At 70.7% G+C, this 55,107-nt stretch carries 52 protein-coding genes and 7 pseudogenes (1 of these 59 cut by a window edge); 25 read left to right on the top strand and 34 right to left on the bottom strand.

Features of this window, described 5'->3' with window-relative positions; all coding sequences use genetic code 11:
- A protein-coding gene (locus tag ACFY9E_RS17645) for a helix-turn-helix domain-containing protein (RefSeq protein ID WP_390984547.1) crosses the window boundary here: on the bottom strand, positions 1-232 show its 5' portion. It extends 809 nt beyond the left edge of the window; the window shows 232 of its 1,041 coding nt (coding positions 1-232); the start codon lies at positions 230-232; its stop codon lies off the left edge, out of view.
- Between the two features lie 107 nt (positions 233-339).
- Between ACFY9E_RS17645 and ACFY9E_RS17640 the strand changes: the two genes are divergently transcribed.
- Complete coding sequence (locus ACFY9E_RS17640; RefSeq protein ID WP_390984544.1) at positions 340-1,236, top strand: alpha/beta hydrolase fold domain-containing protein; 897 nt, start codon at positions 340-342, stop codon at positions 1,234-1,236.
- 104 nt (positions 1,237-1,340) lie between these two features.
- Positions 1,341-1,730 carry a cupin domain-containing protein gene (locus ACFY9E_RS17635; RefSeq protein WP_390984541.1) on the top strand — a complete coding sequence of 130 codons (390 nt, stop codon included), beginning with the start codon at positions 1,341-1,343 and terminating at the stop codon, positions 1,728-1,730.
- Positions 1,731-2,016: 286 nt separating this feature from the next.
- Here ACFY9E_RS17635 and ACFY9E_RS17630 read toward each other — a convergent pair whose 3' ends face one another.
- The 7 genes and pseudogenes from ACFY9E_RS17630 to ACFY9E_RS17600 form a co-directional block, all read right to left on the bottom strand.
- Positions 2,017-2,907 carry an NlpC/P60 family protein gene (locus ACFY9E_RS17630; RefSeq protein ID WP_390984538.1) on the bottom strand — a complete coding sequence of 297 codons (891 nt, stop codon included), beginning with the start codon at positions 2,905-2,907 and terminating at the stop codon, positions 2,017-2,019.
- A gap of 151 nt (positions 2,908-3,058) precedes the next feature.
- Positions 3,059-6,976 carry a helix-turn-helix domain-containing protein gene (locus ACFY9E_RS17625; RefSeq protein WP_390984536.1) on the bottom strand — a complete coding sequence of 1,306 codons (3,918 nt, stop codon included), beginning with the start codon at positions 6,974-6,976 and terminating at the stop codon, positions 3,059-3,061.
- A 173-nt stretch (positions 6,977-7,149) separates the two neighbouring features.
- Positions 7,150-7,593, bottom strand: a complete 444-nt coding sequence (locus tag ACFY9E_RS17620) for a peptidase inhibitor family I36 protein (RefSeq protein WP_390984534.1) — start codon at positions 7,591-7,593, stop codon at positions 7,150-7,152.
- 89 nt (positions 7,594-7,682) lie between these two features.
- Positions 7,683-8,132, bottom strand: coding sequence for a peptidase inhibitor family I36 protein (locus ACFY9E_RS17615; RefSeq protein ID WP_390984532.1), 450 nt, complete (start codon positions 8,130-8,132; stop codon positions 7,683-7,685).
- 134 nt (positions 8,133-8,266) lie between these two features.
- Entirely contained in the window at positions 8,267-9,190 is a 924-nt protein-coding gene (locus ACFY9E_RS17610; RefSeq protein ID WP_390984530.1) for a hypothetical protein, read from the bottom strand.
- Positions 9,191-9,397: 207 nt separating this feature from the next.
- Positions 9,398-9,632 (bottom strand): annotated as a pseudogene (locus tag ACFY9E_RS17605) (e9imm peptide).
- Between the two features lie 150 nt (positions 9,633-9,782).
- Complete coding sequence (locus ACFY9E_RS17600) at positions 9,783-11,270, bottom strand: hypothetical protein (protein WP_390984528.1); 1,488 nt, start codon at positions 11,268-11,270, stop codon at positions 9,783-9,785.
- A gap of 292 nt (positions 11,271-11,562) precedes the next feature.
- Here ACFY9E_RS17600 and ACFY9E_RS17595 point away from each other — a divergent pair, with 292 nt between their 5' ends.
- Entirely contained in the window at positions 11,563-12,090 is a 528-nt protein-coding gene (locus tag ACFY9E_RS17595; RefSeq protein ID WP_390984526.1) for a hypothetical protein, read from the top strand.
- A 121-nt stretch (positions 12,091-12,211) separates the two neighbouring features.
- The gene (locus ACFY9E_RS17590) at positions 12,212-13,381 is read left to right on the top strand and encodes a LuxR C-terminal-related transcriptional regulator (protein ID WP_390984524.1); all 1,170 of its coding nucleotides are present in this window, start codon (positions 12,212-12,214) and stop codon (positions 13,379-13,381) included.
- A gap of 449 nt (positions 13,382-13,830) precedes the next feature.
- On the opposite strand, the gene ACFY9E_RS17585 is transcribed toward ACFY9E_RS17590, so the two are convergent.
- Positions 13,831-14,142: a hypothetical protein gene (locus ACFY9E_RS17585; RefSeq protein WP_390985149.1), complete on the bottom strand. Its 312-nt coding sequence runs from the start codon at positions 14,140-14,142 to the stop codon at positions 13,831-13,833.
- Positions 14,039-14,306: pseudogene (locus ACFY9E_RS17580) on the bottom strand (leucine zipper domain-containing protein); the annotation flags it as partial. The pseudogene ACFY9E_RS17580 and the gene ACFY9E_RS17585, both read right to left, overlap by 104 nt.
- A 92-nt stretch (positions 14,307-14,398) precedes the next feature.
- Between ACFY9E_RS17580 and ACFY9E_RS17575 the strand changes: the two are divergent.
- Positions 14,399-15,004, top strand: coding sequence for a hypothetical protein (locus ACFY9E_RS17575; protein ID WP_390984521.1), 606 nt, complete (start codon positions 14,399-14,401; stop codon positions 15,002-15,004).
- A gap of 144 nt (positions 15,005-15,148) precedes the next feature.
- On the opposite strand, the gene ACFY9E_RS17570 is transcribed toward ACFY9E_RS17575, so the two are convergent.
- Positions 15,149-15,966 (bottom strand): IS5 family transposase gene (locus ACFY9E_RS17570; RefSeq protein WP_390984519.1). Its coding sequence is split into 2 segments (ribosomal slippage): positions 15,149-15,628 and positions 15,631-15,966, totalling 816 coding nucleotides; the frame shifts between segments, so codons are not numbered across the junction.
- Positions 15,967-16,144: 178 nt separating this feature from the next.
- On the opposite strand from ACFY9E_RS17570, the gene ACFY9E_RS17565 reads away from it, so the two are divergent.
- The 3 genes and pseudogenes from ACFY9E_RS17565 to ACFY9E_RS17555 all read left to right on the top strand — a co-directional run.
- Entirely contained in the window at positions 16,145-16,576 is a 432-nt protein-coding gene (locus ACFY9E_RS17565) for a hypothetical protein (RefSeq protein WP_390984516.1), read from the top strand.
- Between the two features lie 40 nt (positions 16,577-16,616).
- Positions 16,617-16,757, top strand: a pseudogene (locus tag ACFY9E_RS17560) (IS5/IS1182 family transposase); the annotation flags it as partial.
- Positions 16,758-17,292: 535 nt separating this feature from the next.
- A pseudogene (locus ACFY9E_RS17555) lies at positions 17,293-17,349 on the top strand (hypothetical protein); the annotation flags it as partial.
- A gap of 164 nt (positions 17,350-17,513) precedes the next feature.
- Here ACFY9E_RS17555 and ACFY9E_RS17550 read toward each other — a convergent pair.
- A pseudogene (locus ACFY9E_RS17550) lies at positions 17,514-17,710 on the bottom strand (HNH endonuclease); the annotation flags it as partial.
- Positions 17,711-18,206: 496 nt separating this feature from the next.
- On the opposite strand from ACFY9E_RS17550, the gene ACFY9E_RS17545 reads away from it, so the two are divergent.
- A complete protein-coding gene (locus ACFY9E_RS17545) occupies positions 18,207-18,812 on the top strand; it encodes a hypothetical protein (protein ID WP_390984514.1) in 606 nt (201 codons plus the stop codon).
- Between the two features lie 853 nt (positions 18,813-19,665).
- Here ACFY9E_RS17545 and ACFY9E_RS17540 read toward each other — a convergent pair.
- From ACFY9E_RS17540 to ACFY9E_RS17530, 3 genes are all read right to left on the bottom strand, one after another.
- Positions 19,666-20,148 (bottom strand): DUF3618 domain-containing protein, encoded by a 483-nt coding sequence (locus ACFY9E_RS17540; RefSeq protein ID WP_390984511.1) that lies wholly within the window; start codon positions 20,146-20,148, stop codon positions 19,666-19,668.
- Positions 20,145-20,573: a phage holin family protein gene (locus ACFY9E_RS17535; RefSeq protein WP_390985105.1), complete on the bottom strand. Its 429-nt coding sequence runs from the start codon at positions 20,571-20,573 to the stop codon at positions 20,145-20,147. Before ACFY9E_RS17535 ends, ACFY9E_RS17540 begins: the two co-directional genes overlap by 4 nt.
- A gap of 526 nt (positions 20,574-21,099) precedes the next feature.
- Positions 21,100-21,630 carry a hypothetical protein gene (locus tag ACFY9E_RS17530; RefSeq protein ID WP_390984509.1) on the bottom strand — a complete coding sequence of 177 codons (531 nt, stop codon included), beginning with the start codon at positions 21,628-21,630 and terminating at the stop codon, positions 21,100-21,102.
- A gap of 447 nt (positions 21,631-22,077) precedes the next feature.
- Between ACFY9E_RS17530 and ACFY9E_RS17525 the strand changes: the two genes are divergently transcribed.
- Both ACFY9E_RS17525 and ACFY9E_RS17520 read left to right on the top strand, forming a co-directional pair.
- Positions 22,078-22,479, top strand: a complete 402-nt coding sequence (locus ACFY9E_RS17525) for a gas vesicle protein GvpJ (RefSeq protein WP_390984506.1) — start codon at positions 22,078-22,080, stop codon at positions 22,477-22,479.
- A gap of 216 nt (positions 22,480-22,695) precedes the next feature.
- Complete coding sequence (locus ACFY9E_RS17520; RefSeq protein ID WP_390984504.1) at positions 22,696-22,851, top strand: DUF6131 family protein; 156 nt, start codon at positions 22,696-22,698, stop codon at positions 22,849-22,851.
- Positions 22,852-22,955: 104 nt separating this feature from the next.
- On the opposite strand, the pseudogene ACFY9E_RS17515 reads toward ACFY9E_RS17520, so the two are convergent.
- Both ACFY9E_RS17515 and ACFY9E_RS17510 read right to left on the bottom strand, forming a co-directional pair.
- Positions 22,956-23,066 (bottom strand): annotated as a pseudogene (locus ACFY9E_RS17515) (IS5/IS1182 family transposase); the annotation flags it as partial.
- Between the two features lie 698 nt (positions 23,067-23,764).
- On the bottom strand, positions 23,765-24,514 hold the full coding sequence (locus ACFY9E_RS17510; RefSeq protein WP_390984501.1) for an SDR family oxidoreductase: 750 nt from the start codon (positions 24,512-24,514) through the stop codon (positions 23,765-23,767).
- Between the two features lie 123 nt (positions 24,515-24,637).
- On the opposite strand from ACFY9E_RS17510, the gene ACFY9E_RS17505 reads away from it, so the two are divergent.
- The 3 genes and pseudogenes from ACFY9E_RS17505 to ACFY9E_RS17495 all read left to right on the top strand — a co-directional run bounded on the left by ACFY9E_RS17505 (position 24,638) and on the right by ACFY9E_RS17495 (position 27,333).
- A complete protein-coding gene (locus ACFY9E_RS17505; protein WP_390984499.1) occupies positions 24,638-25,072 on the top strand; it encodes an Rrf2 family transcriptional regulator in 435 nt (144 codons plus the stop codon).
- A gap of 185 nt (positions 25,073-25,257) precedes the next feature.
- Positions 25,258-26,067, top strand: a pseudogene (locus tag ACFY9E_RS17500) (IS5 family transposase).
- A 351-nt stretch (positions 26,068-26,418) separates the two neighbouring features.
- Entirely contained in the window at positions 26,419-27,333 is a 915-nt protein-coding gene (locus ACFY9E_RS17495; RefSeq protein WP_390984496.1) for a LysR substrate-binding domain-containing protein, read from the top strand.
- A gap of 45 nt (positions 27,334-27,378) precedes the next feature.
- On the opposite strand, the gene ACFY9E_RS17490 is transcribed toward ACFY9E_RS17495, so the two are convergent.
- Genes ACFY9E_RS17490 through ACFY9E_RS17440 form a run of 11 tightly spaced genes read right to left on the bottom strand, consistent with a single transcriptional unit; the run spans position 27,379 to position 36,851 of the window.
- The gene (locus ACFY9E_RS17490; protein ID WP_390984494.1) at positions 27,379-28,959 is read right to left on the bottom strand and encodes an AMP-binding protein; all 1,581 of its coding nucleotides are present in this window, start codon (positions 28,957-28,959) and stop codon (positions 27,379-27,381) included.
- 12 nt (positions 28,960-28,971) lie between these two features.
- Positions 28,972-29,529, bottom strand: coding sequence for a flavin reductase (locus tag ACFY9E_RS17485; RefSeq protein ID WP_390984492.1), 558 nt, complete (start codon positions 29,527-29,529; stop codon positions 28,972-28,974).
- The gene (locus tag ACFY9E_RS17480) at positions 29,516-30,394 is read right to left on the bottom strand and encodes a hypothetical protein (protein WP_390984491.1); all 879 of its coding nucleotides are present in this window, start codon (positions 30,392-30,394) and stop codon (positions 29,516-29,518) included. The genes ACFY9E_RS17485 and ACFY9E_RS17480 overlap by 14 nt, the downstream gene beginning before the upstream one ends.
- On the bottom strand, positions 30,391-30,993 hold the full coding sequence (locus ACFY9E_RS17475; RefSeq protein ID WP_390984488.1) for a 4'-phosphopantetheinyl transferase superfamily protein: 603 nt from the start codon (positions 30,991-30,993) through the stop codon (positions 30,391-30,393). The genes ACFY9E_RS17480 and ACFY9E_RS17475 overlap by 4 nt, the downstream gene beginning before the upstream one ends.
- Positions 30,990-32,102 (bottom strand): acyl-CoA dehydrogenase family protein, encoded by a 1,113-nt coding sequence (locus ACFY9E_RS17470; protein WP_390984486.1) that lies wholly within the window; start codon positions 32,100-32,102, stop codon positions 30,990-30,992. The genes ACFY9E_RS17475 and ACFY9E_RS17470 overlap by 4 nt, the downstream gene beginning before the upstream one ends.
- Complete coding sequence (locus ACFY9E_RS17465; RefSeq protein ID WP_390984484.1) at positions 32,099-32,362, bottom strand: phosphopantetheine-binding protein; 264 nt, start codon at positions 32,360-32,362, stop codon at positions 32,099-32,101. The genes ACFY9E_RS17470 and ACFY9E_RS17465 overlap by 4 nt, the downstream gene beginning before the upstream one ends.
- A 40-nt stretch (positions 32,363-32,402) precedes the next feature.
- Positions 32,403-33,254: a hypothetical protein gene (locus tag ACFY9E_RS17460; RefSeq protein ID WP_390984482.1), complete on the bottom strand. Its 852-nt coding sequence runs from the start codon at positions 33,252-33,254 to the stop codon at positions 32,403-32,405.
- Positions 33,251-34,576, bottom strand: coding sequence for a TrpB-like pyridoxal phosphate-dependent enzyme (locus tag ACFY9E_RS17455; protein WP_390984479.1), 1,326 nt, complete (start codon positions 34,574-34,576; stop codon positions 33,251-33,253). The genes ACFY9E_RS17460 and ACFY9E_RS17455 overlap by 4 nt, the downstream gene beginning before the upstream one ends.
- A complete protein-coding gene (locus tag ACFY9E_RS17450; RefSeq protein ID WP_390984476.1) occupies positions 34,573-34,854 on the bottom strand; it encodes a phosphopantetheine-binding protein in 282 nt (93 codons plus the stop codon). The genes ACFY9E_RS17455 and ACFY9E_RS17450 overlap by 4 nt, the downstream gene beginning before the upstream one ends.
- 34 nt (positions 34,855-34,888) lie before the next feature.
- Positions 34,889-36,139, bottom strand: coding sequence for a glutamate-5-semialdehyde dehydrogenase (locus ACFY9E_RS17445; protein WP_390984473.1), 1,251 nt, complete (start codon positions 36,137-36,139; stop codon positions 34,889-34,891).
- Entirely contained in the window at positions 36,132-36,851 is a 720-nt protein-coding gene (locus ACFY9E_RS17440; protein ID WP_390984471.1) for a thioesterase domain-containing protein, read from the bottom strand. The genes ACFY9E_RS17445 and ACFY9E_RS17440 overlap by 8 nt, the downstream gene beginning before the upstream one ends.
- Before the next feature lie 336 nt (positions 36,852-37,187).
- Between ACFY9E_RS17440 and ACFY9E_RS17435 the strand changes: the two genes are divergently transcribed.
- The 9 genes from ACFY9E_RS17435 to ACFY9E_RS17395 all read left to right on the top strand — a co-directional run bounded on the left by ACFY9E_RS17435 (position 37,188) and on the right by ACFY9E_RS17395 (position 47,903).
- Positions 37,188-38,504 carry a KamA family radical SAM protein gene (locus tag ACFY9E_RS17435; RefSeq protein ID WP_390984468.1) on the top strand — a complete coding sequence of 439 codons (1,317 nt, stop codon included), beginning with the start codon at positions 37,188-37,190 and terminating at the stop codon, positions 38,502-38,504.
- Between the two features lie 8 nt (positions 38,505-38,512).
- Positions 38,513-39,754, top strand: a complete 1,242-nt coding sequence (locus ACFY9E_RS17430; RefSeq protein WP_390985103.1) for an aminotransferase class I/II-fold pyridoxal phosphate-dependent enzyme — start codon at positions 38,513-38,515, stop codon at positions 39,752-39,754.
- Positions 39,755-39,773: 19 nt separating this feature from the next.
- Positions 39,774-40,040, top strand: coding sequence for a phosphopantetheine-binding protein (locus tag ACFY9E_RS17425; RefSeq protein ID WP_390984466.1), 267 nt, complete (start codon positions 39,774-39,776; stop codon positions 40,038-40,040).
- Entirely contained in the window at positions 40,037-41,218 is a 1,182-nt protein-coding gene (locus tag ACFY9E_RS17420; RefSeq protein ID WP_390984463.1) for an acyl-CoA dehydrogenase family protein, read from the top strand. Before ACFY9E_RS17425 ends, ACFY9E_RS17420 begins: the two co-directional genes overlap by 4 nt.
- The gene (locus ACFY9E_RS17415; RefSeq protein WP_390984461.1) at positions 41,211-42,758 is read left to right on the top strand and encodes an amino acid adenylation domain-containing protein; all 1,548 of its coding nucleotides are present in this window, start codon (positions 41,211-41,213) and stop codon (positions 42,756-42,758) included. Before ACFY9E_RS17420 ends, ACFY9E_RS17415 begins: the two co-directional genes overlap by 8 nt.
- Positions 42,752-44,032 (top strand): aminotransferase class III-fold pyridoxal phosphate-dependent enzyme, encoded by a 1,281-nt coding sequence (locus ACFY9E_RS17410; protein WP_390984458.1) that lies wholly within the window; start codon positions 42,752-42,754, stop codon positions 44,030-44,032. Before ACFY9E_RS17415 ends, ACFY9E_RS17410 begins: the two co-directional genes overlap by 7 nt.
- Positions 44,029-45,291: an ATP-grasp domain-containing protein gene (locus ACFY9E_RS17405; protein WP_390984456.1), complete on the top strand. Its 1,263-nt coding sequence runs from the start codon at positions 44,029-44,031 to the stop codon at positions 45,289-45,291. Before ACFY9E_RS17410 ends, ACFY9E_RS17405 begins: the two co-directional genes overlap by 4 nt.
- Positions 45,284-46,537, top strand: coding sequence for an ATP-grasp domain-containing protein (locus tag ACFY9E_RS17400; RefSeq protein WP_390984453.1), 1,254 nt, complete (start codon positions 45,284-45,286; stop codon positions 46,535-46,537). Before ACFY9E_RS17405 ends, ACFY9E_RS17400 begins: the two co-directional genes overlap by 8 nt.
- A 94-nt stretch (positions 46,538-46,631) precedes the next feature.
- Positions 46,632-47,903, top strand: coding sequence for an MFS transporter (locus ACFY9E_RS17395; protein ID WP_390984450.1), 1,272 nt, complete (start codon positions 46,632-46,634; stop codon positions 47,901-47,903).
- Between the two features lie 36 nt (positions 47,904-47,939).
- On the opposite strand, the gene ACFY9E_RS17390 is transcribed toward ACFY9E_RS17395, so the two are convergent.
- The 4 genes from ACFY9E_RS17390 to ACFY9E_RS17375 all read right to left on the bottom strand — a co-directional run bounded on the left by ACFY9E_RS17390 (position 47,940) and on the right by ACFY9E_RS17375 (position 51,579).
- Positions 47,940-49,178, bottom strand: coding sequence for an ATP-grasp domain-containing protein (locus tag ACFY9E_RS17390; protein WP_390984447.1), 1,239 nt, complete (start codon positions 49,176-49,178; stop codon positions 47,940-47,942).
- 104 nt (positions 49,179-49,282) lie between these two features.
- A complete protein-coding gene (locus tag ACFY9E_RS17385; protein WP_390984444.1) occupies positions 49,283-49,732 on the bottom strand; it encodes a VOC family protein in 450 nt (149 codons plus the stop codon).
- A 391-nt stretch (positions 49,733-50,123) separates the two neighbouring features.
- On the bottom strand, positions 50,124-50,663 hold the full coding sequence (locus tag ACFY9E_RS17380) for a GNAT family N-acetyltransferase (protein ID WP_390984441.1): 540 nt from the start codon (positions 50,661-50,663) through the stop codon (positions 50,124-50,126).
- 298 nt (positions 50,664-50,961) lie between these two features.
- Positions 50,962-51,579 (bottom strand): TetR family transcriptional regulator C-terminal domain-containing protein, encoded by a 618-nt coding sequence (locus tag ACFY9E_RS17375; protein WP_390984438.1) that lies wholly within the window; start codon positions 51,577-51,579, stop codon positions 50,962-50,964.
- A gap of 114 nt (positions 51,580-51,693) precedes the next feature.
- Between ACFY9E_RS17375 and ACFY9E_RS17370 the strand changes: the two genes are divergently transcribed.
- Positions 51,694-52,605, top strand: coding sequence for an alpha/beta fold hydrolase (locus ACFY9E_RS17370; RefSeq protein WP_390984436.1), 912 nt, complete (start codon positions 51,694-51,696; stop codon positions 52,603-52,605).
- A gap of 69 nt (positions 52,606-52,674) precedes the next feature.
- Here ACFY9E_RS17370 and ACFY9E_RS17365 read toward each other — a convergent pair whose 3' ends face one another.
- Both ACFY9E_RS17365 and ACFY9E_RS17360 read right to left on the bottom strand, forming a co-directional pair.
- Complete coding sequence (locus ACFY9E_RS17365) at positions 52,675-53,139, bottom strand: DUF6069 family protein (protein ID WP_390984434.1); 465 nt, start codon at positions 53,137-53,139, stop codon at positions 52,675-52,677.
- On the bottom strand, positions 53,136-53,747 hold the full coding sequence (locus ACFY9E_RS17360; protein WP_390984432.1) for a TetR family transcriptional regulator: 612 nt from the start codon (positions 53,745-53,747) through the stop codon (positions 53,136-53,138). The genes ACFY9E_RS17365 and ACFY9E_RS17360 overlap by 4 nt, the downstream gene beginning before the upstream one ends.
- A gap of 594 nt (positions 53,748-54,341) precedes the next feature.
- On the opposite strand from ACFY9E_RS17360, the gene ACFY9E_RS17355 reads away from it, so the two are divergent.
- The gene (locus tag ACFY9E_RS17355; RefSeq protein WP_390984430.1) at positions 54,342-55,010 is read left to right on the top strand and encodes a hypothetical protein; all 669 of its coding nucleotides are present in this window, start codon (positions 54,342-54,344) and stop codon (positions 55,008-55,010) included.
- Positions 55,011-55,107 lie beyond the last annotated feature (97 nt).

The following is a 55,107-nucleotide window of genomic DNA, read 5'->3' as shown; positions in this document are numbered from 1 at the left end:
ATGTGGGGTGCGGCGGAGTGGATGCCTGCCTGCCGTCGGGCGAGATGCGGATCACTCGACCCGTGCCATGGAGCCGAATCCCGACCACACACCCGGCCAGGCCCGCCGAGGCGCGGGCGAGCGCCGGGAGGTCCACCCTCCTGCACATCAACGTGTCATAGAACGCGATGACGCGGATCGCGCCTTGGGCGTGCGGGTCGAGGTGCGACAGCCGTTCGGCGAGGGCCTCCATGGCGCAAGCATACGGACCGTTGGGTGCGTCATTCGGCGCGCAACTTGATCCGTAAGCGCGACAGTTGGCGGATGCACCCAAGGGGGACGACAACGAGGATGGTCGTCATGGATCCCGAACTCGAAGCGTTTGTCCCCCTGCTCGTGAAAACTGACCTGACCGATCCGGTCGCTGACCGCAAGAGATACGCCGAGCGTGCCGCCGCGGCACCGGCGCCGGACACATCAGGCATGGAGATCGAAGATCGTACCGTGCCTGCCGATCCGGATGTGCCGGTGCGGATCTACCGCCCGAATGCGGCGCGGGGCACCATCGTCTGGCTGCACGGCGGAGGCTGGGTCATGGGGGATCTGGACTCCGATCAGCATTTTGCCGCCCGGATCGCGGCCAGCACCGACACGGTGGTGATCTCTGTGGACTACCGCCGATCTCCCGAACACCGGTTCCCGGCCGCCCTCGACGACACCTACGCCGTACTGACCTGGACGGCCGAACACGCGGCCGAGCTGGGCATCGACTCCAACAAGATTGCCGTCGGAGGGCACAGTGCCGGCGCTGGGCTCGCAGCCGCGGTGGCATTGCGGGCGCGTGACGAGCAAGGACCCGCGATCCGCTTCCAACTGCTCAATCAACCGTTGCTCGACGACCGTCAGGAAACGTGGTCGCAGCGGAACTTCACCGATACGCCCCTTCACGATCGCACCACACTCACAACAGTGTGGCGGCACTACCTGGGCTCCCAGCCCGCCACACCGTACGCCGCCCCGGCCCGGGCCGACGACCTGTCCGGCCTTCCCCCTGCCTACGTGGCCACCGCGGAGTTCGACCCGCTCCGCGACGAGGGCATCACCTATGCGCTGCGCCTGCTGCAGGCGGGCGTCCCGGTCGAACTACACCAATGGCCCGGTACTTTTCACGGCTCGCTGGCGGTCCTGTCCGCCGACGTGTCGCAGCGGCAGTTCGCCGAACTCGGCGCAGCCCTGCGTCGTGCCCTTGCCCCGTAGGCGGCCGGGCCGACCAGGCTGGTCCCTAGCCCCACATCACCACACCACCACACCACCACACCACCACACCAGATGAACGATGACCGCAGAATGGATGTGTCGGCATGACTGTTACCCCGATCGATCTCTTCGCCTCCTTCGTCCACCTTGACCAAAGCGGTCAGGTGCGCGCTGTGCAGCCCGTGTTCGACCCCGAGCGGGACGGCTGGCAGCTGATGACCTTCCATGTGGAGACCGACGCCGACGTCCACGCTGACCATTGGGAAGTCCACTCCGCTGCGGACGAAGTCGTGTCCTGCCTCAGCGGCGGGATACGTCTCTGCTTCCGCCCGGAGCAGCCGGGCGAGAAGGAGGAGGAGATCAAGCTGGCGCCGGGAACGGCGGCCATCGTCCCGAGCGGGCGATGGCACCGCATCGCACTGGACGGCCCCAGCGACATCATGTCCCTCACCTTTCCACGCGGCAGCCGCCTGGAGAAGCGGAGCGAAGCCTAGCCGCGCTCTCGCATCCGGTCGCAGCTCTGCACACGGGGGCTGGCACCTACCCGTCTTCGCCCTCGTCGTCATCGTCGTCCGGTTTCGACCGCGTCCGCGTCCGGGTCCGGGACAACAGTTGGCTGTACGGCGACTGAATCACGAGCGCCCGGCGCGGGTGCTCAGCGCGGCAGGCGACGGGCGAAGTTCAAGCTTGCCGCGCTGCCAGACGCTCGCGTAGCCACCGGGTGACGGGCCCTCGCGACGCTCGGCGTCCCCTGAGGTGACGGACGGCGCCGCAGCCTCGTCACACCATCGGCACGGGTGTCGTCGTCCCGCAGTCCGAGACGCCGTCCAGCCACGCCGGCCCCTTGATGTAGATGTTGCTCACCCACGCCCGGTAGTCCGGCAGGTACGACCACACGTCGTTGTCGTAGCCCTCGGCGCTGACCATCTCCGCGTGGATCTGGCACTGCACCCGGATGGTGGTGGAGTACGGGAAGGCGTACACGCGCTCCGCGCCGAGGGAGGGCTTCGCCTTCGTCCACACATCGGTGCCCCAGGTCTGGTGGATGTGGCCGGTCACCTGGCCGGTGTTGACGCGGACGGCTCCGAAGTAGCCGTTCATGCGGACGTCACTGACCATGAGCCGGGTGCCCGACTCCTTCGCCTCGACCATCTTGCCCGCGCCCAGGTAGATGGCGATGTGGTGCAGGTCCTTCGACGTGCCCCAGGCGAGCAGGTCGCCCGGCAGCAGCGGGGCGAGGCCCTGCGCGGCGGTGAAGCGGGCCGCCGCGCGGTGCGTGTAGTACTGCTGGCTGGCGATGCCGTTGAGGATGTCGGAGCCCGTCGCCTTGGCATAGGCGTGCCGGACCAAGCCGGAGCAGTCGAAACCGAGCCGCTCCGGGTCGTGCGCGCTGTCCGGGTCGGTCGGGTCGACCTGCCCGTAGGTGGCGCCCGGCTGGGAGCCGTGGCCGCCGCCCCACGTGTACCAGGTGCCGGCCGCCACCTCGGCGCAGGCGGCGGCGATCGCCCGCTCGGCTGCCGGGGAGGCCCCGGGCGCGAGGGCGCCGCACGGAGCGGCGGCCGCCCGTGGCGCGGACGCCGGGCCGGGCGCGGCGACGGCGGACACCGGCGCCCAGAACATCAGGGTCATGAAGGCGATCAGTGTGCGGATGAGACCGGTCCGGCGGACCATGCCAGGACCCCCGTTTCCTGTAGGCGGTGAGGAAGTGGTCGCACAGCAGCCTGCTGGCCGTGCCCCGCGCCCGTCGACATCCCGCCCGTCGACTCCCGCCGACGGGCAACGGGAAACACCTGGGAAACCCCCTCCGAGCAGGGACGCCGCATCAGTCCCGGCCGTCGCAGGAAGCCCCGTTGGAGAGCGGGACCCCCGGCAGGAGTTCGGCGCGTTCGTCGGCGCCCAGGTCCGCGCGCAGTCGGCAGATTTCCGCCAGCCGCGCCCCGGGGTCGAGGTCCCACAGCCGTACGGTGCCGTCCGTGCTGCTGCTGGCGACCGTGTGCCCGTCGGGGGCGAAGGCCACGCTCCACACCGCGTTGGTGTGCCCGGTCAACGTGGCCCACGGACGCCGTCGGGCCACGTCCCACAGGCGCACCGTACGGTCGTTGCCGCTGCTGGCGAGCGTACGGCCGTCCGGAGCGAAGGCGATGCCCCGGGTGGAGCCGGTGTGCCCGGTCAGGACGGCCTGCGCACGGCGCCGGCCCACGTCCCACAGCCGTATGGCGCCGTCGTTGCCGCTGCTGGCCAGGGTCCGCCCGTCCGGGGCGAAGGCGACGCTGCGGACCGCGCCGGTGTGGCCGTCCAGGGTGCCGAGCGGCCGGCGCGTGGACACGTCCCACAGCCGTACGGTCAGGTCGTCGCCGGCGCTCGCCAGGGTTCGGCCGTCGGGGCTGAAGGCGACGCCGTTGACGTAGTCCTGGTGGCCGGTCAGCGTCGCCCGCGGCGTGCGTTCGCCCACGTCCCACAGGCGCACCGTGCGGTCGGCGCCGGCGGAGGCCAGACTGCGGCCGTCGGGCGCGAAGGCGACGGAGAGCACCTGCCCGGTGTGGCCGGTCAGCGTCCTCAGCGAGGAACGGGCGGCCACGTCCCACAACCGGATCGTGCCGTCGGAGCCCGCCGACGCCAGGGTGCGTCCGTCGGGTGCGAAGGACACCGAGAAGACCGTCTCGGTGTGGCCCCGGAGCGTCGCCAGCAGCCGCCGCCCGCGCACCTCCCACAGGCGCACGGTGTGGTCGGTGTCGGCGGTGGCCAGCAGGGACCCGTCGGGGCTGTACCGGGCCTGCCACACCTCCGTGAACGGACGTGGCGTCAGCACCGGGCCGCCCAGGTCCCACAGGACGACGGACCGGTCGAACCCGGCGGTGGCCAGCAGGGCGCCGTCGGAGGTCACGGCCGCGCCCATGACGTAGTCGGTGTGACCGGCCAGCACGGCGGTCTGCCGGCCGCTGCGGACGTCCCACAGGCGGGTCGTGCCGTCGCCGACCGCGCCGATGACCGTGGCGCCGTCGGGCGTGTACGTCACGGCGTTGATGTCGTCGCTGCTCCCGGACAGCACGGCGGTCTGCCGGCCGCTGCGGACGTCCCACAGCCGTACTGTCCGGTCGATGCCGCCGGAGGCCACCTCGCGGCCGTCCGGGGAGAGTGCGGCGCCCAGCACCTCGTCGGCGTGTCCCTTCAGCACGGTGAGCTGCCCCGCCCGGTCGGTGTCCCACAGCCGCACCGTCCGGTCGGTGCCGGCGGAGACCAGGGCCCGGCCGTCCCGGGCGTACCCCAGGGCGTTGACCGCTCCCTCGTGTCCGGTCAGGGTGGCGGTGATCCGCGGGGTGCGCGCGGTGTCCCACACCTCGATCTCCCCGCGCGTGGTCGCGACGGCGAGCCTGCCCCCGCGGGGGTCGAAGGCCAGCTTCCGGGCGCCGTCGGTGCCCTCACCGAGCACGGCCGTCCGCCGGGCCCCGGCGACGTCCCACAGACTCACGGGACCGTGTGCCGACGTCGCCGCCAGGAGGCGGCCGTCGGGGCTGAAGGCGACCGAGCGGACCGGACCGCGCACCGCGAACGTGGCGGTCGTGCGGCGGTCGTGCACCCGGCGCAGCGTCACCGTCCCATCGGAACTGGCCGTCGCCAGGGTCCGGTTGCCCGGCGCGAAGGCCACCGCGTTGACCGGGCCCCGGTGGCCGCCCAGCCGACCGGAGAACGGCTGTGACTGTGTGCTCAGCAGCGCGCCGCGCGCCTCGGCGGTGGCGTGGGTCCGGTAGGCCTCTCCGGCCAGCAGCATCGATGCCTCCGGCTGGCCCCCGGCGAGCGACGCGGACCGTACGGCGAGGGCCTGGGAGCGCGCGACGCGTTCCTGGTCGAGGGCGCTCTCGCGCTGCTGGTAGGCGAGAGCCCCGGCGGTCAGGGCGAGCCCCAGCAGCACGACGAGGGTGGCCAGCATGGACTGCCGCAGCCGGACTTGGCGTCTGGACTGCCGCTCCAGCACCTCCCGCTCGGCCAGGCTCGCCCTGAGGAACGCCTCCTCGCCGGGACTGAGCCGGCTCCACCCGTCCAGTTCGTCGGCCCAGGAACGCACGGTGTTCAGCCGGGTGCCGCGGTACAGGGCGGACGGATCGCGGCCTTCGCGCTCCCACTCCGCGGCGGCGTGCGCCAGCTGCTGGTGGAGCAGCAGTCCGGCACGGTCGGCGTGGATCCAGTCGCGCAGCCGCGGCCAGGCGTGGAGGAGGGCCTCGTGGGTGATCTCGACGGTGTCGCTGTCCATCGTGATGAGCCGGGCCCGTACGAAGGCGTCGAGTGCGGCGGTCGCGCCGTCCGCGTCGGCGAGCTGCTCCATCAGCGCCGCCCGGCTCATCCGGCGGCGGGTCGCCCGGGCTCCGTCCGCGACGTACACCAGGCGGGACAGGACACGGCGGAGCGTCTTCTGCTCGGCCGGATACAGCCGGGCGAAGACGTTCTCCGCGGTGCGTGCGATCGCGCCCTGGATCCCGCCGGCCCGCTCGTACCCGGCGACGGTCAGCGCGGAGCTCTCACGCCGCTGCCAGGTGGCCAGCAGGGCGTGGGAGACGAGGGGGAGGGCGCCCGAGGGCGTCTCGTCGGCTCCGGGGCGGGTCCCATGCGCGGCGCCCGGGGAGGTGCCGCCCGGTCCGTCGCGCAGTCCCGCGTCGCGCAGGAGCAGGGGCACGAGGCCCGGCTGGAGGGTCAGTCCGGCGAGTTCCGCCGGGCGCGTGATGGACTCCCGCAGCTCCACCACGGACATCGGGGGCAGCACGAACAGCCCGTCGGTGAAGACCGGGGCCAGTTCGGGCAGTTCCAGACAGTTGCCGGTGAAGTCGGCCCGCATGCCGAGCACCACCACGGCGGGTCCGTGCCCGCTGCCCTCCGGCCGGGACGCCGCCAGCGCGCGAAGCACCCGGACGAAGGAGCGCCGCTCGTCCTCGTCCGCGCAGAGCGTGAAGAGTTCCTCGAACTGGTCGACGATCAGCACCGGCCGGCAAGGCGGGGGCCGGCGGTCCCCCGGAGCCGCGGACGGGGCGTCCGTCATGGCCCGTACGGCGTCCAGTACCGCGTCGGGGTTTCGCCGGGCTTCCTCGACCGTGACGCCGAGGTCCCCGCCCACCGCTTTCGCTGTGCGCTCCAGCAGCTCGTCCAGGGGCCGCGAGGTGGGCGTGAACGTCACCACCGGCCACCGGTCGGCGCCCGGCATCGGGAAGTCGCCACGCCGCAAAGCGGGCACCAGTCCCGCGTTGAGCAGCGACGACTTGCCCGCGCCCGAGGGAGCGACCAGTAACAGCGGGCCGTCGCCCACCCGTTCGAAGACCCGTTCCACGAGGGCGGCCGTCGCGCGTTCCCGGCCGAAGAACCACTCCGCGTCCTGCGGGGTGAACGCCGACAGGCCTCGATAGGGACAGGCCCCGTCGGACTGGCGCTCGGTGAGCGCGGCCTCGAGGGCGTCCCCGCCGTCGGAGGGCGGCCTCTCCTGGACGAGCCTGAGCAACTCCCCGTCCGCACCGAGCACTTGGTCGCACAGGCGGGCGACGTCGAGGGTAGCCCGCTTCGTCCCGGTCTCGATCTTGCTGAGGTAGCCCTTGCTGTAGTGCGTCTGCCGTGCCAGATCGGTCAGCGACAGGCCGCGCGCCTGTCGCAGCCGTCGCAGTTGTGCGGGGAAGGAGTGCGTGGTCAGCGCGTTCCGGTCCCGCCCGTTCCGGTGGTCGGTGTCATGCCCGTGCTGCGGATCTCCCACGGTGTCCCCCATGGCAGTGCGTCCGTGAGACGGCGGATGCCCAGGCTACTGCGGGGGCGCTCAGGGCAGCCAAGCCTTTCCCCGTTGTGGCGAAAACGCGAACGTCCGGAACCGTGGGGCGGTTCCGGACGTTCTGTGTCGCTCGCTGCGCCAGGTCAGGTCAGGTCAGGTCAGGTCAGGTCAGGTCAGGTCAGGAACGCTCCGCAGGCGGTCCCGTTCACCCACCGGTGCGCGCTGATGGCGTCGTTCACCACGGTGCCGTCGCTGAACCGGTTGTCGGTCAGGTCGTCGGCGTACCCCTCGCCCGGGGCGAGGCAGACGTGTCCGCCGGCGTAGGTGGGCTTGTCGTAGAACGCCACGTGGTCGAAGCCACTGGTGTAGGCGCGGTTCATCACGGACGCGGCCCTGTTGTCGGCGTCCGGCCCCCAGCTCCCGCTGTGCGGGACCGGCAGCAGGGCGCCCAGGCAGTCCTGCTCGTCCCAGGCGTACATCCGCCCGTTGGGCGGACCCCACTTGCCGGCGCAGCCCGGCCCGGCGACGGCGTCCTCCGCCGCCTCCGCGGCCGCCGGGGTGGCGAGGCCGAGCGTGGTCAGGCCCAGCACGGCGGCCGTGACGGTGATCTTGCGCATGATGTTCCCCCTGGCGGTGAGGACGGGTCACCGGAAGGGCGGGGCGGCTCACGCAGTCGCGGGCCGCCCGTTCCTCACCGGTCCGCGGATCAGGTCAGGAAGGCCCCGCAGGCGCTCCTGGCCACCCAACGGTGCGAGGTGATGTTGTCGTTCACGATGACGCCGTTGGTGAACCGGTTGTCGGTCAGGTTGTCGGCGTACAGCTCGCCCGGCGCCAGACACGCGTGGCCGCCGCCGTGGTTGTCGTTCTCGTAGAAGGCGACGTGGTCCAGGCCGCCCGTGTAGCCGCGGTTCATGACGGAGGTGGCTTTGTCGTTGGCCGCCGCACCCCAGTTGCTGCTGTTGCCCGGCGTGGCGATCAGCAGGGTGCCCCCGCAGTCCAGGTCCTGCCAGGCGTACATGTTGCCGTTACGCGGTCCCCACTTGCTGTTGCACCCGGGGCCCGGAACGGCGCTCTCGGCCGCCTGTGCGGTGGCGGGTACGGCGAGAATCAGGGCGGCGAGCCCCAGGACCGCTGCGGTGACGCTGATCTTGCGCATGGTGTTTCCCCTCGTTTCCTGTCACTGTCGGTGTGTTGCCGGTCGTGCGGAGGTACGGGTGCGGGTACGCGGGCCGGCGGCCTGGCGCACCGCGCCGCACCGGTGAGCGGTGTCCGCTCCGGAGCGCGGAGTGGTCAGCGGCGCTCCGGAACGATCCGCACCGCCCGGTCGTAGGCCTGCTGACCGAGGTGCCGGTAGGTGTCGATGTCCTTGCCGAACCGGTCACGCATGCGGTCCAGGTAGTACGTCTCCCGGGCCGTGGCCACGGCCCGCAGGGAGGTCTGTTGGGCACAGGTGGCGTCCGCGACGGCGGTCCTCCGCTCGGCGGCGAACGCCTCGTCCGAACGGGCCGGTCCCAGCCGGCCGGTATGGACGCGGACGGCATCGCGGGCTGCCTGGGGATCCTGGTAGGACTGTCCCGCCCGTTTCATGCACCACGACCATGCCCGTACCGCGGAGCCGAGCTGACGGTCCTTCATGAGCTTCTCGCTGTAGAGGGCGTTGAGGCCCGTGACGACTTTTCCGGTGCGGAACCACGCGACCGGATCGCCGTAGAGCCTGCGCTCGACCTCTTCCATACAGCCGCCCAGACGCTTGCGGATCTCCCCGCCGCCGGGCAGGGTCACCGTGAGCACGCGGGCGTCCGTGCCGCCGTCCAGCGCGGCGTCGAAGGCCGCGCGCCGGCCTGCGGAGAGGCTCTGCCGGTAGGTGCCGACGGGGTTGCGCGCATGGAGGGCCTGGCCCTTCGCCTCTATTCGGCCGCCGTACCCATGGGTGCGGGCCCACGCCACGTCGTCCTGCACGAAGCGAACCGGCCGGCTCTCGTCGAGCGAAAGACCGCGGTCCTCCCAGAAGGTGAAGCCACGGCGGTTCATGCACTGCTTGGTCAGACGCTGCTGCGCGTCGGCGACCCGCAGTTCCTGCTGCCAGGTCAGCGCCGCGGGACGCGAACGCGGGTTCTGCGCACGGCCGTCGTCGTCACCGCCACCGGTGCACCCGGTCGTGATGGCCGCGGTGGCCGCCACCGTCGCGTAGATGGACACCAGTACCCGTCGCATGGACTCCGCCCCCCTTCACCGCCGCCGGCTGACGGATCCAGAGTTGCCCCGCCGCCGGCCGGCGGTCGACGGGTTTCCTGTTGCCCACCGGCCCGGCGACCGGGAAACCTGGGATGAGCAGGGGGGACGCCGGGGTGAAGGCAACGCGTGGGACGGGGCCGAGAGAGGGGCTGGGTGGTGAGGGCCTGGGCCGCTCGCGGGCCGGGTTCACATAGCGATCGGCCGGTACGTCAGGGCTTGATCGACTACCTCATCAGCCGAAAGGCCCCGCGTCGGTCGGCGGCCAGAAGATCAAGTCGCTGACGTGACCGGACGGGCATGCCAGTGCTCTGTCGAGCCTGTCCAGCCAGCCGTCCACCTCGTCCTCCGAGGTGTAGTCCGCTTGCATGATCCGCTGCACGAGCGCGACGGCATCCGCACGACTCATCTCCACCGCACTCATCGGGTCCTTCCGCCACGTCATCCTGACGAGATGGGTGATCGCCCGGACAGTTCGTAGGCGGCCACGACGCGGATCAGCCCCGGTTCACCTTCGCCTCGCTGTCCCGAGCGAGGCGAAGGTGAGTCCACAGCCCCCGGCGCCCTGTCCTCGTCAGCCTTCCACGTGGGGGCTGACGAGGGCGGCGCCGAAGTACCCCTTCATGTCGCCTACGGTGATGCCGGCGCTCTTGCCGCACAGGTTGACCGAGCCGTTCAGCACAGGGCCGGACGCCGAGCCGCGGGCCAGCCAGAGGCAGCCGTCGGCATTCTCGGTCGGGGCGCCGACGACGACCTCAGCCTTGCCGTCCTTGTTGAGGTCGGCGATGTGGACTGCCGTGCCGAACCAGTCACCGGTCTCCGCTGTGCCGGGGACGCCCGCGGTGTTCTGGGTGTAGCCGGCCGCCTTGGCCGTCGTCAGGCCGGAAGCGGAGCCACGCAGAAGGACGGCTGTCCCTGCCGAGGCCTGCGACCCGACGGACTCCTCGGGGGAGCCGACCAGGACGTCGGCGTACCCGTCGGCGTCGACATCGCCGACGCTCAGGGACTGGCCGAACCAGTCGCCCCATTCCGCAGTGCCGGGAACGCCCGCCGTGTCCTGGTGGAAGACCTTCGGTTTCTGCCCTGCGGTGATGCCCTGGGGGCCACCGTAAAGGACCTGGATCTCGCCGCCGCGGTGAGCCGCCGGAGTAGGTGCGTTGGAGCGGGAGTCGTCGTCGGCGATGCCGGTGACGAGGTCACCGTAGCCGTCGCCGTTGATGTCGCCGATCTGCCCGGCGTGACCGTCGGCGTACGGCAGCTCGATGCCCCGGTTGACGAGCGGGTCCTCCAGGTCGGGGGCTCCCGCGTCGAGGGTCACCGGTCCGCGGATGTCACCGTCGGTAGGACCGGCCAGGTAGAAGCGTTCGGCCCTGCCGTCGCCGTTGACGTCGCCCATCACCACCCCACGGGCGTTCTCCCGCCATTCCAGGTAGCGGGAAGCCGCCTGGCCGGTACGGGAGAAGGGACCGCTGTATGAGGCGACGTTGCAGCCCGAGCCGACCCCGACCTCCGGGGCGCCGTCGCCGTTCATGTCGCCGGTGGCGATGGACATGCCGAACCGGCAGTAGGTCCGACCCTCGCCGTACTTGGCCGGAGGGGCGATGTTCGCGCCGCCCCTCAGGCCGTTCGGCCCGCCCCACACCACGGTCACCGAGCCACGCGACTCGGCCCCGTCGACGTCCTCACCCGGCGCGCCGACGAGCAGGTCGGCGTAGCCGTCCCGGTCCAGGTCCGCGCTCGCCACCGTCCTGCCGAAGCGGTCGGACTCCTCGGCGGTGCCGGGGACCCCGGTGGTCGCCTGAGAGACGACCGTACTGCGGGTGGTGCTCAGCGAGGACGCGGAGCCGTACATGACCACGACCGAACCGGCCTCTTCCACCGTGCCGTTGGTGGCGCCCGGAGCCCCTACGGCCAGGTCACGGTAACCGTCACCGTTGAAGTCGTCCTGCACGGACGCCGTGTTGGCACCCTTGAACGGCGAGACGGCGGACGATGTCACGGGCGTGAGGGTGACGGCGGCGGAGGCGGTGAGCACGGCGGCCGCCGCAACTACTCGATGCAACGAAACTCCTTGTCTCGACAGCGGATCGCCCCCAAGACACGCGAGTCGAAGGAAAGGTTGTACTTCAGGCACACCAATGTCGCGCAAGTCGGGCTGTTGTACAGCCCGGACGAGCACCCCATGTGCCGTCGGACGGTACCGGAGCCGGACAGGAGGGTCGATGACGGAGCGGCGGCGGCCAGAAACCCCACTTATCTGGGATGGGATACGCCTGCCGACCGCGGCACTCTTTACCTGGCCGATGGCGGCGAGCCGCCTCCGGCCCATTCGTGACGACAACAAGGGGGAAGAGATGTCCGTACGAAGAAACGCCATCGGGATGCTCGCCGCAGCCGCTGCCGCCGCCGGCCTGACGGTGACGGGAGCTCCGGCTGGCGTCGCGGCCCCAGCCGAGGCGGGCCACGCGGTCACGGCGTCTGTGTGGCGGAACATCGCCCTGACCGGCACCTACACGATCCGCGACGATGAGGGCGTTTTCGCCGCCGGTACCTACTGCAACGGCAACATCGCCTCAGAGGGCTGGGTGAACGAGGTCCGCACGCCGTCCGTGTGGTGGGAGACCACGTGCGGGGGCGAGATCCGTGTGGAGAAGCACGTATCCGCGCAGACGGACGCCGCCGGCGGAGTCACGATCCACGTGACCCTGCGGTTCTACGAAGGCACGAACGACACCAACACCGACCTCGACGCCGAGTACAACTTCAACCGCTACGTCCCCGCAGGACAGACCTCGACGGTCAGCGAGATCACGCTCCGCAACGGGGAGAACGGCGGCAAGGACTGGGCGAAGCTCAACCTCGTCCTGCACAACAACCGCTGACCGGTATCGAGGCGTCGGTCTCGCGTCCCGGGTACATCCGGTTCCCGGGCACGGTAAGCGGAGGCACACCTACCTGCGCAGACCGGGCTCGGGAACTGCTGTACACGCTTAGCCTCGGACCATGAGGCGCTACGGAGGAGTGACGCGAGTCGGCGAGATCGGGGACGCTGCGGCCCGGGCGGCGCAGTCCGCGCGCAGCGTCGAGGAATTCTTCGAGGCGGTGAAACGGGTCATACGGCCTGCGCTGCGGTTCGATGTGTGTGCCTGTGTGACCGTGGATCCGCAGACGTTGATGAACACCGGCGGTGACTACCGAGACGGCCTGCCGTCCGCCATGATGCCGCGCATGCTCGACATCGAGTACCGCGAGGGGGATGCCAACGACCTGTCGGATCTGGCGGCCAGACCGACGCCGGTGGGCCTTCTCAGCCGGGAGACGAGCGGGAACCTCGACCGCAGTCCCCGGTACCGCGACATCATGCGACCCCTTGGTTTCCGCGACGAGTTACGTGTGCTGCTGCGGGACCGCCACGGGGCCTGGGGCGCCCTGGTCATGGGTCGTGCGGACGACGCGCCCCCGTTCGGCTCGCCGGAGCTGGCCGCGGCGGCGTCATTGGTCCAGCCGCTGGGCAGTACGCTGCGCCGGCTGCACCTGACGCGGCTCGCCGAGGAGAATGCCTCGGGGGTGGCGCCGGGACTGGTGCTGCTGGACGGCGACCATCAGGTGGTGCATGTGACGCCCACCGTGGCCATGTGGTTCGACGACCTGACTCACGCCGACGGCGTGCCACCCGGTGACCACGGACTGCCTCCGGCCGTGTATGCGATGGCGGCGGCGGTGCAGGCTGCAGGGGCCGCGGCCTCCCACGCCTCGTGGATGCACAGTCGCAGGCATGGCCGGGTGCGGTTGCACGCCTGGCGCTTGGACGAACCCACGGCGACCTCGGCCCACACCGCCGTCGTCGTCGAGCGGGCCGGGCCCGCCGAGCACATCTCTCTGATCGTCGCGGCGTACGGGCTGACCCCTCGTGAGAGGGACCTCACGGTTCTGGTGCTGCGGGGGAAGTCCACAGCCGACATCAGCCGGAGCACCGGCTTGTCACCGCACACGGTCCAGGATCACCTGAAGGCGGTGTTCGACAAGACGGGAGTCCGCAGCCGGCGAGATCTGGTCGCCGCTGTCTTCGCTCGTCACTACTTGCCGGACATAACGCCGGCAGCATCCGAGCCACAACGTCGTCCTCAGGGCTGGAAGGCAAGTCCTCGGCAGTCAGTGCCACGAACTTCCTGAACACGGCTGTGCGCGCGGACGGTTGGCTCCCCCGCGCCTGAATGCTCGCGGTCTGATAGAGGTTACCGCCCTCGTCCGGCGCCTTTTACCAGACGACGGTGTCGAAGTCGCCCTGCCTGAGGTGCGCCAACTCCCGGCCCACGGCGGTCCTCCCGCTCCCCGCCATGCCGTGCAGAGTGTGCCGGTACGCCCGCTGCCGAGCCTCAGTCCTTCGTTCACCCGCGTCATCAGCGCCACTCGGCCCACGAACAGCGGGGCCGGCGCGGGCACTGCGCTCACGGCCGCACCGCCCCTTGTCCGTGGCTCGCGGGGAGGCGGTGTCAGGCATCCGGTCCGGCTCCCTCACCCTGACCCCGCTGAGGAGTAGCGGTCAACGACGAGCTGACGCATCTTTGTGCGCGGAAAACGTTCCGTTCGCGGAGGTCAAAGGGGGTTTCCCGGCGCTACTCTCACGGCGTGGCCCCGTCAGCGGTGCAGTGGCTGCCCACGATCTGGAGCCGGTGGCCGCTGACGATGTCCAGCTCGTCACCGTCGGTCCAGATGTCCGAGAGCTCCTCGTGCCCCGGGGCCGGGGTGAACCGCCAGTGCTCCTCGCGGTAGCCGGGTGCTTTTCCAGTTCCACCGTGGCGTACTCGAAGTCGTTGCGCAGTCGAGACGGCGGACCGGGCCCAGCTTGCGCTGTTGCCGCAGGGGGCAGACCTGATCCTCCACTGCTGCAGGGGTGCGGTGCCGCGTCGTGCGGGGCCGGCTGGACCGGTCATGCAGTCCGGCCACGCCCTGGGTCCGCCATCGGCGGATCCACTTGTGGGCTGTGGCCCGTGACAGGCCATCTCGGCAGCGACATGGCGACCGGACGGCCGCAACGGGCACGCTCGATCAGCAGCCGCCTGCCGTGCACGGTCAACCGGGCATCACGGTGGGACACGAAGATTCCCGTGCGTGGTGGCGGCGTTCCTCGAGGACCCGCCTCCAAGGGGGCGGCCAGCCATTTCGTATCTTGACCGCATGGGCGTGTGCATGGAGGTTCTGATCGTCGATTGGGCCCATCTGAAGTCGGTGCCGGCTGGACAGAGGGACGAACTGGTGGAGGAGGCCGCGTTCGGCCCGGACGATGCGTATGACTACCTCCCTCCGCCGGGGTGGACATGGCCCGACCCCATGGAGGCGCGGTGGTGGGGGCGCTACGAGTTCCTCGACACCATGACCTCGTACAAAGCGCACTTCTGGGCTGGCGAACGCTGGAACGAACTGCGCGCCTTCGTCGACACGCCGCTGCGGGACGCTCTCGACCAGTTCAGCGCCCCACTGTTCTGGGACGGCTCGATCTACGCGTCCCCGACTTCAAGCGTCTCCCCGAGCATCGAGTCACACGCCTGTGACTGGACCTCTCAACTCGATGTCATGCTCTGGCTGCTGCCGGAGGAAGTAATGGCGCTCCATCACTTCTGGGGGCAGGTCGAGCCGCACCTCGACACACTGCGCGATCCCTTCGACCGCCACCTCACCGACCCCTTGGGCTGGATCCAGGATTTCGCATCGTTCTCGCAACTCGTCACCGAATGGGGTGACGTCGTCGGCCAGGCCGCCCGGCGCAACTGGGCTGTCATCGGTCTGCGGTGCTGAGTACTTTCGGCCGCCAGCCGCTCGAGCCCACAACACCGAACCATGTGCCGGTACTGCGCACCGGCCGGAGTGTCACCTTCGACCGCGCGGGAGGCTTCGCGCGCGGCCGGGACGGTGCCAGGCGGGATACCTCTCTAAGACGTCCTAACAAAGGCGTTGGACGTGGCGGTGGGTGATCAGGCAGGTGGCGAGGCCGAGGAAGGCTTCGTGGATGTCGTCGCGTCGTTCCCAGCGGATCCGCAGTCGGCGGAAGCCGTGCAGCCAGGCGATGGTGCGCTCGACCACCCAGCGGAAGACGCCCAGGCCCGAGCCGTGTTCCTGACCTCGTTCGGCGATCACCGGGGTGATGCCCCGCGCCCGGACAAGGCGCCGGTACTTGTCGTGGTCGTAGCCCCGGTCAGCGAGCAGGGCATCAGGGCGCCGGCGCGGGCGGCCGACGACACCGGCGACCGTCGGGACCTTGTCGAGCAAGGGCAGGAGTTGGGTGACGTCGTTGCGGTTGCCGCCGGTCAGCGACACCGCGAGCGGGATGCCCTGGCCGTCGGTGAGGACGTGGTGCTTGCTGCCCGGACGTGCGCGGTCGACCGGGCTGGGACCGCTTTTGGGCCCCGCCGGGCCGCCCGGACATGAGAGGAATCGATCACCGCCCGCGACCAGTCGAGCTTCTTCGCCACCCGCAGCTTCTTCAGCAGCACCAGGTGCAGTTCGTCCCAGACGCCGGCCTCGTTCCAGGCGGCCAGGCGCCGCCAGCACGTCATCCCCGAGCCGAAGCCCAGCTCCTGCGGCAGGTACTCCCACTGGATGCCGGTGTGCAGCACGAACAGGATCCCGCACAAGGCCTGACGGTCCGGGACCCGCGGCCTGCCCTCGACCAGCTTCGGACCCGGCTCGGGCAGCAACGGCTCGATCAGCGACCACAGTTCATCCGAGACGATCCACGGACGCGACTCCCTCTTTCCCACGACCAGACCAACGAGCAACCAAGCCGACAGTCACATGATCAACAGCTTCTGTTAGGACCTCTAAGGGGCGTCCCGAAAATTAGGGGCCTGGCGGGACGCCAAGCATCGGTTGGTAGGGTTGTCCGTATTTGGGTGGCCAGGGCATTGAGCCGGCCTCAGATCTCATGGAGGCCGGGCGGTGCAGTTCGTCTGCCGGAGCTTTGGACTGTCGGACCTGCCCCGGCGCGGCCTCACACTGCAGGAGGCGCCCCTGGAGGTGCTGCTTCTCGACATCGAGGCAGAGCTGTCCATCTGGGAGCAGGGGCGGGAGGTGTGGTCCGAGGAGGCGTTCCCGGTGGCTGAGCTGGCGTACTACCTGGCGCTCTGGCTCCAGAGCCCAGCTGTCGGTCATGAGAACTTCGAGCTTGATTCGATGCAGGCTGAGAAGGGGATGATCGGCATCGTCCACTCCGATGAGGGCTGGCGGGTCGGTTCCATCTTGACGCCGGACTTCTGGACCTCACCCGTCGCTTGGGACGTTCTCGTGGCAGAGATCAAGCGGTTCGACCGTGCCGTGCGCGAGGGCATTGCCGGGATGGGCATCGACCCACGTTTCATCCCAGAGCTCTGATACTGTTCCGGCCCGGCCGACCGGTTGGGATGATCAAGGTGTGGCTGGTGTGATCACGGTGTCGCAGCCGTCCTGAACAGGCCCGTTCACCGGGCTGAGCCCGCGCTGTTTCCGTAAGCTCCTGACCGCGCTGCGCCGCAAGGGAGCAGACGCAGTCCGGCGGGGCCGGCCGTGGAGCCTCACCGGTATCCAGCCCGAGTGTGTGTCAGGTGCCGGCAGCCTCTTCCACACACCGTCGTGGTGGTGCTGGAGGACCTCCGCGACGAACGCCACCAACTGCGCGTGTATCCATACCCAGTCGTCCTCTTCGAACTGCTGCCATGGCATACGGAGGACGAAATCGTCCATGAGAGGCAGGGCTGAGAGAGGATCATGCTGGAACGCGTCCAGATCCCCGCCCAGAGCGTCGATCATGTCTCTGATGGCGGCGCGCCCCTGGCTCTCCCACGTGGCCATGTCTATGTGCATCGCCCCGGCGTAAGCACCTCCGCGAACGCACCGGACAACCGAGGCAGCTTGCGCGGCGCTGAGGTTCATCAGGGCACCGCATGACGTGTGCTGCGCGTGCCGACCGGCTGGATACGGCCCTCCAGCAGCCCGCTGAGTACGTCCGTCTTCAGCCGCGACACCGCGCACGAACCCCGGCTGCTCTACCCGGTCGAGTGAACACGCACCGGACCGGGGATCCACAGGATCACGAAGGTGTCGAGCCAGACATGAAGCCGATCAGTGAAGCGCACGTGGCGCAGCGAGGACTGGCCGCCGTTGACGTTGCGGCGTGCGACGACCAGACCGCGTTCGTCATCCAGGAACTGCTCGCAGGCGGTGGGCGACCGCGTCGGCGGTCCGGAGACCTCGATGCCGGGCGAGTCCGGTGCACGGCCGCTGCTACCTCGATGTGCGCCAGGAACTCAGGCCACAGCGCTGAGACCTTTGCCTACGAGACCGGTTCGTACGCGACGCACTGCAGCGGGCAGTCGCCTGCCATAGCTCCCGCAGGGCGGCCAGCCCGGGGCCGTCCGCGGTCAGGCTCCAGCGGAGCTTGGTGGCGACCCACTCCGCGGCATAGCGACAGTGCACATCCGCGGCGGGCGGCAGCCACTGGGCGGGGTCCTGATCGGCTTTGCCGCGGTTGAAGGGGTCGACCAACTGTCCTTGGGGACGGAGTCGCGGATGGCTACACCCGTGAGGGCTTCCGCCACTGGAACGCCGGCGACACCCCGACGGCGGGCATCGGCGACCTGTGGCGAACGTGCAGGGGCCCCACAGGTCGTGTTCCGCGGGGAGACCGGCAGAGGCGGCTGGCTCGGCATGCTGACTGTTGGCTTGTCCTTCCACCCGCTTCGGGATTGGGCACCGACCACTCCTATGGCAAGCGAACGGTCGGCACACTCCTTCGCCGAGCTCCAGCAGCCGACGTCCTGTTCGCCAGGACGAGGACGGCGAGGCGGGGCAGAGCCTGTGGGAAGTCCGGCGGGCTGGCCCCTGCCGGTCCGTGTCCTGACAGGCGCCCTGCAAGGGCCCTGTCTCTTGCGTGGGCTCGGCAGGCCCGCGCCCTTGTCACTGGTGGGTGCGATGATCGCCGTCACCGGCGTGAGGACGCTGGTCTCGCAATCCAGGGGCGGCTCGTATGGACACGTGGCAGGAAGTTTCGGAGTCGGTGGAGAAGCGCCTGGCAGTCGCGTCATCCGGTGAACGCATGGTGTTCGCTGCTGGCATCGCGGAACGGCTCATGAGCTGGCATGAAGCAATGCCCGCAGAGGAGCGGGCGCCCTTCACGATGAGCCTGCGGCCCCTGCTGAACTCCGTGTGGGAGGGCGTACTCGGTGACACCACTGCCTTCACGGCGGTGAAGTGTGGTGTCGCCGAATACATGCTCAGCGACTACTGCCACAACGACGGCCAGGACGGCCCCGACGATGCGGACGAGCACGCCGCGGCAGCAACGCTGTATGCCGCGCACGCGTATCTGTTCGGCTGCAACGACTTCGCGGTCTGGTCCAGTCGACGGGCCGTAGAAGCGATCGACCATCACCTGGAATATCTCGCCGAGCAGAACGAGGACCTGGCCGAACCCGACGAAGCACTCCTGGCTGAGCTTCAGCGCCAGCTGCGAGATCTCGACCTCATCGCGAACTACTCGAAGGACCTCCGCTACTCCGGCACGGGGCTGCCGATCGACACGTCGATCCGGCTCCGGGTGGAACTTCGGATTCCTCTCTCCAGCCGGGACTGACCACCCCAGACATCGCACCGCTCAGAGGTCTACCCTGGCGTACAACGCGAACGCCACTCCCGTGTTTGAACGCCCCCGCGGGTGACCACGTCGTGCTGTGCCTCTTTAGCGCGCGCCAAAGGCTCGAGGCGTTCATGCGGCCGCGACCGCTGGCCGAAGGCGCGAACCAGTCGGGACCCGATCGCGGTCCTGCAACGTCGTCTTCCACGCCCTGTGGCACGAGCACTTGACGGCACCGCCGGATATACCGCTGCACCAACGCGTCCTGCCGGGCCGCCCGGGAATCGAGCGGCCCGGCAGGAGGGGAAGCGCCAGGTGAGCGCGCGGTGCCATGCCGGGCCGACGGTGAAGGTCGGGGCGCGCACGTCCGCTTCAGCGGCGTGAAGTGGCACGTGGTCGCCCTGTCCGGGCAGGACATCCATCTCATCGGGCCGGACGGCGGAGGTGAGGCCGTGCTCGCCAGGCATCATCCGTTCGCCGCCCCCCGGCTTCACCGTCATCAGGGCAGGCCGATGTGCCCCACGCAGCCCCGCTGTGGGCGCACCGCACCGCCCACCGCCGCGCGCGAGACGGCTCTGGCGCAGCAGCGGCAACGGCAACGGCACGTCAGGGAAGTCGAATGCGGGCTTGCCGACGGGCCCCGGCAGCAAAGCGGTGGTGCGCCGTACGGCCCCGCACGGCACTCGGGCCCCGAGCGGGACCAGGCCAAGCCGCGCTACTCGTCGGTGGCGTCCCGGGTGTCCTCCTCATGGCCGAGCATCTACGCCTGCTTGAAGGGGCCGGCGGCGAGCATGCCCTGACGGCACCCAGCGCCAGACCGACCGGCTTGTAGGCGATCTCCGGCGCCTACAGCTCACCTCTGCCGACGGCGGCGGACCAGCCACACCAGGACGGCCGCACCGGCTGCTGCCAGCAGCAGATTGCGGTTGTCCCGCGCCAGCTGTGCCCCCTGGGCGGTCTTCTGCCGCACCGGTTCGGGTGCCTTCTCTTCCCACAGCTGACCGGCCTGGGCAGCCTTCGCCTTGGCCTGCCCAGCGGCTTGGGCGGTTTTGTCCTTGACCGGGTCGGGCAGCCTGTCCTGCGCCTGGTGGGCCAGGCCAACAGCCTTCGTCTTCAGTTCCCCGGCCTTGAGGGCGGCTTGCCCCTTCAAGTCGCCGGCCTTCGCGGCGGCCTGTTCCTTGACCTCGGCGGCCTTCTCCTGGGCGCGGGCCTTGACATCTGTCTTGGCCGCCAGCGCCTCGACCGTCTCCCCGAGCTCGGCGCGGGTCTGCTCGACCTGCTCGCGCAGTTCCTCGGGGCTGGAGGCGGTGGGCTCGTCGTGAGGCGGCTGGGTCATCGCTTTGCACTCTCCTTGATCTCGGCCACGTCGGCCTTCACGCTCTCGACCGTCTGCTCGGGCGTGGGCGGCGCGGCCTGGTCGACCTGCTTCTTTCCAGTCATGGCCATCACTGCGGCGATCACACCCAGGACCGCGGTGACGATCAAGGCGGCGGCCCATACCGGCAGCGGCACCGACAGCGCCGCGATCGCGGTGGCGACCAGCGCCTGCAGCATCAGGAAGCCGACGATTCCGGCGCCGCCGAACAGTCCGCCGCCTTTGCCGTACCGCTTGCCTTTCTCCTTCATCTCCGCCTGCGCCAGCCTCAGCTCGCCGCGCACCAGCTCCGTCAGCTGCTGCGAGGCCCGCTGCACCAGTTCGCTCACCGGCTCATCGGTGCTGTGAGTACTCCTGCGGTCGGGGCCGGCAGGGGGTGGCTGCATGGTCGACACGACGATCACCTCCCGTCCGTCTCGGGTTCACTACGACGGGCCGTGGTGCAGCCCGTCTACTGGTGAGCACGCGAGTACCCCGAACAGACCAGATCAGAGGTCCGGCTCGGTGCGGTGCTCGAGGAACGGGTTGGGTCACGGCTCGCGGGTTGCCCGCACGGTGCGGTCTTGGTGCGTCGCGGCGGCGGCCTGGCCGGCTTGTCCGCGTGTGCCGGGGTAGTGGGGCTGCCCGGTACGCAGCGCCGACCCGCTCGTGCGGGTTCCGAGCGGGCCGACGCGTGCAGGCGACGCAGGCGCGGCTACGTGCCGGTCTTCCTGGATGCCCTCGGTGCCGCTCTGTTCTTCGCGGAGCCGGCTCGCACCGTCCGGACAGACCGCCCCGACGCCGGGCGTGGCGAGCCGGCGTGGCGAGCCGCCCGCGGTCTGCCCGGCGGCCATTCCCGATGGCATCCTTTCCGTGCACCCGGCCCAGCCGCGACGATCTCTCTTCGTGGCGTGTGCGGTGGGCTGCTGGGTGTCAGCTGCCGGCTGGCGTCACGCCGAACATCAGGGTGTGGCGTGGGACGTCGTATTGGACTGTCTGATTATGCTCCAGTAGATCCTTCAGGACGTCGGCGTCGTCGGCGTCGACCGTGAGGACCTCTTCCCCGGCTCCTTCGTCCAGGACCAGTTGCAGGGTGAAGGTGCCGCGCTGGCCGGGTTCTCCGGCCACCCAGCTGAACTGGTAGTGGTTGACTTGGCGAACTTTGATGGCGGCGTCTGTCAGGGGCTGCTCGACCTGTGTCATGACAACCGACTCCTTTTCTGTTCCCGTGCTCTTGCCCACGCCTTCCCGGCCGCCTGAAGTCCACTGTCTGAGGCAGCGTCTCGACGTCGCGGTGCTGCTGACCTGCCGGGCCCCTCTCCGCGTCTGCCGGGTGGCAGCGCGTGGACGATGCGGGCTCGAATACCTGGCGCGCCGGTCTTCGTCGACGCCTTCTGTGTCGATCTCTTCCTTGCGAACCTGGCCGCGCACCGTCTCCTCGTCCGTCTCTTCGGCCGTCGTCAAACGCACCCGCTCCACCGGTACCGCCTAGGTCTCTGCCGCAGGTTCCTCGTGCAGGGTGACCTGACGCTCGGCCTCACTGATGTCGGGCCCGGTCAGGGCCGCATCCGGCCTTCTCCGTGATCGGCTCGCGTTCGACGCGGGCCTCCTCCCGGCGTACCGGCCCGGTCTGCCGTACGTCTTCCCCGTGCGCTCCCCCTCTCTTCTCGCGTGCGGCTCGCTCCGTGTCCGGCTCACCACCCCAAAGGGTGTGAAACCGGAAACACGCATGTTGAATAGCGAAGCGACAAGCCCTCACTCCGGGTCCGCGCCAGATGGCGTCCGCCTCGTCGAGCTCGTACACGCGTTTGGTAGCAGGTGGTGGGGCTACTCGCCCTTGCAAGCCTGCGTCGCAGCGAGGAACAGCGCCGACGGGACCGCGCAGAGACAGACGACAAGGAGTTGGTCGCGATGACCGTCGCGACACAGCAGGGCGGCGGGGGCGGTTCCAGCGGCCTCTACGACGTTCTGGAACTCATTCTCGACCGCGGGCTGGTGATCGACGCGTACGTGCGGGTCTCCCTTATCGGTATCGAGCTACTCACGATCGACATACGGATCGTGGTGGCCAGCGTCGACACCTACCTTCGGTTCGCCGAGGCGTGCAACCGCCTCGACCTGGAAGCGGGGCCGCGCAAGCCGGCCGGGCTTACCGAGCTCACGGGGCAGGCGACCGAGTCCGGCGCGCGCGGCAAGACCAAGGGAGCCCTGTCCGGCGCCGCCGAGACAATCTCCGACGCCTTCCAGCAGGCGCGTGACGACGGCCGGGGACGTCAGGTGGAGCGGCCCGAGGCGCGCGGCAGAAGGGAATGAGAGATGATCACCCTGACTCGGCGATGACCGTCCGGGCCGCGACAACGGCGGATCTTCGCCGCCCCGGCAGGAATGCAGGAACGGCATAGTCCGGCAGACATCTTCAAGCGCCACGGTTACGCCCAAGGCCCCGCATTACGTCCGGTACTGGCACTTCCCCAAGGACGGTACTGCGGTCCACAGTGAAAGCAGCACTACTTCCCACCGGAGGCGGTCATGCTCCTCCTTGGCATCATCCTGCTGGTAGTCGGTCTCGTCACCGGCATATCGATCCTGTGGACGATCGGGATCATCCTCGTGGTCATCGGCGCGGTCCTGTGGATCATGGGCTCCATGGGACACGCGGTCGCCGGCCGCCGGCATTACTGGTAACGCTGCCTCAGCAGGCAGGACGACACCCTCGTGCAAGCTGACGCACGAGCCTGCGTCTGGCGTGTGCCGAATCGCCGTGTTCAGCTGCCCCGAGGCACCGCCACCTCCAAGGTCGGACGGTGGTTGGCCCACCGCCTACCGCGAATGGGATCGACAGGCATCCGCGGCGCGATCCGGTCCCCCATCGCATCAGTAATCACTCGTCGAACGGACATAGCCGATCAACGGAAGACACGCTGTGGTCGCCAGCAAGACGTCCTGCGTCCGCAAGGCACAGGAGGGTCCGTGCCGACTGCGTGACCGGCACGGACCCTGATTCTTCGACCTTCCGCAGCACGTGCGTGCCCGAGCGCCGGAACGTCGCGTCGGTCTTCCGCTCCCCGCACAGCGAGCGGCCGGCCAAAACAGGCCAATACCGAACGCCACCGCTTCGACGGACTCCTCCACCTGGGCCGAACTCCGCCAGCGTCATCGGCCGTGCCCTTTCGGTATGAGTCCCGGCATCTCACACCCGGAAGCGGACTGACACCACGACCGTCAAAAGCGCGGGCCCCTGGACAGAGTCCGGCGATGCGCGTCGCACCACGGGCCCGCTCCTCCGGTGTGACTCAACGCCCCTCTGGCCACGTCGAGCGAAGCTGGCCACTCGCTCCCCTCTAGTGCTCTGCAGGACGGGAAGGGCGTCGAAGCGCTGTCGTCTTCCCGAGGGCGTGGATGCACTGAGGTGTGCCGTGCTCTTCGATCTTGTCGACGACGATCTTGTCGATCGACCAGCGTGCGGCACAAGGCCTTATGAGCTCGTAACACGATCACGATCCGGGCTTCTTGAGGCGTGTCCACGCACACGCGGGTCGTTGGCGGTGCGCGCCCCGAAGGCGCGATGTCCTTCGGAGCGCGCGGCAGGGGTTCGGGTTCAGGCGTTGTAGCCGCCGTGGGCGTCCAGCACTGCGCCCGTGACGTACGACGCGGCGGGGCTCGCCAGGAAGGCGATCGCCGCGGCGATTTCGTCAGGGTGCCCCATGCGTTGCAGGGACAGCGAGCTGACCAGGGCCTTGAGGGTCTCGGGGTCCGGCGGTTGCATGCCGCCCTCCATCAGTCCGGCCTCCACGACATTGGCCGTGATGTTCCGGGGCCCGAGGTCGCGTGCGACGCCCATGGTGTACCTCTCGATCCCGGACTTGGTCGCCGAGTAGTCGGCAAGGCCGGGGGCGCCGACCCGGGAGCCCAGTCCGGAACTCACTGTGATGATGCGGCCGCCCGCGCGCAGCACTCGGGAGGCGGCCCGGATGACGGCGATCACGCCGAGGTAGTTGGTGGCGTGCATCCGGTCCAGTGCGGCGGTGTCGGCATCCGGGTCGTCCACCGTGCCAGCCACGGAGATCGCCGCGTTGTTGACGAGGATGTCCAGGCCGCCGAAGTGCGCGACCACGTCGTCGATCAGCGCCGGCGCCCGGCTCGTGTCCGCCTGGTCGGACTGGAAGGCGACGGCCTTGGCTCCCTTGCCGTGCACCTCGTCGACGACGGCCTGCGCCTGTTTCTCGGAGCTGACGTAGGTGAAGGCGACGTCGGCGCCCTGCTCGGCCAGCAGTCGTACGGTCGCGGCTCCCAGTCCGCGCGACCCCCCGGTGATCAGGGCGACTTTGCCCGTGAGTGGCTTGCTCATTCTTCTCACCTCGTTGATTGACCCTTCCCGGCAGTCGCAACGTTAATTGTTACGACAGGTTGTTGCAACCTGCACTGTTACGACTGCCGTAACATGAAGCGTTGCGGCCGAGAGGAGGAGTCCATGAGTGCCAACAGCAGGCTGACCATCGCCGCCCACGCGCTGGCCTGGATCGGCCTCTACCAGCGCCAGGGCCATGAGGTCGCCACCTCCGAGCAGATCGCGACCAGCGCGAACACCAACCCAGTGGTGATCAGACGGCTGCTCGGCGAGCTGCGCAGGGCCGGGCTCGTGGAGTCCCGGCGGGGCGTGGGCGCGGGCTGGTCGCTGGCACGCGAGCTGGAGTCGATGACCCTGCTCGACGTGTACGAGGCAGTGGAATCCGGCCCGCTGTTCGCAATGCACCGCACCACCCCGGACCAGGGATGCGTGGTGGGTCACGGCATCCAGCCGGCGATGCAGAGCATCTACGAGGGCATCGAGAAGACCCTGAGACACGAGCTGGCCCGCGTCACGCTCGCGAAGGTACTCCGGGACGTACTCGCGGCACCTCGCTAGCCTCCCCGTTACGCCCTGACATCACCAAGACTCCCATCCATGCCCAGGCCAGCGAACAGCCTGGCAACCAGTCACGCCGAAGACCGTTGCGGTATCAGGCCGTGTCCTACGAGCTCGTAACTTGATCTTGTTGTAGTGCCCGGGTCCGGCGTGACCGATGTGACGATTCCGCCGTTCGGGAGGATGTGAGCACCCGGCCTTGGATCGTGGACGACGACTTGTGGGCGCTGATCGAGCCGCTGCTGCCGCCCTGGCCAGAGAAGTCGCCGGGCCCACGGCCGGTACCGGACCGGCTGTGCCTGCAGGGCATCCTGTACGTCCTCTACAACGACATAGCCTGGCAACTCCTGCCGCTGGAGCTGGGATTCGGCTCGGGACAGACCTGCTGGCGGCGCCTGGACCGCTGGCAGCTGGCCGGAGTCTTCGACCAACTGCACCGCATCCTGCTCACCGAGCTGAACGCGGCCGGCGAACTCGACTGGTCCCGCGCGTGCGTGGACGGCTCCCACATCCGCGCGAAAACGGGGGCGCCGACACCGGTCCGTCGCCGGTCGACCGCCGCAAGACGGGCAGCAAACACCACCTGATCTGCGACGGACGCGGCACCCCGCTCAAGGTCATCACCACCGCGGCCAACGTCAACGACGTCACCCAGACCCTCGCCCTGGTCGATGGCATCCCGCCCGTGGCCGGACGGCCCGGGCGGCCGCGCCGCCGCCCCGACTCGCTCCTCGGTGACAAGGGCTACGACTCCAACCCCGCCCGCCGGGAGTTGCGCAAGCGGCGGATCCTGCCGGTCATCTCCCGCAAGGGCGCCCCGAAACATCAAGGGCCTGGGCAAACTCCGTTACGCCGTGGAGCAGACCCTCGCCCTGCTCCACCAGTTCAAACGCCTTGCCGTCCGTTGGGAACGCCGAACCGAACTCCACGACACCTTCGTCTCGTTGGCCTGCAGCCTCATCTGCTGGAGACGCCTCAATAAGGCCCACCCATGATCGTGTTACGAGCTCTATGGGCTTCCTGCGTGGCCGCGACGAGCGGGCCGCTGCCATGGACCGGTCGACCAGAGTGCTCGCCGATTACGTCTCGGCCTCGGCGAGCTGCGGTGCGGAAAGGGCGGGCGATCCGGCTGCGCGCCCCGGACGCCGGACCTGTCGTCCGCGTTCGCTGAACTGACGTGAAATCGCCCTTCCGGGAAAAGGCGCCTCCCCATAAATGCCAGTACCAAACATGTTGATGAGAGAGAAGGGTGACGCTACGCTCGCAGACACCGTGATCGCTCGTATGCCATTCACGACCGGAATGACAGACGACGTAGCGGGGGAAGAAAGCCGACGTAGTGCGGCTTGCATTTCGACGGGTCGACTGACACGGGGGAAGAATTGGATACGCGGCATCTCGAGGCATTCCTGGGCGCCGTGGACGCGGGAAGTGTGACACGGGCTGCGAGCATGCTCCGGGTGACCCAGCCCACGGTGACCAATCGCATCAAGGCACTGGAGCGGTCGCTCGGTCTGCCCCTGCTGGAGCGCTTACCGGGCGGTGTCCGGCCGACGAGAGCTGGCCGCTCCATCCTGGAACAGGCCCGCGAGATACTGCGGCTCAGCGGTCACGTCCGGCGCATCGCGGACGCGTCACTCACGCCGCAGGGGAAAATCTGCGTCGGTGCGTCGGAAAGCCTTATCAACCACCGACTGCTCCCGCTCATCGAATACTTGCTCCTGCGCTATCCGGACATGGACGTATCGCTCCGGCTGTCCACCCCTCAAGAGGCACTCGTCATGCTGCACAACGGGGAGATGGACTGCGTGTTCATGATAGGAAGCGGAGCGTCGCACGAGGATCTGGAGTACTCCGATCTCTGCCCCGAGCCGTTCGCTCTGGTGGCCGGAGAACGACCTGGTCCCGGCCGCCCGGGCACCGAGGAGGCGGTGTCGTCGATTCTCGTCAGCGCCGACCTCGACATCCGTCACTGCGGCGGGCTCCTGAACGAGGTCGAGTCGACCCTGCGGCCGGGGCGGACGCTGAGGCTCGATTCCATCACCGCGGTGAAACGCATGGCCGAGAGCGGCATCGGCATGGGACTGCTTCCCGAGGTCACCGTGGCCGAGGACATCGCCGACGGCCGGCTCCGCAGGGTCGTGGACTGGCGACCCGCCACCTCCACCTACACGCGGGCCCTGTGGCGGCGCGGCGACGCCGGGCACCCTGCCCTCGACGCCGTGCTGAAGGCCGCCTCCGACGTGGTCAGCGCAGACTGAACGGGCTCCGGGCCCGTTGCGGGAGCCACGGAGCCCGTGGGCCGCTCAGGCCGCGTCCGTGAGGAGCTGGGCGAGCAGCCGCCGGTGGTCGGTCTTGCCGTGCTGGTTGACGGGGAGGCTTTCCACGATACGCACCACGCTGGGTGCCATGTACGCGGGCATCGAGCGCAGGCAGAACGCGAGCAGATCGCTCTCGGCCGATGGGGCCGCTCCGTCGGCCAACACGACGAACGCGCTCAACTCAGCGTTACCGTCAGGCCCCTTGTACACCACGACGGCCGCCTCACAGACCTCGGAGTGGGCGAGCAGCCGTCGCTGCACCTCGGCCGGTTCCACGCGGTTGCCGCGGATCTGCACCTGGGAGTCCCGACGCCCGCAGAAACGCAGCGTGCCGTCGGCGGCCCGGAAGGCCAGGTCACCGGTCCGCAACAGGCGCTGCCCGGAGCGGGGCTCCAACGGGTCGGTGACGAGGACGGCGTCCGTGGCCTCGGCGTCCCCCCAGTAGCCGGTCATCAGGGCCGGGCTGCGCAGGTACATCTCGCCGACGACGCCCTCCTCGCACACGGGTGAGCCCTCTGTGTCCAGCAGGAGGATGTCGGTGCCCCGGTGCCCGTTGCCGATCGACAGGTGCGTCACGTCCTCGGGGAGCGGGTCGGGGACCTCGGCGAAACTGGCCGCCATGGATTCCGTCGCCCCGTAGCAGTTGATCAGCCGGATGCCGGGCCGCAGGCGCTGGAGGTGGCGCAGTTCGCCCAGCGGGAACTCCTCCCCGCAGAAGAGCACTCCGCGCAGATCGGGCAGGTCGGCCAGCTGGTCGGGGATGTGGCGCAGCGACTGCCGCCAGATGGACGGCACGCCGTTGACCTGGGTCGCCCGGGTGACGCGCAGCACCTTGAGGAACCTCGTCGGCCAGCGCAGCAGAGCCCGCGGGACGGGGGCCACCGCCGCTCCGCTGCCCAGCGCCATGCCGATGTCCAGCAGCGAGAAGTCGAACTGGAGTGGGGACGTCGACGCCACCCGGTCGCCCATCGACACGAACCCCTCGGCGATCATGCCCCGGTAGAAGGCGACGACGGACCGGTGACTCATCACCACGCCCTTGGGCCGGCCCGTGGTGCCCGACGTGAAGATGATGTAGGCGGTGTCGGTCGGCGTCACGGCGCGCCTCAGCCGCTCACGGGGCACCGGCGGGCGCGGCACCTCGATGCTGCCCCCGCCGAACCGGCCGTGGCCCACGGCCGCACCGGGTTCCCCGTCGACGGTCAGGCAGAGCGCGGGCTCGGCCAGCCGCTCGATCGTCTCCCGCCGTTCGGCCGGCGTCTCCGGGCTGACGGGGACGAAGGGCAGCCCGCGCGACGAACACGCCAGCACGAGGGCGACGGCCTCGGCGGACGTGTCCGAAACGATCATGACGCGGTCGCCGATCCGCAGGCTGAAGCGGTCCAGTTCAGCGGCATACCGCTCGGCGGCCTCACGCAGGCCTCGGAAGGTCGTCACCCGTTCCACGCCGTCCGCGTACTCCACCACGGCGGGATGGTCGGGGTGCGTGGCCGCGGCGGCCAGGAGGAACTCGTCGAAGCGTTCGTCGGGCCGGTGGGTCACCGCAGGTGCGGAAGTCGCTGGCATGGTCTCTCCAGGTCAACGCAGGTTGCCGGCCGCGGCCGGGGCGGGCGGTACGGGTGTGGCGATGTGCGGTTCCCCGGTGACGAGCACCAGCGGGGAACCGGGGGCCGTGCTCAGATGGCGTACGGTGCCGACGACCAGGACGTGGTCGACGGAGGTGAAGGTCTCCGCGACGTCGCAGGTCATCACGACGGCGGCGTCGTGCAGGACGGGAACGCCCCGGACCACGGCGTGCGGCGTGTCCCGGAAGCGCTGTGCCGGGGTGCCGGTGGCGAAGCGCCGGACCAGCGGCCCCTGCGTGTGGGACAGCACGTTGACGGCGAAGCGGCCCGCGCCGAGCAGGTGGTCCAGGGTGCGTCCGCCCGTGCCGAAGGCCAGCAGCACGCTCGGCGGCGCCACGGACAGCGACATCAGCGAGGTCGTGGTGCACCCCACCGGCCCGTTCGGTCCGAGGGCGGTGGTGACCGCGACGCACTTGGCCAGACCCGTCATCGCCGCGCGGAAGAGTGCTTCGTCCACCCCCGTCTCGGCCGACGGGGCCGCCTGGGCAGTCGAGGTCTCAACCCCGAGCACGGCTCACCTCCATGCCGGTCGTGAGCCCGGCGAGGGTGTCGAGCGCCCGCTCGACCACACCCGTGCGGGGGCGTCCGCGCTGTGCGGAGTCGGCGGCGAAACGCAGGGCTTTGGGCAACTGCGTCCAGGCGTCGGCCAGGTCCGGGTCAGGGTTCGGCCCCAGGCGGTGGAGCTGGTGCCGGGACGCCGCCCACAGGTCGTCGACGTGCCGTTCCAGCAGGTCCCCGTCGGAGGTGAGGCGGTCCCGCAGGTACGCGAACACCTCCCGCGGCTCGCGCAGCCAGGTGCCCGGCCACTGCGCCGGGGCGCCGGCCGGGGGCGTGACGGCCCGGCGCAGCCAGCGGTAGGCATCCATCGGGCCGATGTCCACCGGTTCTCCCAGGGCGTGCACGTCCCGGTTGCGGACGGCCGGGTCGAGCCGACCCACCGGCGTCAGTGCCCGGCGCAGCGAGTCGTCGTCGAGGACTCCGGCGTAGGGCAGTTGCTCGCCGCTGGGCATCAGGGCGTGGAACGGGTCGGCCACGAGCCACCCCTTCGTGTCGTGGGCCCGCAGCAGGAACCAGTGGGGGACGGTCCGCACCCCGTGGTGCGGAGACCAGGGCAGGTGGAAGGCGTTGCCCGACACGATCACCTGCCCCTGCTCGGCGAGCAGGCCGGCGAGCGCGGCACGGGCCGAAGGCCAATCGGGGCGATGGTCGTGGACCAGGGTCCCGCCGTCGATGCGGTCGTGGTGGGAGAAGGCGAGCGTGCCGCCCGGTTCGTCGGTGCGCACCCACAGGTGCACCGCCGACGCCAGACGGTCGGCCGCCGCGCCTCCCAGGTACTCCACCAGCGTGGTGGAGTAGCAGGACAGGGCAGGTGTCATGGTGTCGCCTCCCAAGCACAGGCCACGGGTACGTCGATGAGGTCTCGCACCTTGCGCCAGCGCAGTCCGCGCCAGTCACCGTGGTCGAGATGCGGGGGCACGTCGATGCTCCAGGGGCGCCCCCCGATGCCGGTGCCGTGGGCCTTCACGCAGGCCTCCTGGACCGTCCAGATCTCCGTGAAGACGGTGTGCCGCAGGGGCGCCGGCATGCGGTACAGGTGGTTCGTGTACGGGGCGGCGCACCGCCGGACCATCGAGTGGCCGACGTGCTCCGGCGGCACCTGCACGTCGACCCCGACGCGGCGGCCGGACGCGACGGCCACGACAGTGTGCTCCCCGTCGTGGGAGATGCTGATGCCGGGCCGGGACCGGCCCGGCAGGAGCGGCTTGCCGTTGTGGCCGGCCACGACCGGCTCGCCGGCATCGTCGGGTGCCACCTCGGCGAGCAGCCCGCGCAGGAGTGCACGCCCCGCCAGGATCTGGCGCGCGCGCCAGGCCGGCCGGCCTTGTGCCGTGGCGAGGTCGGCGGGGGTCAGGCGGCCGGTAAACGCCTCACCGGTGGCCACCCACACTCCCGGGGTGATCTCCAGGACCCTCACGGCAGCTCCCCCGGACCGCTCTGGGCGGCCGTTTCGGCGACGATGCTCAGAACGACCTCGGTCGTGCCGCCGCCGATCCCGAACAGGGCGCCCTGCGCCCGCAGGTGCTGGGGGCCGCCGGTGCGGAAACCGTGCGCGCCCTGGAGGTGGGCGCACACGTCGAGGACGTACTCGACGGTCTCGGCGGCGCTGGCCTTGAGCAGCGCGGCGGCCGAGGTGTCACGGCGGGCGGCGACGGCCTCGGTGAGGCTCTCGGTCAGGGCGCGGTGCTGACGGGAGCGCAGCAGTGCGCCCGCCCAGCGCTGGCGTATCCCCTCCCGCTCCCACAGGACCCCGCCGCCGTGGCGGCGCCGCCCCAGGTAGCGGGCGGTATCGCGCAGCACCCGCTCGCACAGCGCGACCGCCCACAGTGCCCCGGCCAGCCGCTCGGTGGCGATGTGGGCCGCGAACGCGCTCAGTCCCCGGCCGGTACCGCCCACGACGTGGTCGCGGGTCAGCCGGACGCCGTCGAAGGTGAGGTGACCGGTCCCGGAGCCGTCGAACAGTTCCGTCTCGGCCGGTTCCGCGCGCACGCCTGGCGCGTCGGCCGGTACGAGCACCCAGGTGAAGTTGGTGAAGTGGGGTCCCGGCCGGTGACGCGCGAGGACCAGGGCGGCACCGCACGTCGTCGCGTTGGTGATCCAGCGCTTGGTTCCGTCGAGCCGGACGTGGTCCTTGTCGAAGGAGACGCGCGTGTCCAGTGCCGCCAGGTCGCAGCCGGAGTCCTCGTCGGTGGCGGCGAGGGCCACGACGGTACGCCCGTCGAGGCTGTCGGCGAGCGTCCGGGCGGCCGGGCCGGTCCCCCCGGCCAGCAGCGGCAGGCAGGTGGCCAGCGGCACGGTCACGGCCAGCGTCGAGCCGACGCCGAAGCGGCGGTCGACGTCCGTCAGCAGGGAGCTCAGCGCGGCCGCGTCGACGCCCCGGCGTGGATCGTTGCCGCGGTAGACCCCGGACAGCCGGTTCTCCGCTCCGAGGACACGCCAGAGGTCGGCGCCGCTCGCGTCGGCGGGCAGTGTGCCGAGCCGGGAGCCGGCCGCGGCGGCGGGATCCCGCACTGCGGAGACGCTCATGCCACCGCCCTGCGGTCTCCCTCGGCGGCACCCTGCGCCCGCTGCACCGCGGCCCACAGACTGCCGGCGGTGGCGAAGGTGGTGTCGTTGAGGTCCTCGTCCGGAAGGGAGACCCCGAGCCCGTCCTCGATGGCGAAGAGCAGGTCGATGGCCTTCATGGAGTTCATCCCGAGGTCGTGCAGGCGGCTGTCCTCGGTGAGGGGACGGTCCCCGAGGTTGGGGAGGAAGGGCGTCAGCAGGTCGATGAAGGGCTGGTTCACGGCTTCTCCGTCGCTTGGGTGGTGGTGAGGATCGGCAGGGTCAGGGTCGGTGGGGCCGCACGGCGAACACCTCGCGATCGGCGGTCAGCAGGGACGCCAGTTCGGGCAGGAGGGTCCCGGGGGCCGGCCTGCCCCGTTCGGCGCGCCGCTGGGCGATGAACGCGGTCTGGGTGAGCCGGTCCCAACGGCGCAGGTGGTCCTCCGCGTCCAGCCGCTCGCCGAGGTGCTCGCGGTAGGCGGCGTGCAGGTGCCGGGCCCGCGTCAGCAGCCAGGTCTCCGCGGTCAGCCGGCGCAGAGCGGCGAGCCCGTCGGGGTGGGCGGTGTAGGCCTCGACGTATGCCGCCGGATCGTCCAGGGACAGCTCCGGCCGGGGCACGCGGTACTCGGGCACCGGCGACAGGGTGCACGCGAAGGAGGCGGTGGGCAGGCGCTCCCAGGGGAACGTCCACCGGCCGGGCCGGGCCGGCCCCCACGCCGTCTCGTTGTCGTACGCGTCCTCGACCTCGGCTCCGTCCCGGTGCGCACCGGCCAGGAAGCTGTGCTCCATGCGCGCCCGGCCCGCGTAGGGCAGCCACGGCATGTCGTAGGAGTCGGCTACGGCGTAGACCACCGACGCCCGTTCGGCCATGGCGCGCAGCCCGTCCGCGGGGACGCGGTGGGCGAAGGCGTCCGGCCGCAGGCCCACGAGAGCGGCTCCGTCGCGCAGGTGCTCCTCCGGCGGGGGGTCCACCGTGGGCAGACCGTCGGGGCCGGGCCGCGGCCGGAAACGCAGCCGCGCCCCCAGCGCGAGATGCCGTCCCGGCCCGTGCCGGCGGTCCGCGAGGACCGCCAGGTTGACCTGCACGCAGTCGAGGATCCCGGTCCGCACGGACGGGGCGGCGGTGGCCGTCACGGGCGCGTCTCCACCCGCGTCAGCCCGGCCACCGCACGGGCGAGCGCTTCGTCGGGCGGGGACTGGTCCTCGACCCCGCCGTCGAGGAAGTGCTCGTAGGCCCCGAGGTCCAGGTAGCCGTGGCCGCTGACGCACACCAGGACCCCGCCGGTGGCGTCGGGCGAGGTGGCGATGCGGGCGGCGGCCGCCAGGGCGTGGCCGGACTCGGGCGCCGGCAGGACGCTCTCGTGGCGGGCGAGCAGCCGGCCCGCGTCCAGGGCGTCCGCCTGGCTGACCGCCATGGCGTCGATGTCCCCGCTGTGCCGCATCGCGGAGATGAGCTTCGCCGCGCCGTGGAAGCGCAGGCCCGCGGTGTGCGCGTCCGGGATCCGGTAGTCGCTGCCGATGGTGTACATGGCCTCCATCGGGCCGCTGCCGGTGGCGTCGGTCTTGTCGTAGGCGTAGACACCGCGGGTCAGCTTCGGTGTGCTGCTGGACTCGGCGGCGACCAGCCGGGGCCCCTCCCTGCCAGCCGCCCTGGCCGTGGCGTGGAAGGGCAACGCGATGCCGCCGAAGTTGGATCCGGCGCCCACGCAGCCGACGACCGCGCCGATCTCGGCGTCCAGCTCCGCGAGTTGCTCCTCCGCCTCCAGGCCGATCACGGACTGGTGCAGGATGCTGTACGTCTCCCCGCTGCCGATGCAGAAGGCCACCCGGTCGTGTTCCGCCGCGTACTCGACGGCCTCCCCGATGGCCAGCGAGAGGCTGTTGCCGGCGGCCGGGCCCTCGTTGGCGGAGACCTTGGTCATGCCGCTGGGGCTGGCGTGCACCTCGGCGCCCAGCATGCGCATCAGGACCCCGCGGTAGGGCTTGCGGCGAAGGCTGGACTCGACCATGAAGACCCGGCAGCGCAGTCCGAACAGGGCGCACGCCGCAGCCATGGCGGTGCCCCACTGGCCCGCCCCGGTGCCCGTGACCAGCTCCTTCACCCCGGCCTTCCGGTAGTAGTAGGCCTGCGCGAGAGCCGTGTTGAGCTTGTGGCTGCCCGAGATGTTGACGCCCTCGTTCTTGACGTACACGGGGACGCGGGCGCCGACGGCCTCCTCGAAACCGCGGGCACGCCACAACGGGGTCGGGCGGTACTGCCGGTAGCGTTCGACGACCGGCGCGGGGATGTCCCAGTACTCACGGGCGGAGATGCTGTGCCGGATCAGCTCGGTCGGGAGGTTGATCTTTATCTCTCCGGCCTCGTCACCGGGGCGGGGCGGGGTGCGGTCCGGAGGCAGGGGCTCGGACAGATGCGGGAGGACGCTGCGCCAGCGAGTCGGGATCCCGTGCGTCACCGCCCTACCTCCGCGGCCGTCACGACGTCGATCAGGTCCCGGACGGTACGGAAGCTGCGCCCCACGAAGAGGTCGTCGGGGAGGGTGACGTCCAGCTCGTCCTCGATCCGCACGAGCATGCCGACGAAGCCGAGCGAGTTGACGTTCAGCAGGTCCCCGACGAGTGGTTCGTCGTCGCTGACGCTGTCGGGGGGAAGGGACAGCCGTGACTCGGCGATGACCACCTTCTTGACGACGGTGGCGACGGCGTCCCGGTCGAGGGACAGTTCCTGGGGCATGGCAGGCCTTTCGGGGAAGAGGGGAGGCCGGACGTCAGCCGCGCAGCGCGCCGGCGCCGTCGGTGACGTAGCTGTGGGTGACCAGTGCGCCGAGCGTCACGGGACCGCGCACGTGCAGACGGCCGGTGGCGATGGCGATCTCGGTGCCCAGACCGAGGGTCGGACCGTCGTGCAGCCGCAGAGAGCCGTTGACCACGACCATCGCCGCGTCGGCGCGGCGGCGGAAGGCGTCGATGACGTGCCGGTCCCGGGCGATGACGCCCTCGGTGTGCCCGGAACCGTGGCGGCGGACGTGGTCCAGTGCGGCGTTCTCGTCGTCGACCGGCACGACGGCGACGACCGGGTCGAGGAACTCCCGGCCCAGATCGTGCGCGGCGAGGGGTTCGGTCTTGAGCGCGCTGGGGACGAGAGCGTCCAGTTCGGGGGCCGTGTGCAGGGTCAGCTCCGCCTCACGGCCCGCCAGCCCGCGCGCCAGGGCCTCGAGGTAGTCCCGGGCGACGGCGCGGTCGAGCAGCAGTGTCTCCACGGAGGTGCAGCCGGCCGGCTCGGGCAGCTTGCTGTCCAGCGTGGCACGCACGGCGAGGTCCAGGTCGGCGCTGCGGTGAACATAGAGGTGGTTGACGCCGCCGCCACTGGCGATCAGCGGGATGGCACTGGTACGGCAGTGCTCCACGAGCGCGGGAGAGCCGCGCGGGATGAGCACGTCCACCTCGTCGGGCCGCTTCAACAGGGCCCGCAGCAACCGGCGCTGCGGGTCGTCCAGCACCGTGACGAGGCCCGTGGGCAGTCCCGCTCGGGTGAGCGCGGCGTGCACGGCCCGTTCGACGGCGGCGTTGGTGGCGGCCGTCTCCTTGCCGCCGCGCAGCAGTACGGCGTTCCCGACGGCGACCGGGAGCAGGGCGCCGTCCACGGTGACGGTGGGCCGCGCCTCGTAGACCATCAGGACGACGCCGAGGGGCCGCGGGACGCGGTGGACGTGCCGCGCCGCACCGGAGACGGGCACCTCCGTCTCGCACACCTTCCGCAGTTCGTCCCGGGTCATCGCGGTGAGCTCGACCATCCGGTCCCGGTGGACGTCGGTCAGACGCAGCCGCTCCACCAGCGTGGGCGGCATGCCCAGCCGCTGGGCCGTGGCGACGTCCGCCGCGTTGGCCCTGGCGATCTGCGGCCAGTGGGCGACGAGTTCCTCGCCGAGGGCACGGCAGTACCGGTCGTAGGCGGGGTCGCCCACGGGCGGGGCCGCGTCGAACGCCGCGCGGGCCCGGCTCAGGAGACCGTCAGGCATGCTGCTCCTCCGTTGTCGTGAGGAAGGCCCCGAGGTGGTCCAGGAGAAGGGGCAGCCGCTCGCCGTCGAAGGCGGTGAAGTGGTCGCCGGGCAGCGGCCGTACGGTCAGGTGCGTGGCCACCTCGCGCCAGGCCGCCAGGTGGTCGTCGTTGTCCTCGTCCGCGCACGGCATCAGCAGTGTGGGGCAGTCGTGGCGCGCCTCGGCCCGGTAGGAGACGACGGCGTCCAGGTGCGCGTCGGCGGTCGCGGCGACCCGGTCGGCGGGGACGCCGCTGTCGTCGGCGGCGAGGGAGGCGTGGACCCGCTCGCGCCACCGTCGTGCGGCCGCCGGGTCACGGTCGATGCGGGCGGCGGGGCTGTCGACCATCACGACCCGTGGCCGCTGTCCCTCCTCGGCCAGCCGGGCGGCCAGCTCCCAGGCGAGCACGCCGCCGAGTGACCAGCCGAACAACAGCTTCGGTGGCTCGGGGAGTTCCGCCAGCAGCGACCAGTAGCGGTCCGTCATGGCGGCGACGCTGCGGTCCGGCTCCTCCCCCGGCGCCAGCCCGTACCCGCGCAGGGCGACGACCGGGCCGGACCGGCGCAGGGCGAACCCGACGCCCGTGTAGGCCCCGACACCACCGCCGGCGGCGTGGACGAGGACGCTGCACCTCCCGGGCCGGGGCCGGCCCATCGGCATGAGCACCGGCTGGGCGACATCCGGGCGGCTCATGGTGTGCGTCCGCGACGCGGGCAACGGATCATCAAGGATCTTTCCTTCCGCACTCAATGGCACTGACGAGAAGCGACTTCCGCGCCACCCACCTTTCAAACGAATTCCGTTCGCACCCCATAGAGGGCTCTTATCTTCTTCGACTGCGGGCATTATGAAAGCAGGTCAGGGGCGAAATTAGGCACTCTTATCGACGCCATGCGAAGCATTTATGGCTTCGGAAACGACCTCGAATCAACGAATCCCAGCGGGGTAATCGGCGCTCGACGCCACGACCGCCGACAAGGGCCGGCCTGCCGTCGCCCAGCTATTCCGCCGAATTCAGAGGGACCCCGCATGACACTGATGCTCGACCAACCGGTCGGCACTACCCGCTTCCGTGCCTTCGGTCCGCGGCAGATCGACGACATCGCCCGGCGCTACGGGCTCTCCCCGCAGATCCGGGACGGCATCGCCCTGCTGGCACACGTCCTGCCGTTCCGCGTCAACGAGTACGTGCTCGATCATCTGATCGACTGGACGGACCCGGCGCAGGACCCGCTCTTCCGCCTGGTCTTCCCCCAGCGTGGCATGCTCCCGGAAGACGACGAGCGCTCCCTGGAGTCGCTCGTGCGCTCCGGGGCGACCAAGCGCGAGATGGCCGCCGAGGTCGCACGGATCCGCGCCGGACTCAACCCCCACCCCTCCGGGCAGCGCGAGTACAACGTGCCGGTGCACGAGGGCGAACGGCTGGCCGGCCTGCAACACAAGTACCGCGAGACGGTGCTGTACTTCCCCACGCAGGGACAGTCCTGCCACTCCTTCTGCACCTACTGCTTCCGGTGGGCGCAGTTCGTGGGAGACCCGTCCCTGCGCTTCGCCGCCCCCGGCCCGGACCGGCTCGTCCGCTATCTGCACGACCACCCCGAGGTCAGCGACGTCCTGGTGACGGGGGGCGACCCGATGGTGATGAGCACCGACCGCCTCACCGGGCACCTGGAGCCGCTGCTCGGCGTGGAGAGCGTCAACACCGTCCGCATCGGCACCAAATCCCTGGCCTACTGGCCGCAGCGCTTCGTGAGCGACGCGGACGCCGACTCGCTGCTGCGGCTCTTCGAGCGGATCACGGCCGCGGGCAAACAGGTCGCCGTCATGGCCCACTTCACCCACCCCCGCGAACTGCGCACCGCCCGGGTGACCGAGGCCGTGCGGCGGATCCGGGCCACGGGAGCCGTGGTCTACTGCCAGGCCCCGATGGTCGCGCACATCAACGACGACGCCGAAACCTGGGCCTCCATGTGGAAGTCCGAACTGGCGCTCGGCGCGGTCCCGTACTACATGTTCGTCGAACGCGACACCGGCCCCTACGACTACTTCAAGGTGCCGCTGGCCCGCGCGATGGAGATCTTCCACACCGCCTACCGCACCCTGCCGGGTCTCGCCCGCACCGTGCGCGGCCCCGTGATGTCCACCACGCCCGGCAAGGTCGTGGTGGACGGCGTCGAGACCCTCGGCGGGGACCGGTACTTCCAGCTGCGGCTGGCACAGGCCCGCAACCCCGCCCTGGTCGGCCGCCCGTTCCGGGCGCACTACGACCCCAGTGCCACCTGGCTCAGCGACCTCGAGATCGCGGCGGACACGCCGCAGGACATCCGGGAGGCGCTGCGGCCGTGAACGCCTCGATGTCCCCCAATCTCGCCCTCAACGAAGAGGTCGCGCGGCTGCGGGCCCAGGGCCGGTCCGTCGTCCACCTCGGCTTCGGCGAGTCCCGGCTGCCCGCCTTCGCCCCCCTGGTGGAACAACTGCGCGCCGGGGCCCACCGCAACGCCTACGGGCCCGTGGCCGGAGCGCCCGACGCCCTCGCCTCGCTCGCCGGCTACTTCGAGCGCCGCGGCCTGCCCACCGGCCCGCGGGACGTCCTGCTCGGCCCCGGCAGCAAGCCGCTGCTCATGGCACTGAACCTGGTCCTGCCGGGAGACGTGCTCCTGCCGCGCCCCAGCTGGAACTCCTACGAACCGCAGGCCCGCATGGCCGGGAAGAAGGTGTACGGCGTCCCGATCCCCGCCGAATGCGGCGGCATCCCCGACCCGGACGCCCTGCCGGAGACCATCGAGCGCGCCCGCCGGACGGGAGGCGACCCTCGCATCGTCGTGCTCACGCTCCCCGACAACCCGACCGGCACGCTCGCCACCGCCGGGCTGATCGAGCGGGTGTGCCGGATCGCCGAGGCGGAGGACCTGACCGTCGTCTCGGACGAGATCTACCGCGACGTCATGCACCGGCCCGACGCCCCCTTCCTCAGCCCCGCCGAAGTGACCCCCGACCGCACGGTGGTGACCACCGGGCTGTCCAAGTCCCTGGCGCTCGGCGGCTGGCGCATCGGCGGCCTGCGGGTGCCCCCCGGCGCCCGGGGACGCGACCTGCGCGACCGGCTGGTCGCGGTGGCCAGCGACATGTGGTCCACGCTGTCGGGCCCCATGCAGCAGGTCGCCGCGTACGCCTTCGGCGACCCGCCCGAGATCCGGCAGCGGCTGGCGGCGAGCGCACGACTGCACGGAGCCGTGGCCCGTGCCGTGCACGCCGCGGCGATCGCCGCCGGAGCCACGTGCCGGCCGCCCACCGGGGCGTTCTACGTCTACCCCGACTTCGAGCCGCGGCGCGAGGCACTGGCGCAGCGGGGGGTGGCCGGATCGGCGGCGCTGGCCCGTCATCTGCTCGACGAGCACGGCCTGGCCGTCCTCGCGGGACACCACCTCGGCGACGATCCCGGCGCGCTGCGCTTCAAAGCCGCCACCAGCATGCTCTACGGCGACACCGACGAGGAGCAGGAGGCCGCCCTCGCGGCCCCCGACCCGCTCGGCCTTCCGCACGTCGCCGACGCCCTCATCCGCGTCGCAGAAGGCTTCGCCAAACTCGGCGCCTGACCACACCCGGGAGACATCAATGGAGACACCCGACGTCCACGCGGTCGTCACCGGCATCACCGCCGAGGTCCTCGGCGTCGACCGGGCCGACCTGCACAGCACCAGCGTGCTGACCGCCCTGCCCACGTTCAGCTCCTTCCGCATCGTGGAGATCGTCGAGCGGGTCGAGGAGGAACTCGACACCGAGGTCGAGGCGAGCGAACTCACCCCGGACAACCTCAGTCGCCTGGACACGCTCATCGCCCTCTTCGAGCGGACCCTGCGCACCAGCGGGGTGCCCGGATGACCGTCACCGACCTCCCCCGCACGACGTGGCGCCCCGCCGACCTCGAACGTGCCGTCTCCGAGGTCGAGTCGGAGGCCGCCCGGCACGCCGAGGCCTGCGACCGCGAGGCGCGCTTCCCCGCCGAGGCGCTGGAGGCCATGCGCCGCACCGGCCTCCTCGGGCTCCTGGTGCCCGCCGAGGACGGCGGTCCCGGCGGCGGCATGGACGAACTGCTGGCCGTGAGCAGCCGTCTTTCCCGCACCTGCATGTCGGTCGGCATGATCTTCACCATGCACTGCCAGCAGGTGGCCGCCGTCGTCCGGGACGGCGGCCCCCTCCGGGAGCGGCTGCTGCCCCGCATCGTCCGCGGCGAGCTCTACCTCGCCTCGGTGACCACCGAGGCCGCCACCGGCGGACACCTGCTGTCCTCCGGTTCCCCGCTGGCGGCCGGCGACGACTCCACCGTCCGCGTGGACCGCTTCGCCCCCGTGGTGACCGGAGGCAGCCACGCCGACGGTTTCCTCATCACCGCCCTGGCCCCGGACGCCACGTCCCCGTCCCAGCTGTCGCTGGTCTACGCCGAGCGCGACCAGCTCACCGTCACGGTACGGGGGGACTGGAACCCGATGGGCATGCGCGCCACCCACAGCGCGCCCCTGCACCTGGCCGGCGAGATCCCCCGCGACCAGGTCATCGGTGAGCACGGGGCGTTCCGGGACATCGCGGTACGCACCTTCGCCCCGCTGGCCCACCTCGGCTGGGCGGCGTGCTGGCAGGGCGCCGCCGACGGCGCGCTCCAGCGCGTCGTGACCCTGCTGCGGGCCGAGCGGCACCGCTACGACCTGGACTCTCCCCTGCTGCTCACCCGCCTCTCGCGGGTCCGCCAACGCCTGGACACCGTCCACGCGCTGATCACGCACGCCGCGTCGGTCCTCGCCTCGGCCGAGGACACCACGAGCGCGCCGGTGCAACTCCTGATCAACGCGGTGAAACTGACCGCGTCGGAGCTGTGCCCGGCGGCGGCCGACGAGTTGACGGACCTGATGGGCATGCGCCACGGCTACCTGCGGGACTCGCCGACCGGCCTCGAGCGGACGCTGCGCGACCTGCGGTCCGCCCCGCTGAACTACAGCAACGACCGACTGCACGCGGCGGACGGCGTGCTGGCCCTCATGGACCGGGAGGTCCGCCATGTCTGACTCACTGTTCGACCTGTTCTCCGCAAGCGCACGACGGCACGCGGACCGGCCCGCCCTGAGCGCGGCCGGCGCGACCCTCACCTACCGGGAGCTGGCCCGGACCGCCGAACGCCTCGCGGCCCACCTCGGCCCGGTCCCACCGGGAGCGCGCATCGGACTGCTGGCCTCCCGCTCACCGCTGGCGTACGCCGGATACCTGGCCATCCTGCGCACCGGGGCGACCGTGGTCCCGCTCAACCCGATCTTCCCCGCCCAGCGCAACGCCGCGATCGCCGCCCGGGCCGGCCTGCGGACCGTCCTCACCGACATCGCGCTGCGGGATCTGATGCGCGAGAGCGCGGTCCCGCTCGCCCTGGCGACGGCGGACGGCACGCCGTCGGGGCAGCCCTCCTCGGCGGCGTCGGCCGACGGGACCACGGCCGGGACGGGTGGCCCGGCCGCGTCGCCGCCCGCCGGCGAGGCCCCCGCGTACATCCTCTTCACGTCGGGCTCGACGGGTGTCCCCAAGGGCCTGCCCATCGCGCACGGCAACGTGCTCCCCTACATCGCCCACCAGGTGGAACGCTACGAAGTCGCTCCGGGCGACCGGCTGAGCCAGACCTTCGACCTGACCTTCGACCCGTCCGTGTTCGACATGTTCGTCACGTGGGCCGGAGGCGCCACCCTGGTCGTACCGCAGCGGGAGGACCTCGCCGACCCGGCCGCCTTCGCCCGGGAGCATCGGCTCACGCACTGGTTCTCCGTGCCGTCGGTGGTCTCGCTGGCCGCACGCATGCGCAGGCTGCCGGCCGGGTGCCTCCCCGACCTGCGGTGGGGTCTGTTCGCGGGGGAACAGCTGACCCTCAAGCAGGCGGCCGCCTGGCACCGGGCGGCACCACAGGCGGTCATCGAGAACCTGTACGGCCCCACCGAACTCACCGTCACCTGCACCGCCTACCGGCTGCCCGCCGACCCCGCCGACTGGCCGAGGACCCGCAACGCCTCCGTGCCGATCGGCCACCGCCTGCCGCACCTGGAGCACGTCGTCCTGGACGAGACGGGCAGCCCCGCGGCCGAGGGCGAGCTGTGCGTACGCGGCGTGCAGCGCTTCGCGGGCTACCTGGACCCGGAGAACAACGCGGGCCGCTTCCTCGACTGGGAGCCCGGCGCCGGGGCCCGCGTCCACGACACGCACGACGTCCCGCCGGCCCGGCTGTGGTACCGCACCGGCGACCGGGTCGTGGAGGAGGACGGGGTTCTGACCCACCTCGGCCGGCTGGACGCCCAGGTCCAAGTCCACGGCTACCGCGTGGAGCTGGGGGAGGTCGAGGCGGCCCTCGGCAGCCACCCCGGTGTCGAGGACGCCGCCGTCCTCTTCGACGGCACCGACCTGAGGGCCCTCTATGTGGGCGCCTCGGTGCCGGTGGCGGAACTGGCCGGATGGGTGGCGGGCCGGCTGCCGGCCTACATGGTCCCCGGCCGGTTCCTGCGGGTGGACCGCTTCCCGCTCAACGACAACGGCAAGCTCGACCGCAAGAAGCTGGAGACGCTGGCATGCTGAGGAACGACCACGACGCACTCTGGCACAACTCCCTCACGCCGCAGACCGTCCGGGACGGTGGCTTCGACGCCACCGCCGTCGTGCACGGCAAGGGCTGCCGCGTGCAGGATGCCACCGGCACCTGGTACCTGGACGCCCGGGCGGCGATGTGGAACACGACCCTCGGCTACAGCTGCGAACGGATCGTGGACGCCGTCACCGAACAGCTCCGCCGGCTGCCGGTGGCCCAGATCATCCGCTACGAGGAGCCCTCCGAGGTCTCCCTGCACTATGCCCGCCGACTGGTCGCCGAACTGCCCGACCCTCTCAACCATGTGCGCTTCGGCAGCACCGGCTCCCAGATGACCAGCGCCGCGGTGCTCATGTCGCGCTTCGTGCGCAAGGTCCGCGGCGAGACGCAGCGCGTCAAGGTCCTCGCCTTCACCAACGGCTATCACGGCACCGGGGGCCTGGCCGGCGCGCTCACCGGCGAACGGCAGATGCACGCACTGCAGGCCCCGCTCGCCCCGGAGGTGCACCATGTCCGGCCCTGGGATCTGGACGCCCTCGAACGGGCCGTGCAACGGCGCGGGCCGGAGAACATCACCGCCGTGATCGTCGAGCCGATCATGGGCACCGACGTCGTGCCCGCCCCCGAAGGGGCCCTCGCCGCGATCCGGGAACTGTGCGACCGGCACGGCATCCATCTCATCGCTGACGAGGTCACCACGGGATTCGGCCGGACGGGCGCGATGTCGGTGATGGCCTCGCAGGGCGTCCTGCCCGACATGCTGGTGCTGGGCAAGGGCATCACCTCCGGCTACTTCCCGCTGGCCGCCCTGGTCTGCTCGGACGCCGTCTTCGACGAGGCCGTCTCCCGTCCGGAGTACGTCTTCCCGCACGGCTGCACCGCCGACGGCCATCCTGCCGCCATGGCCGCCGGACTGGCCGTCCTGGACGAACTGGCTGACGGCACGCTGCTGGAGCGGGTGCGGACGACCGGGGCGGAGATCCGCCGGCGGGTGCGCGCGGCGGCCGAGGAGATCGAGCTGATCCACGACGTGCGCGGCGAAGGCCTGATGATCGGCGTCGAGCTGCGCCGGGAGTCGGGCCGGCTGGGTGAGAGCGAGATGGCGCAGGTGCGCCACGCCTGCAAGGCCGCCGGTCTGCTGCTGACCAGCACCAACAACACGCTCGTGCTGATGCCGCCGCTCGTGCTGGGAGAGGAGGAGGCCGACGAACTGGTGGAGCGGCTGACAGCCGCGCTGCGCACCGTCGTCGGGCACGGCTCGTGACCCGGCGTCCCGCCGTCGCGGTCGTCGACGGCTTCGGGTCCGCCGCCCGGCTGGCGAAGGCGTTCGACGACGCCGGGCACGACTGCGTGCGGGTGCAGAGCACCGTCGACATACCCGCCCACTACCGCAGCGAACTGGACCTCGGGCTGTACGCCGACAACCTCGTCCACACCGGCGACGTCGAGGCGACCGCCGCGCGGCTGGCCGACTACCGGACGATCGCTGTGATCGCGGGAGCCGAGCAGGGCGTCGAACTCGCCGACGCCCTGTGCGAGGCCACCGGCCTGCCGGGCAACGGCACCGCGCTCAGCCACGCCCGGCGCACCAAGGACGTGCAGACGCGGACCGTGGCGGCGGCCGGCCTGCCCACGGCACGTCAGCTGACGGTCGAGGACGCCGCGCAACTACAGGCGTGGCATGGGCGGCTGGGCGGGCGGGTCGTGGTCAAACCGGTCCGCAGCGCCCGCAACGACGGGGTGAGCGTCTGCGACAGCCCGGCCGAGTCCGTCGCCGCCTACGAGCGGGTCCGGCGCGCCGTCAACGACTTCGGCCTGCGCAACGAGGGGGTGGTGGCGCAGGAGTACCTGACCGGCACGGAGTTCGTGGTCAACACCGTCAGCCGGGACGGGCGCCACCGCGTCACCGACACCTGGCGCTACCAGAAGATCGACGTCAACGGCGTCCGGGACCGCATCAACGGCATCCTCTCGCTGCCGCCGTCGGACCCGCGCTGGAGCCGGCTGCGGGAATACGCCTTCGCGGTGCTCGACGCCCTCGGCATCGCCCACGGGCCCGCCCATCTCGAGATCATCATGACCTCCGACGGCCCTCGCCTGGTGGAGCTCGGCGCCCGCCTGTGCGGCGCGGACGTGGCCCGGTACGCCGTCCTCGTCACCGGTGAGTCGCAGATCGACCGCACGGTGCAGGCGTACACGGACCCGGAGGCCTTCCTCGCCGACGTCGACACCCCCTACCGCAGGGACGGCCACGCAGCGATGGCGTTCCTCGCCTCCCCGCTGGAAGGCCGCCTCAGGTCGTACCCGCTGCTCGGCGAAGTGGAAGGCCTCGACAGCTACCAGGGCATGGCGCTGCGGGTCACCCCGGGACAGCAGCTGCGCCGCACGGTCGACGACGGCACCGAACCCCTCGCGGTCGGTCTGGCGCACGACGATGCCGCGACGGTCGAGAAGGACCTCCAGACCGTCTGCTACCTCGACGGGTACGGCTTCTACGAAGTGGAGCAAGGACACCATGGCTGACCCACGCACGATCGCCCTCGTCGATCCCTACGGCGCCGTCAACAAGGTGGGCCAGGCGTTCCGCGAGGCGGGGCTCGACTGCGTCCGTGTCCAGTCCACACCGCAGGTCCCGCCCTCCTACGGACCGGCGGACCTCACCGGCTACCGGGACAACCTCGTCCACGACGGGACCTTCGAGGACATGGTCGAGCGGCTGGCGAAGTTCGACCCGCGGGCCGTCGTGGTGGGCAGCGAGCTGGGGGTGGAGTTCACCGACCGGCTCAACGAGGCCCTGGGCCTCCCCGGCAACGGAACCGCGCTCAGCGAGGCCCGCCGCGACAAGTACGTCCAGATCGAGGCGCTCAGGGCGGCCGGAGTGCCGACCACCCGGCAGGAGCGCGTCGACTCCCCGCAGGAGCTGGAGGCGTGGCACCGGTCGATGGGCGGCCGGATCGTCGTGAAGCCGGTGCGCAGCGCCCGCAACGACGGGGTGTCGTTCTGCGACGCCCCCGAGCAGTCGGTCGCCGCGTACCACCGGATCATGTCCCGGGACAGCGTCTTCGACGTCCCCAACGAGGGCGTGGTCGCCCAGGAGTACCTCCGGGGCGTGGAGTTCGTGGTGAACACCGTCAGCTGCCGGGGCCGGCACCGGGTCACGGACGTCTGGCGCTACCAGAAGATCACGGTCAACGGCATGCGCGACCGGATCAACGGCATGACCTCGGTCCCGAGCGACGACGCGGACTGGCACGCCGTCGCCGAGTACTCCTACCGCGTCCTCGACGCCCTCGGCATCCTCTGGGGCCCGGTGCACCTGGAGGTCATGCTCACCGGTGCGGCACCGCGCCTGGTCGAGGCCGGCGCGCGGCTGTGCGGGGCGGACGTCGCCCGGTACGCCGTCCTGCTGACCGGCGAGTCCCAGATCGACCGGACCGTGCAGGCGTACGCCGACCCGGAGCGGTTCCTCGAGGAGGTCGACGCCCCGTACGCCGTGGAGAACCACGGCGCCATGGCCTTCTTCGCCTCGCCGTACGAGGGCGTCCTGCGAGGCTACCCGCACATCGGTCTGATCGAGGAGCTGGAGAGCTGCCGGGGCGTCACCCAGCGTTTCAAACCCGGCGAACGCCTCGTGCGCACGATCGACGACGAGAGCGAACCGGTCACGGTGGGTCTGATCCACCCGGACCGCTCCGTCCTCCTACAAGATTTCGCCACTGTCTGCTATCTGGACGGCTTCGGCTTTTACGACGTGGAACCGGGGCACTGAGAAGTCTCACCGCCGTTCCCGGAACCGATCGTCCGGGGGCGGCGGCGCCGGTGCCGACCGGCACCGGCGACAGGACCGAGATCTAGGGAGCATCGTGGCCGAAGGCTGGCGCAGGGACTTCAACTTCGTCTGGGCGGGCGAGACCGCCTCGCTGGTCGGAACCCAGGTGTACCAGCTGGCCATGCCACTGACCGCGGTTCTCACCCTCGACGCCAACCCCGCACAACTGGGGCTGCTGGGCGCGTTGACGTTCGCCCCGTACGTCGTCCTCGGTCTGCCCGTCGGCGTCCTGGTCGACCGGTGGCAGCGGCGCGGCGTGCTGATCCTCTCCAGCCTGGGGCAGGCGCTGTCGATCGGCGCCATCCCCCTGCTGGCGGCGCTGGACCTGGTGACGTTCGGCTGGCTGCTGACGCTGGCCTGCGCGGCCGGGACCGCGCGCGTGTTCTTCACCATCGCCTACCGCTCGTACCTTCCGGCCATCGTGCCGCCGGAACACCTGACCGGCGCCAACTCTCGTCTCACGGCGAGCGAGTCGGTGGCGGAGATCGGCGGCCCGGGGCTGGGTGGGGCCCTGGTGCAGGTCGTGGGGGCGCCGTTCGCCCTGCTCGTCGACGCGGTCTCGTACCTCGCCTCCGCGGTGGGCGTCTCGGCGGTACGCAAGCGCGAGAAGGCCGTCCGCGCCGATCCCGCGCCGTTACGGTCCCAGGTGACCGAGGGTTTCCGCTTCACCTTCTCCAGCGCCTACCTGCGGGCCACCCTCGGCGAGGCCGCCAGTTACAACCTGTGCTGGCAGATCGTCCTGACGATCCTCACCCTGTTCGCGGTGAAGGAACTGGACATGAGCCCGGGGACGCTGGGGCTCGTGCTGTCCGTCGGTGCCGTGGGCGCACTGCTCGGCGCGGCGTTCACCGACCGTCTCGCCCACCGGGTGGGCCTGGGCCGCACGCTGGTGATCGCCGCGGTGATCGGCGACCTGGCCCCGCTGCTGCTGCCGGTCGCGCACCGCGGCACATGGGCGGCTCCCCTCCTGGCCGTCACCTTCTTCGTGCAGGGCTTCGGCATCACCGCCTGCAACGTGCACACCATGACGATCCGCCAGACGGTGACTCCGGAGCGGCTCCTGGGACGCACCAACGCCGCCTACCTCTTCGTCGCACTGGGCATGAAACCGGTCGGCTCGCTGCTCGGAGGCTGGCTGGGCACCCACCTGGGGCTGCGCGGGGCGCTGGTGGTGGGAACCGTGGGGCTGCTGAGCACCAGTCTGTTCCTGATCCTGTCCCCGCTGCGCAGGGTCCGCACCCTGGACAGCCTCAGGCCCGAGCCCCCCGAGGAGGCCCGGGCCGCCGCGCCGACGAGCACGCCCTGAGACGGCCGGTCCGGCGCCCGCCCCGGGCCGGCCGTCTCAGGCCACGTCCACCCGCAGGGCATGCCCCGCCTTGTCCAACGCGGCACGGCAGGTGTCCGCGTCGGCGGCCAGGGCGATCGCGTAGGCGACCCGGCCGTCCATCAGTCCGCGGGGCGGGGGCGACTTGACCTCTCCCGCCGCCGCCAGCGGGCCGCAGCGCACCACCTGCTCCGGCAGCGCCGACGTCTCGAAGCGGACATCCGCGATGACGGAGTCGTCCTTGGGCGGGTAGTAGAAGCGGATGGCGGCGACCCGGCGGTGTCCGGTGGCCGCCCGCAGCCTCGGCGGTCTGCCGCACGCGACGTCGGCGGCGGCGAGCGCGAGGTCCGGGCCACCGCCCATGAGGTGCAGCAGGGGGATCATGCCCCCGCCGATCCGGGCGTTGACCTCGATGACCTTCGGCCCGGTCGGCGTCAGCCTGATCTCCGTGTGGGTCACGCCGTCGGTGAAGTCGAGGGCGGCGTGCGTCCGCACGACCACGTCCGCCAGTGTCCCGTCGGACCACAGCGGGTCGCCCGGGTCGACGACGTGCCCGGTCTCCTCGAAGTAGGGCGCGAAGCCGACCTCCTTGCGGGCGAGGCAGACCGGGGTCACGGTGCCGCGATGCACCACACTGTCGACGCTGACCTCCGGTCCCTCGGCGAACTCCTCGACCAGGATGTTCCGTTCGTGCGTCGGAAGGTCGGGCGCCCACGCGCCGCTCGCGTCCGTGAACTCGACGGCCTCCGCGAGGTCGGCGGGCGAGTCGGCCCGCACCACGCCGAAACTCCCGGCCAGGGCCCGCGGCTTGACGACGACCGGATAGCCGATGTCCCCGGCCACCGCGAGGGCCTCCTCGCGCCCGGAGACGAGCACCGAGCGCGGCTGGGGCACCCCGTCGGCATCGAGGGCCGCACGGGTGCGGTACTTGTCCCGGCAGCGCTCGACGCACAGCCGGTCCCCTCCCGGCAGTCCGAGAGCGGCGGCCACCTGCGCGGTCTGCTCGATCCATGTCTCGTCCCAGCAGATGACGCCGTCCAGCGCCTGTCCGGCGTCGACCGTCCGGGCGACCCGGACGAGGGCGTCGACGTCGGCCAGGTCGGCCACCACGGTGTGGCCGGCCACGTACGCCAGTTCCCATGTGGGGGGTTCGGTCAGCACCAGGTGGATGCGGAAGTCGCGGCTGATCGACTGCAGCAGGTACTCGCGGTATGCGCGGATGCCAGGCGTGATCACGAGCAGGTGTCCCATCGTCATGGGCACCGGATACCCGTGCACCGCCGGGCGAGTCACGGCGGGCGGCCCCTACCGGCTTCCGCCTGCAGGGGCCGCCCGCCGCCGTCCCTTACGGTGCCCTCGGGCTACGTGTCTCGCTCGGCGACGAAGATGCAGAACGGGTGGCCCTCGGGGTCCCGGTAGACGCGGAAGCGTTCCTCGTCATCGGGATCCGGCCGGTCCCGGTTGCTGAGCAGGCTGCCGCCGAGGGTGAGCACGCGCTCGTGCTGGTTCCGCAGTTCCGCCAACGAGGCGACGCTCAGATCGAGGTGCATCTGCTGGGGCACCGGGCCGTCGGGCCAGTCCGGTTCGCGCAGGCGCTCCACCTGCTGGAAGGCGAGCTGCGGTCCGCCGCCAGGATCGCGCAGGACGAGCCAGTCCCTGCCGCGCTCGTCCTGCTGATCGGCCGGAGGCGGCTCGTCCCCCTCCGCGTATTCGAGCCCCAGCAGGGACCGGTAGAACTCGGCGAGTTTGCGGGCGTCGGTGCTGTCGATGACGGTCTGCACCAGCCGGATGCGGCTTGCGTCGTTGGTCATGGACTCCAGGTGCCCGGCCCGGCCTCGCCCGAACGACCCACTCGGGGGAACGCCCGCCGGTCACCTCCTACGAAGCGGAGGTCGGTCGGCCTACGGAAACCGCGCGGCGGACTGGAGCATGGCCGGTTCCCGATCAGGCGGCAGGCCACGGCTGTAGCGTGCTGGTCGTGAATGCCGCTGGGGTGGTGGTCTCCGTCCGCAAGTACGACGGCAGCCTGCACTGGCACTACCCCAGCCTCAGCTGGGCCGGATCGAACGTTTCACCACCTCCAACCGGCTCACCGGTCCCGGCCGCGACCAGCAACCCGGTGAACCATCCGGTCACAACACAAGTGACTCGGCTCGGAACGCTGGGCGGCCTTCGGCGAGGGCTCACATGATCGGAGGGTGCTCAGTTCGGCAGGTTCGCTGCGTAGATCCAATCGAAGCCGTCGTATCCGGTGCCGTCGAGGTGTTCTGCCCGGATCAGGCCGGCACGTACCGCCACGCGCTGCGAGGCAGCGTTAGCCGGCCGGACTCGGGCGATCAGCGGGAGGTCGGTGACGTGGCGGGATGCCCAGCTGGTGACTGCGATCGCGGCCTCGCCGGCGAAGCCCTGGCCCCATGCTGAGGTGGCGAACCGGTAGAAGAGGTTGAGGACCTTCATGCCATTCAGCTCCATGGGCTTGACCCCGCAGAACCCCAGTTGCCGGGCGGAGTCGTGGCGTCGGACAACCCAGTACCCGTATCCGCAGCTCTGCCATTGGTTGTTCCAGCGCTGATAGAGCTCCTCGGCCTCTTCGGGCCGGGCGAGGGCGTCGGAGGGATTGTGCAGGCAGGTTGCGGGGTCACTGTGGATCGCGAAGATCGCATCGATGTCGGCTTCGGTCGGACGCCGCAGTGACAGTCGGGCGGTCAGCAGCTCTTCGCCTGCCGGGCTCCGGTCGCTCATACGAAGATCGTAGAGCTCTCTCAGGCAGCCCTGACGGGGTATCCGGTCCCCTTACGGATGGGTGAGTCGGGCGCGAAGTCGGTTCTCGGTTCGGCACGGGCGTTGCGCCAGGTTATGTATGCGCCGACGGCCGCGTTCTGCTCGTCGGGGCTGCGGTGGTCGGTGCCGTTGAGGGCGAAGCAACGCAGGGCTGGGCGGGCCCTTGAGCGTGCGGTCATGGAACGCACCCCGCTGCCCGAGCGGCAGGCAGTCCACCAGCTCGGACATGCAGCGCTCCCCCGCGGTGAGGCGGCGCGCATCAATCAGCCCCGTCACCGGTGCGGAAGATTCGGTTCAGATGGTGCTCCAGGACTGCGGCGGCGGACTCCGGGCTGCGCTGGCCGACGAGGATGCTGGTGCCCAGTCCCGCAGACATGGCAAGCAGGCCGGACGCTTCCAACTGTGCGTCCACACCGGGCTCGAGCAGAGCCGCTTCTTGCGCCTGCCGAATGAGTGAGGTCAGGGCGTGTTCGGCGGCATCAGGGTTTCTGATGAAGGGCTGGGCCGCGAGCGCCCGGTCGTTCACGGCCAGAACAGCGTATGACGTGTAGACGTGGTGGAAGCTGCGGCTCTCCTCGTCTGTCGGCAGCGCCGCCATCAGCAGCGCCTCGACCATCGCGCGCGGACCAGGGCTGTCCCCGGCGGCCCGTACACGGGCGGAGACCCGCTCCCCGAATTTCTCCGCCAGATGCTCCAGCCCGAAGAGAAGCAACTTCTCCTTGGTCTGGAAGTAGTACTGCACCAGCCGCAGCGATACGCCCGCCTCCGCTGCCACATCGCGCATTCCCACGGTATGCAGCCCGCGTCGTGCAGCGACCCGGACGAGCGCCTCGGCGATCTCGGTGCGCCGTTCTGCGTGGTCCACGCGCTTGGGCATCGGCCGGTTCTCCGCTCGTCGTTCCTGCTATCGCTCCCGGGGACCTTTTGATGATACAGCTGTACCAACTTCGTGGTACGTTCGTATCACAAAACCGATACGCCGGAGGTGGCCATGCCCGAGACCGTTGCCCGCACCCAGGCCGACGTCGGCCGCTACGTAAGCGATGCCTGGCGGGAGCGCTATTTCACGGCCTGCGACGCGGTCTACGCGCTGGGAGCGCCAGCGCTCGCGGAAGAGGACGTGGAGACGTCCTTCGGCACCACGCACGTCTACCGCTACGGCCACGCGAACGAGACTGCCCGGTCCCGCACGCCCGTCGTCCTGGTGCACGGAGCGGGCTCCTGCTCCGCCATGTGGTACCCGAACACCCCCGCCCTCAGCGCAGACCGCCCCGTCTACGCGATCGACACCCCGGGGGATCCCGGCCGCAGCGTGCAGCGCGAGCCGATCCACCACCCAGAACGCGCCGCACAGTGGCTGGACGAGACACTCGCCGGACTCGGCCTCGATCGCGTACACCTCGTCGGCACCTCCTACGGTGGATGGCTTGCCCTGAACCAGGCGCACCGCAGGCCCGGTCGCCTCGCCTCGGTCACACTGCTCGACCCCGGCGGCCTGGAGAAAGTGGGCCTGCGCTTCTTCGTCTGGATCTTCGCCGGTCTCTTCGCGACCTTCGCACCCAAGGCGCTCCGCCCGCGGCTGGCGGCCTGGCTGGAACAGCCGGTCCTCGTCATGCCGGAACTGCGCACGATGGTCAGAACGGCAGTCAGGGCCTACCGCATACGCCGCCCGGCGCCGCTTCCCCTGTCCGAGGAGGAGCTGTCCACCATCCGCACCCCGCTCTATCTGGTGCTCGGCAAGCGAAGCCTCCTCCTGCACCCGCAACGGCAGGCCGAGCGCGTGCCACGCCTGATTGCCGGCGCTCGAGCCGAGATCATCTCCAACACAGGCCACGGTCCGCAGATCGACCACGCTGAGGAGATCAACCGCAGGATGCTGAACTTCATGGCCTCCGTCGACTGACAACCGCCCACACCGACGGAGCCAGGACAGCGCCGAGGGTCAGGGAGCATGGTCGCGGTCTTCTTGTAGTCAGTCCGCCGCAGGACCGGCCGGTGGCGTCGTCGTCCGGTTCGCCGGCCCGAGCCCCTTCGTGTGAACCCCGGCCGAGTGCTGGTGGGCCCGCCCGCCCAGCCCCGGGATCAGCACCGCCGCCACCGCCAGGTGCATCAGAGACAGGGATACCCGGGTGCCGCCGTCCATGCCGTCGCCGACCAACGGCAGGAAGGACACGGCAAGTACGACGCCGGCCGCCCCGGTCCAGATGGCGCGGGCGCGCCGCACCCCGAAACGTTCCAGGGCGGCCAGCAGTGCCCAGCCGGAAAGCGACGCGAGCAGTGCGACGACCGCCACGGGCGCGGCGCCGATGTCGAGCGTCTGCTCGCCGTCGGCGATCCGCAGCCGGTGCCCCAGCAGCGGGTCCGCGACCAGCCACACCAGGACGGGCGCCAGGACGGCCAGGGCCGTAACCCCCAGGCGTCTTCTGCGCGCACTCACTTGGTGCCGCCCGACAGTGCCCCGTCCAGGAAGACCTCCACCAGCTCCTGCGGGGTCAGGTCGGGCTCGTCCTCCGTGCGCGGCTGAGTGAAGAGCAGACCGAAGAAGAGGGCCGCGATCTGCTCCGGCGGCCGGCGCAGGGCGGACCTGTCCGGCTCCAGCAACTCCGCGAGGGCAGCACGGATACGGGCCGTGGACTCCTCACGGCCCGCGCCGCGCACCGTGCCGGGGTGCTTCCCGCCGCGATGCCCCAGCGAGCCGACGATCGCGCCCATCCTGGACATGTGAGCCTGCAGCGCCTCGGCCGCCTCCGCGAGCCGGTCGGGCAGCGGCTGGGACACGTCGATCGCGTCGAGCTCGCGCACCGCGTTCTCGGGTGAGAGCGCCTCGGCCACGCAGGCCTGCAGCAGCTCGTCCTTGTCGGCGAAGACCCGGAAGATCGTGCCCTCACCGATCCCCGCGGCGCGGGCGATCTTCGCGGTCGTCACCGCGGCGCCGTACTCGGCGATCAGCGGAATCGCGGTCTGAATGATCATTTCGCGGCGCCGCTCCGGCGACATGCCGGGTGCGCGGCGGCGAGTGGTCTGGTTGTCCTTGGGTGCCGTCATGACCCCGAAAGTACGGAGTGAGGACTCACTCCGTCAGTGAGTGAGTCCTCACTCCGCACCATTTCCGCCACCGCTGACATGGCGGGTGAAGGTAACTGCCGAGGCGGCTGTCCGGCGCCGTCTGCCTGCCGTCTTCCTGCCCGCCGACTTCCTCGCGACCGTCGGCCGCGAGGATCCGCCACGGGGCCGGGGCGTCACCGCAAGCATCCCGAGCACTCCACAGACGCGCCGCCATCGACGTCCCCCGGGACGCGGCCGGGCGGTGGCGCCGGCCAGCCCGGGCACACCACGTCCGCACAGACGTCCATGTGCTTCAGGTGCCTCTCTTCGGCGAGTGACCAGTGGGCGGGAGCCGCAGCACGGCGCCGGGTGAAGCTCGTGGCGATCCGTCGCCGTCGCATCCCGGAGGGGGGTGCGGAGCACGGGTGGCGGTTTCGTCGAACGACCGGTGAGCATCCATGGGAGCCGCATACGGTCACCGATTCGCAACAGACGGAGCGGAGCGGAATCGGATGTGGCGAGTGTGGCTGAATATGGTCTCTCAAGCTGACGCGGCTACGCAGTAACCGCTGCCACCACAACGGGGGACACACCATGATGATCACACGCCGCTACAGACCGATCGTGTTCCGGACGCTCACCCTGGGCGCCTGCGTGGCTGGCGTCGTGGCGCTCACCGGCTGCTCCTCGGACTCCCCCAGTTCAGCAGGCACAGCAGCGTCGGCCGCTACTTCCTCGCCGACTCAGACCGAGCAGGGCACCGGCGGGGCCTCGACCCCCCAGGCACTGCCCGCCGGCAAGGTCTCACCGTCGGCGGGCAGCAAGGTGTCCCCTCCCCCGGTACCAGCGGGAACACCCGCGAAGCCGGCCCCTGGCTCGACGGCTCCCACGGGCGCCGCCGGTGAGGACGACGGCTGCGACCACAAGATGCCGATCTCGCCGGATGAAATCGCCGTGTACCGGTACACCCCCGAAGGCGGGTCCCTGAGTCTGATCATCCGACACGGCAACTGGGGTTGCGGCACCCCGGATTCCGACGGCGCACCGTTCGAGACGGTCGGCAAGGAGACCTACCTGCCCATGGACCAGGCCGCGTACGTCACTGTCACCGACCCCATCGTGGCAAGCACCGAGAACCAGCCCATCGGCGTGCAGGAGTTTCTCGACTGGCTGGAAGCACACCCCGACAGCGGCCTGGTCTTCCGCTACCACCTGGGCGCGGACGGAGCCATCGACCGTCTCGAGCAGGTCTTCACCCCCTGAACGGACAGGGGCACACGTCTGTGCCGAGAGCGCCCGTCACCCGCCGCGAAGAGAACTCATGCGCTGCGCTGCAGCCGCAGATCGTCGTGTGCGGGCG

This window comes from Streptomyces sp. NPDC012466 (genome assembly GCF_042955215.1).
Lineage (GTDB): Bacteria > Actinomycetota > Actinomycetes > Streptomycetales > Streptomycetaceae > Streptomyces.
This window is presented reverse-complemented; position numbering and strand designations above follow the sequence as displayed.

What these genes read in the sequence shown, in the direction of transcription:
- ACFY9E_RS17375 (WP_390984438.1), bottom strand. Translation starts at nt 51,579, where the DNA reads ATGCCCAAGCGCGTGGACCACGCAGAACGGCGCACCGAGATCGCCGAG.
- ACFY9E_RS17400 (WP_390984453.1), top strand. Translation starts at nt 45,284, where the DNA reads ATGGCTGACCCACGCACGATCGCCCTCGTCGATCCCTACGGCGCCGTC.
- ACFY9E_RS17445 (WP_390984473.1), bottom strand. Translation starts at nt 36,139, where the DNA reads ATGCCTGACGGTCTCCTGAGCCGGGCCCGCGCGGCGTTCGACGCGGCC.
- ACFY9E_RS17420 (WP_390984463.1), top strand. Translation starts at nt 40,037, where the DNA reads ATGACCGTCACCGACCTCCCCCGCACGACGTGGCGCCCCGCCGACCTC.
- ACFY9E_RS17415 (WP_390984461.1), top strand. Translation starts at nt 41,211, where the DNA reads ATGTCTGACTCACTGTTCGACCTGTTCTCCGCAAGCGCACGACGGCAC.
- ACFY9E_RS17430 (WP_390985103.1), top strand. Translation starts at nt 38,513, where the DNA reads ATGTCCCCCAATCTCGCCCTCAACGAAGAGGTCGCGCGGCTGCGGGCC.
- ACFY9E_RS17640 (WP_390984544.1), top strand. Translation starts at nt 340, where the DNA reads ATGGATCCCGAACTCGAAGCGTTTGTCCCCCTGCTCGTGAAAACTGAC.
- ACFY9E_RS17610 (WP_390984530.1), bottom strand. Translation starts at nt 9,190, where the DNA reads ATGCGACGGGTACTGGTGTCCATCTACGCGACGGTGGCGGCCACCGCG.
- ACFY9E_RS17435 (WP_390984468.1), top strand. Translation starts at nt 37,188, where the DNA reads ATGACACTGATGCTCGACCAACCGGTCGGCACTACCCGCTTCCGTGCC.
- ACFY9E_RS17585 (WP_390985149.1), bottom strand. Translation starts at nt 14,142, where the DNA reads ATGACCGGTCCAGCCGGCCCCGCACGACGCGGCACCGCACCCCTGCAG.
- ACFY9E_RS17380 (WP_390984441.1), bottom strand. Translation starts at nt 50,663, where the DNA reads ATGAGCGACCGGAGCCCGGCAGGCGAAGAGCTGCTGACCGCCCGACTG.
- ACFY9E_RS17370 (WP_390984436.1), top strand. Translation starts at nt 51,694, where the DNA reads ATGCCCGAGACCGTTGCCCGCACCCAGGCCGACGTCGGCCGCTACGTA.
- ACFY9E_RS17595 (WP_390984526.1), top strand. Translation starts at nt 11,563, where the DNA reads ATGTCCGTACGAAGAAACGCCATCGGGATGCTCGCCGCAGCCGCTGCC.
- ACFY9E_RS17480 (WP_390984491.1), bottom strand. Translation starts at nt 30,394, where the DNA reads ATGACACCTGCCCTGTCCTGCTACTCCACCACGCTGGTGGAGTACCTG.
- ACFY9E_RS17545 (WP_390984514.1), top strand. Translation starts at nt 18,207, where the DNA reads ATGGACACGTGGCAGGAAGTTTCGGAGTCGGTGGAGAAGCGCCTGGCA.
- ACFY9E_RS17575 (WP_390984521.1), top strand. Translation starts at nt 14,399, where the DNA reads ATGGAGGTTCTGATCGTCGATTGGGCCCATCTGAAGTCGGTGCCGGCT.
- ACFY9E_RS17450 (WP_390984476.1), bottom strand. Translation starts at nt 34,854, where the DNA reads ATGCCCCAGGAACTGTCCCTCGACCGGGACGCCGTCGCCACCGTCGTC.
- ACFY9E_RS17625 (WP_390984536.1), bottom strand. Translation starts at nt 6,976, where the DNA reads ATGGGGGACACCGTGGGAGATCCGCAGCACGGGCATGACACCGACCAC.
- ACFY9E_RS17505 (WP_390984499.1), top strand. Translation starts at nt 24,638, where the DNA reads ATGAGTGCCAACAGCAGGCTGACCATCGCCGCCCACGCGCTGGCCTGG.
- ACFY9E_RS17540 (WP_390984511.1), bottom strand. Translation starts at nt 20,148, where the DNA reads ATGACCCAGCCGCCTCACGACGAGCCCACCGCCTCCAGCCCCGAGGAA.
- ACFY9E_RS17620 (WP_390984534.1), bottom strand. Translation starts at nt 7,593, where the DNA reads ATGCGCAAGATCACCGTCACGGCCGCCGTGCTGGGCCTGACCACGCTC.
- ACFY9E_RS17635 (WP_390984541.1), top strand. Translation starts at nt 1,341, where the DNA reads ATGACTGTTACCCCGATCGATCTCTTCGCCTCCTTCGTCCACCTTGAC.
- ACFY9E_RS17590 (WP_390984524.1), top strand. Translation starts at nt 12,212, where the DNA reads ATGAGGCGCTACGGAGGAGTGACGCGAGTCGGCGAGATCGGGGACGCT.
- ACFY9E_RS17390 (WP_390984447.1), bottom strand. Translation starts at nt 49,178, where the DNA reads ATGACGATGGGACACCTGCTCGTGATCACGCCTGGCATCCGCGCATAC.
- ACFY9E_RS17630 (WP_390984538.1), bottom strand. Translation starts at nt 2,907, where the DNA reads ATGGTCCGCCGGACCGGTCTCATCCGCACACTGATCGCCTTCATGACC.
- ACFY9E_RS17470 (WP_390984486.1), bottom strand. Translation starts at nt 32,102, where the DNA reads ATGAGCGTCTCCGCAGTGCGGGATCCCGCCGCCGCGGCCGGCTCCCGG.
- ACFY9E_RS17425 (WP_390984466.1), top strand. Translation starts at nt 39,774, where the DNA reads ATGGAGACACCCGACGTCCACGCGGTCGTCACCGGCATCACCGCCGAG.
- ACFY9E_RS17510 (WP_390984501.1), bottom strand. Translation starts at nt 24,514, where the DNA reads ATGAGCAAGCCACTCACGGGCAAAGTCGCCCTGATCACCGGGGGGTCG.
- ACFY9E_RS17360 (WP_390984432.1), bottom strand. Translation starts at nt 53,747, where the DNA reads ATGACGGCACCCAAGGACAACCAGACCACTCGCCGCCGCGCACCCGGC.
- ACFY9E_RS17440 (WP_390984471.1), bottom strand. Translation starts at nt 36,851, where the DNA reads ATGAGCCGCCCGGATGTCGCCCAGCCGGTGCTCATGCCGATGGGCCGG.
- ACFY9E_RS17535 (WP_390985105.1), bottom strand. Translation starts at nt 20,573, where the DNA reads ATGCAGCCACCCCCTGCCGGCCCCGACCGCAGGAGTACTCACAGCACC.
- ACFY9E_RS17490 (WP_390984494.1), bottom strand. Translation starts at nt 28,959, where the DNA reads ATGCCAGCGACTTCCGCACCTGCGGTGACCCACCGGCCCGACGAACGC.
- ACFY9E_RS17385 (WP_390984444.1), bottom strand. Translation starts at nt 49,732, where the DNA reads ATGACCAACGACGCAAGCCGCATCCGGCTGGTGCAGACCGTCATCGAC.
- ACFY9E_RS17410 (WP_390984458.1), top strand. Translation starts at nt 42,752, where the DNA reads ATGCTGAGGAACGACCACGACGCACTCTGGCACAACTCCCTCACGCCG.
- ACFY9E_RS17520 (WP_390984504.1), top strand. Translation starts at nt 22,696, where the DNA reads ATGCTCCTCCTTGGCATCATCCTGCTGGTAGTCGGTCTCGTCACCGGC.
- ACFY9E_RS17355 (WP_390984430.1), top strand. Translation starts at nt 54,342, where the DNA reads ATGATGATCACACGCCGCTACAGACCGATCGTGTTCCGGACGCTCACC.
- ACFY9E_RS17525 (WP_390984506.1), top strand. Translation starts at nt 22,078, where the DNA reads ATGACCGTCGCGACACAGCAGGGCGGCGGGGGCGGTTCCAGCGGCCTC.
- ACFY9E_RS17615 (WP_390984532.1), bottom strand. Translation starts at nt 8,132, where the DNA reads ATGCGCAAGATCAGCGTCACCGCAGCGGTCCTGGGGCTCGCCGCCCTG.